Genomic DNA, 56,568 nt, shown 5'->3' on the forward strand with positions numbered 1-56,568 from the left:
TCACGGCGATCACCCAGCCGTCCGCCTGGATCCTCATCGCCCTCGTCGGCATCTCCCACGCACCCCGTGTCGCGCGGCTGGCCCGCGGCGTCGCGCTCGGCATCGTCGGCCGCGACTTCGTGATCGCCGCCGAGGCACTGGGCGAGAAGCGGACACGCGTGATCCTCGCCGAGGTGCTGCCGAACATGAACGCCCCGCTGCTCGCCGAGGGCGGGCTCCGGCTCACCTACTCGATCGGCCTGGTCGGCTCGCTCGGCTTCCTCGGCTTCTCCACCGACCCCGGCGCCGCCAACTGGGGCCAGATGATCCAGGAGAACCGGTTGGGGCTGGCCACCCAGCCCTGGGCGGTCCTGGCCCCGGTGCTCGTCATCGCGATCTTCGCCATCGGCACCAACCTGATGGCCGACGGCATCGCCCAGGTCGCCCAGCGAGGGGACTCCTGATGACCGCCACCGAGCACGGGGCCGTCCCCGCGGGCACGCCGACCGGCGGGCTCGTCGTCGAGGACCTCGGCGTCGTCCTCACGGGCCGCGACGTCGACGTGGTCGACGACATCGACCTGGTGCTGCGACCCGGCGAGGTCGTCGGCCTGGTCGGCGAGTCCGGCTCCGGCAAGACGACGGTCGGCACGTCGCTGCTGGGCTACTCCCGCGCCGGGGCGACGATCGCGGCCGGCCGGGTGATGCTGGCCGAGCGTGACGTGCTGTCCATGCACTGGCGCGAGATGCGGCAGGTGCGCGGGCAGGAGATCGCCTACGTCCCCCAGGACCCGGCCTCCGCGCTCAACCCGAGCATCCGCATCGGCAAGCAGATCGTCGAGCTGCTCGAGCTGCGCGGCATCGGCACCTCCGAGTCCCGGCTCAAGGCCGCGCGCGAAGGCCTGGCCGAGGTGGGCCTGCCGAACGACGACGCGTTCCTGCGTCGCTACGCCCACCAGCTGTCCGGCGGTCAGGTGCAGCGCGTCGCCCTGGCCATGGCCTTCCTGCCGAAGCCCAAGGTGCTGGTGCTCGACGAGCCGACCACCGGCCTCGACGTGACCACGCAGGCGATGGTGCTCGCCACCATGGCCGAGCTGTGCCGCGCCCACGGCGTCAGCGCGCTCTACGTCACCCACGACCTCGCGGTGGTCGCCAATATCGCCGACCGGGTGGCGGTGATGTACGCCGGACAGATCGTCGAGCTCGGACCGAGGGACGCGGTCTTCGCCGACCCGAAGCACCCCTACACGCGTGCCCTGCTGGACTCCATCCCGCACCTGAGCCAGGCACGGGCGCTGACCGGGATCCCCGGCCGCACCCCGGCGCCGGGAGCCCGCCCGGGTGGCTGCCGCTTCCACGACCGCTGCTCCTTCGCCGTCGACGCCTGCCGCAGCGAGGTGCCGCAGCTGGCGACGGTGGGCACCGACCACGACGTGCGGTGCATCCGGGTGCAGGACATCGGTCGCTGGGACATCTCCCGCGGCACGGTGCCCGACGCCGACCCGGACAAGGCGCGCGAGATCATCCTGTCGATCGAGAACCTCGACGTCTTCTACGGCCGCGGCCATGTCGTGCACGACGTCAGCTTCGACCTCGCCAAGGCCGAGGTGGTCGCGCTGGTGGGGGAGTCCGGCAGCGGCAAGACCACGATCTCGCGCTCGGTCGGCGGCCTGCACAAGGACTGGACCGGGTCGATCTGCCTCGACGGCGAGCCGCTGGCGAAGGGCGCCCGCCGTCGCAGCGCGCTCGACCGCAAGCGGGTGCAGTACATCTTCCAGAACCCGTACCTCTCGTTGAACCCGCGCCTGACCATCGAGCAGATCGTCAAGCGGCCGATGGAGCTGTTCGGCATCGCCTCCGGCAAGGAAGCCACCGACCGCGTCGTCGACCTGCTCGACCAGGTGGCGCTGGGGCCGACGATGCTGCGCTACCAGGCGAGCCGGCTCTCCGGCGGAGAGCGCCAGCGCGTCGCGATCGCCCGGGCACTGGCCGCCGAGCCGGACGTCATGGTCTGCGACGAGATCACCTCGGCGCTCGACGTGTCCGTCCAGGGCTCGATCGTGGCCCTCCTCGAGGGCCTGCGCCTGCAGCGCGGGATCAGCCTGCTGTTCGTGACCCACAACCTGGCCCTGGTGCGCTCGATCGCGGCGCGGGTCGAGATCCTCCAGCACGGCAGGATCGTCGAGTCGGGCCCGGTGGTCGACGTCATGGACAACCCGCGTGAGGAGTACACCCGCACGTTGCTGAGCAACAGCCCCCGGATCGACTGAGGGGACCGTGCCGGCCTCGCCCCCGGGCCCGCTGCTGTCCCGCCTGCGGTTCACCGACCCGCAGGGGGACGCCGACTGGCGCCACGTCGTCGTGCCGGCGTCGCGCGCCCGTGCCCTGCCGAGCGCTCCGGGACCCTCGCTCGCCCCTGCCACCGCCCTCGAGATCGCCGGGGCGGGGACCACGTGGACGCTCGACGCGTGGCTCGAGGAGACCTGGACGACGTCGCTGCTCGTCCTCGACGGCGGGGCCGTCGCGCACGAGTGGTACGCCCCCGGCCTCGGACCACGGACGTGCTTCCTCGGGGCGTCGATGACCAAGTCCGTGCTCGCCCACCTGGTCGGGCGGGCCGTGACGGCGGGGGAGCTGCGCGTGGAGGACGAGGTCCGCGCCCTCGTGCCCGAGCTGGCCGGCAGCGGCTACGACGGGACCCGCGTGCTCGACGTGCTGACCATGACGACCGGGGTCGACTGGGTCGAGGACCACCGCGACCCCGACTCGCTCGCCTCGACGCTGCTCACCTGCTTCGCCGAGGGTGGCGACTCACGCGCCCTCCTCGGGCGGGTGCGCCCCGGGGTGGTTCCCGGCACTCGGTGGTCCTACTGCACCGCCGACTCCCAGGTGCTCGACTGGGCGCGCGAGCGGGCCACCGGCCGCACCTTCGTCGAGGACCTGACGTCGCTGTGGGCCGACCTGGGGTGCGAGGACGACGCGGTCGTGGGGGTCGACGGCCACGGGGTGGCGCTCGCCGGCGGAGCCCTGGCCGCCACCGCCCGCGACTGGGCCCGGATCGGGCGGCTGGCGGCCACCGGCCGCCCGGCCGGTGCCGACGACCAGGCCCTCCACGACCCCGCCTGGACCGCGGACGCGGCCCGACCGGCGTACGCCTTCACCGCGCCGGGGCGGCTGCCCAGCAGCATCTGCGGCCACGTCGGCTTCGGACGCCACTGGTGGCCGCTCGACGACGACGGGCGGCGCGTGGCCGCCGACGGCAGCCGCGGCCAGCTGGTCGCGGTGGACCGCGGCACCGGTGCGGTCGTCGTCAAGACCTCGCAGTGGCCGTACGGCGACCCGTGGGCGGACCGCCACTTCCGTGACCTCAGCTACCTCGGGCTCCAGCAGCTGCTGGACGCCCTCGACCCGCACGACGATCCCGTCGAAGGAGTGACGCGCCCGTGAACCGCAACGTCATCATCACCTGTGCCCTGACCGGAGCCGGGGACACCACGTCCCGCTCGGAGCACGTGCCGGTCACCCCCGAGCAGATCGCCGAGTCCGGCATCGCCGCCGCGCGGGCGGGGGCCGCCATCGTGCACATCCACGTGCGCGACCCCGAGACGGGCCAGGGCTCGCGTGACGTGGCGCTCTACCGCGAGGTCGTCGAGCGGATCCGGGACTCCGACGTCGACGTGGTGGTCAACACCACCGCCGGCATGGGCGGCGACCTCGTGCTCGACCCGCACCACCCGACGTCCTTCGTCGAGGGCACCGACCTCGTCAGCGGTGTCGAGCGGCTGGCGCACGTGGAGGAGCTGCTGCCCGACATCTGCACCCTCGACTGCGGCAGCCTCAACTTCGGTGAGGGCAGCCTGGTCTACGTCAGCACGCCCGACATGTTGCGCGAGGGCGCCAAACGCATCCAGGAGCTCGGCGTACGCGTCGAGATGGAGATCTTCGACACCGGGCACCTGTGGTTCGCCCGCGAGCTCGTCGCGGAGGGGTTGGTGGACGCCCCCGCGATGTTCCAGCTCTGCATGGGCATCCCGTACGGCGCCCCCGCCGACGCGGCGACCCTCGCCGCCATGGTCAACCAGCTGCCCGAGGGGGCGGTCTGGGCGTCGTTCGCCCTCGGGGCGATGCAGATGCCGTGGGTGGCCCAGTCGATCCTGCTGGGCGGGCACGTGCGCGTCGGGCTCGAGGACAACCTCTACCTCCGCAAGGGGGTCAAGGCCACGAACGCGCAGCTGGTCGAGCAGGCGCGCACCATCATCGAGGCGATGGGGGCCTCGGTCGCGACGCCGGACCAGGCCCGCGAGATCCTCCGGCTGAAGCCGCGGGGCTGAGGTGCGACCGGCTCCCGAGGACGTCCGCACCGTCGTCTGCGCCGGCGCCGGCGTCATCGGCGGCGGGTGGGTGGCCTGGTTCCTGGCGCGGGGCTACCGCGTCGTCGCCTGGGACCCCGATCCCGCGGCGGAGGACCGGCTGCGGCACCTCGTCGACGCGGCCTGGCCCGCCCTGAGCGAGCTCGGCCTGGCCGACGGCGCCGACCGGGCGCACCTCTCCTTCGAGCCCGACCTGGCCACGGCCTGTGCGCAGGCCGACCTGGTGCAGGAGTCCGCCCCGGAGGACCTCGCGCTCAAGCGCCGTCTGCTCAAGGAGCTCGACGCCGCCACCCCGGCCGACGTGGTGATCTCGTCCTCGACGTCGGGCTACGCCATGACGGAGATGCAGGTCGACTGCGCGCAGCCGGGTCGCACGGTGGTCGGGCACCCCTTCAACCCGCCGTACCTCATCCCGCTGGTCGAGGTCGTGGGCGGCGAGCTCACCGACGCCGACGCGGTGACGTGGACGGCCGACTTCTTCCGCCTCGCCGGCAAGTCGGTCATCCAGATGGACCGCGAGGTGCCGGGCTTCATCGCCAACCGGCTCCAGGAGGCGCTGTGGCGCGAGGCGCTGCACATGGTGGCGGCGGGGGAGGCGACCGTCGAGCAGATCGACCTGTCGATCACCGACGGTCCCGGCCTGCGCTGGCCGCTGATGGGGCCGCTGCTCACCTTCCACCTGGCCGGGGGACAGGGCGGGATGGCGCACATGCTCGACCACTTCGGCCCGTCGCTGCTGTCGCCGTGGACGCGTCTCGAGGCGCCCGAGCTCACGCGCGAGCTGCGCGACGCCGTGGTCGACGGCTGCGAGCGGGAGGCGGGCGGGCGCACGATCGACGACCTGGTGGCGGAGCGCGACCGCGGTGTGATCGCGGTGCTGCGGGCGCTGGGCCGGGCGTGACGACGGTGGCACCCGTGGTGTGGCGCGAGCCGGTCCAGGACGCCTGGGTCGACTACAACGGACACCTGTCGGAGGCCTACTACGTGCTGGTGCTCGGCCACGCCACCGACGCCGTGATGGATGCGGTGGGGCTCGGACCGGACTACCGCGCGGCCCAGGACGCCTCGCTCTACACCGTCGAGGCGCACGTGCGCTACCTCGAGGAGGTGCCCGCTGGCAGCGGCCTCGAGGTCCGGTCGTCGGTCATCGGGGTGGCGCCCAAGCTGCTGTGGATCTGGCACGAGCTGTGGGTCGACGGCCGGCTGCGCGCCACCGAGGAGGTCCTCGGCGTGCACGTGCGCGGCGGCTCGTCGGCGCCGATGCCCGACGACGTCGCGGCCCGGGCCCGGGCGTTCCTCGTCGACCCGCCCGCCGAGGCGAGCGGCCGCATCCGCCCCCTCTGACCCGGGCCGGTTCCCGGGCACTCCCCGCGGGTGCGCCCGTGCCGGGGGTGACGGTCAGACGGTGACGGCGGCAGCCTCGCGGTTGCGTCGTGCGGTGCGGAAGGAACGGACGGCCAGCGCCAGGAACACGCCGGCGACGACCACGGTGCCGACCTGGGCGACGGCGGCCCAGCCCTCGGAGCCGCGGCCGATCAGCGAGCCGAGGCTGCCGAGGATCGCCAGCAGCGACAGGGCCGCGGCGGCGTGCATGAGGTGGTGGTTGACCGCGGGCCTGGCCGTGCCGGCGATCCCGAGGACCAGGTAGACCGCCCCGATGAACGCCGGGATCAGGGAGGTGACCGAGTTCGAGTCGGACGCGACGGTGACCAGCACCCCGAGAGCGATGAGGGCCAGTCCGGTGACGATCGAGATGCGTGACATGCCCCCATTGTGCCGGGGCGACCGAGCCCGTCACGACCGCTGAGGTGTGATCCCGCCCTCCTTCGGGATCGTGTGCACGTCGAGCCACCAGGTGGCTCCCGGAGCACACGATCCGACGTCCCGCCGCCGGCGGGCGGGCGATCCGCCCCTCAGCGGAAGTCGCGCGACGACGCCCGCGCCTGGAGGACGGCGCCGGCGCCCGCCACGACGACGTCGATCGGCTCGACCCGGTCGGCGACGAGGTTGGTGACGCCCTCGTTGCGCTCGAGCCGACCGCGCACGACGACCGCGACCCGATTGCGGGCGGCTTGCCGGTGCGCCTTCATCACGCCGATGGAGCACACGACGTTGAGCATGCCGGTCTCGTCCTCGAGGTTGAGGAAGGTGACCCCCATGGCCGTCCCCGGTCGCTGCCGGTGGGTGACCAGACCGCCGACGTGCACGCGCCGCCCCGACTCGGTGCTCTCGAGCTCGGCGATGGAGCGGACCCCGGCGCTGCGCAGCTGCTGCCTCAGGTGCTCGACGGGGTGTCGCTCGGGCGAGACACCGGTGGCCCAGAGGTCGGCCAGGGTGATCTCGGCCTCGCTCATGCCCGGGAGAGCGGGGGCCGCGGGGGCCGGCGTGGTGCCGGGCAGGTGGTGGGCGCTCTCGGCGAACCCGGCCTGCCAGAGCGCCTCGCGCCGGTCGAGCCCCCACCCGTCGAACGCACCCGCGGTCGCCAGCGCCTCGAGCTGGGCGGAGGTCAGGTCGGCGCGACGCGACAGGTCGGTGACGCCGGTGAACGGTGCCTCCGTGCGCGCGTCGACGATCCGCTGCGCCACCTCGGCCCCGATGCCGCGCACCGAGTCGAGGCCGAGCCGTACGGCGAGCGCGCCGTCGCGTCGGTGGGCCGGCACCGGGTCGGGTGTGCCGGGCACCCATTCGACCCGGTCGAACCGGGGCCGGCAGCACCCGCCGAGCCCCGTGGTGGCGACAGGTTCGGTGCCGGTCGCCTCGAGGTCGGCCTGCGCGGCGGAGCGGTCGATGTCCGGCCGCCGTACGTCGACCCCGTGCCGTCGGGCGTCTCCCACCAGCGACTGCGGCGAGTAGAAACCCATGGGCTGGTTGCGCAGCAGCCCGGCGAGGAACGCGGCCGGGTAGTGCAGCTTGAACCACGACGACGCGTAGACGAGCAGCGCGAAGGACAGGGCGTGGGACTCGGCGAAGCCGAAGTTGGCGAAGGACAGGATCTTCACGTAGATGGAGTCGGCCAGGTCGCCGGTGATGCCGCGACGCTCCATGCCGGCGTACAGCTTCTGCTTCACCGACTCGATGCGCTCCACCCCGCGCTTGGAGCCCATCGCCCGGCGCAGCAGGTCGGCGTCGTCGCGGCTGCAGTCGCCCAACGTCACGGCCATCGCCATCAGCTGCTCCTGGAACAGCGGCACCCCCTTGGTCCGCTCGAGCACCGGCACCAGCTCGGGGTGGTCGTAGGTGACCTCCTCCTGCCCGGTCGCGCGCCGCACGTAGGGGTGCACCGCCCCGCCCTGGATCGGGCCGGGGCGGATGAGGGCGATCTCGATGGCGAGGTCGTAGAACTCGCGCGGCCGCAGCCGTGGCAGCGTGCCGATCTGCGCGCGGCTCTCCACCTGGAACACCCCGATCGAGTCGGCGCGGCACAGCATGTCGTAGACCGCCGGCTCCTCCTTCGGCATCGTCGCGAGGTCCCAGCGCTCCCCGAGGTGCCCGGCGACGAGCCGCATCATGTGGTCGAGCGCGCCGAGCATCCCCAGCCCCAGCAGGTCGAACTTGACCAGGCCCATCGACTCGCAGGCGTCCTTGTCCCACTGCAGCACGGTCCGCTTGTCCATCCGGGCGCGCTCGATGGGACAGACCTCGCCGATGGGCCGCTCGGTGAGGACCATCCCGCCGGAGTGGATGCCGAGGTGGCGCGGCGCGCCCATCAGCTCCTCGGCGAGCGCCACGACCGGGGCCGGCACGTCGTGGGCCGCCGGGTCGCCCTGGTCGCCGGCCACCACGGACTTCCAGCCGTCGATCTGCTTGGACCAGGCGTCCTGCTGGCCGGGGGAGAAGCCCAACGCCTTGGCGGCGTCGCGCACCGCCATCCGCGGTCGGTAGGCGATGACGTTCGCCACCTGGGCGGCGTTGCGACGCCCGTAGGTGTCGTAGACCCACTGGATGACCTCCTCGCGGCGGTCGGAGTCGAAGTCGACGTCGATGTCGGGCTCCTCGTCGCGGTGCGCGGAGATGAAGCGCTCGAACGGCAGCCGGTAGAAGACGGCGTCGACCGCGGTGATGCCGAGGGCGTAGCAGACCGCCGAGCTCGCCGCGGAGCCACGGCCCTGGCACAGGATGCCGCGCTGGCGGGCGAAGGCGACGATGTCGTGGACGATCACGAAGTAGCCCGCGAAGTCCTTCTCGGCGACGACCCCCAGCTCGTGCTCGAGCCGCTCGCGCGCCTCCTGCTCGTGGGGGACGCCGGCGTAGCGCTCGGCGAAGCCCCGCTCCGCGAGCACGCGCAGCCACGAGTCGGCGCTGTGCCCTTCCGGGATCTGCTGCTTGGGCAGGGCGGGCGAGGCCTTGCGCAGGTCGAAGGCCAGCTCCGTGGCCAGGCTCGCGCTGCAAGCGACCGCGCCGGGGTACGCCGCCAACGCGGCGGCCGTCTCCGCCCCGCTGCGCAGGTGGGCCGAGCCGGAGAGGTCGAGCCAGCCGTCGAGCTCCGCGAGGCTGCGCCGCGACCGCACGGCCGCCATCGCCGAGGCCAGCCGGTGCTTCTGCGGGGTGGCGTGGTGGACGTTGCCGGTCGCGACCAGGTCGAGACCGTGGACGCCCGCCAGCCGCGCCAGCGCGGCGTTGGTGGTGTCCTCGCCGGGGCGCGGCGACAGCTCCACGACGACATTCCCGAGCCCGAACAGCGACGTCAGGCGGTCGAGCGCCTCGGACGCCGCGCGCTCGCCACCGTTCGCGAGCGCCTGCCGGACCGCACCCTTGCGGCAGCCGGTCAGCACCACCCAGTGGTCGCGCCCGCGCTCGGCCAGCTCGTCCAGGTGGTAGACCGGGCGCCCCTTCTCATCGCCGCGCAGGTGGGCGTCGGTCATCGCCGCGGCGAGCCGGTGGTAGCCCTCGACCCCGCGGGCCAGCACCAGCAGGTGGCTGCCCTCGGGGTCCGGCACGCCGTTCTGCGGCCCGCTGAGACCCAGGGACAGCTCGGCGCCGAAGACCGTGGGCAGGTCGTACGCCGCTGCCGCCTCGGCCAGCATCGGGGCGCCGTAGAAGCCGTCGTGGTCGGTGATCGCCAGCGCGGTGAGCCCGAGCCGGACCGCCTCCTCGACGAGCTCGGCCGGCGAGCTGGCCCCGTCGAGGAAGCTGAAGTGGCTGTGGCAGTGCAGCTCGGCGTACGGCGTGACCTGGGCGGGTCGCTCGATGGACCGTGCCGAGGTCGCGGCGTGCTTGCGACGCGACACCGGGGCGTCGTCGGCCCCGGGCAGCCCGCTGAGCCGTCTCTCGAGCTCGGCCCACTTCATGGTGGGGTTGTTCCACCCCATCAGCGCGCCCCTCCCCGGTGGTCGAGCAGCCGACGAGCGCAGCGAGGAGCGTCATCCCGGTGGTCGAGCAGCCGACGAGCGTGATCCCGGTGGTCGAGCAGCCGACGAGCGCAGCGAGGAGCGTGATCCCGGTGGTCGAGCAGCCGACGAGCGCAGCGAGGAGGTGTGTCGAGACCCTCAGTCATACGCCGCCTCCAGGGACCAGCCCGCGGGGTGGCGCAGCAGCAGCCAGGCGCGGCCGTCGGCGCCGACGACCTGGAAGCGGGCCGACCGGCCGGCGCCTCCGGACCACCAGCCCTCGTCGGTCGGCCACGGGCCGGCCCAGGCGGTCACCGGTTGCCACGGGAAGGCGGCGCCGTCGACGCGGAAGCGCCGGGGCTCCCCGGTCACGACGCCGCGCTCGGTGACGCACACCTCCTGGCCGGCGTCGTCGACGACCTCGGCGGCCGGGGGAGTGGCGAACACCCGGACCGGGGCCGGTCCGGGCACCCGACCCGGCCAGGGCCGGTCGAGCGGACGCAGGTCGACCGCGCGCTCGCCCCACGGCACCAGCGCCTGGCGCACCGCCGGGCTGCGACCGCCCTGGACCACGGGGCGGAGGACGGCGTCGAAGCCGACCATGCCCTGCACCCGGGCCACGCCCCGCTCGACCAGGTCGTCGGACGCGCTGCCCCACAACGCCTCGCCGTGGGCGGCGGCCGACTCGACCACCTCGGGCACGAACCGGACGAGCTCGATCGGGGCGCGCACCGAGCCGGACTCCTTGCGGGCGCGCAGGGAGCCGCCGACGTCCGCCGACTGCAGCTGCCAGTGCACCCGGTCCACGAGGTCGCGGGCACCGAAGTGACGCGGGTGCAGCCAGGACCGCGAGGAGCAGACCACGCCGTCGGACTCGGCCTCGACGCGCACCCCGGTGGCGACGAGCTGGCGATGGGCCAGCTGGGCGACGAACCGCTCGGCGGTGGTGCGCACGCTGAAGGTGATGGCCTCGACGGAGTCCAGCGCGGGCTCGAAGGACACCTGGGCCTCGAGCTCGGGCGGGGGCGTGCGGGCGTTGAACAGCGCGCGGTCCTCGCCGCGGGCCCGTCGCCGTACGACGGCACCGTAGGCGCCCAGCCGGTGCTCGACCGCCTCGGCCGGCAGGTCGGCGAGGTCGCCGAGCGAGTGGAGCCCGAGGCGTTCGAGGAGGCCGACCAGCTCTCGGCCGCGGGGCCCGTCGTCGGCCAGGACGTGGACGGGTCGTTCGCGCAGGAACGTGGCCGAGCTGCCCTCGGGCACGACCACCCACGCCTGCGAGTCGGCGGTGCGCGCGGCCTGCTCGGCGGTGAAGAGGTCGTCGGCGATGCCGATGCGCACGTCCCAGACGCCACTCTCGACCAGGGCCTGGCTGACGGTCGCGGCGGCGTGGGTCTCGCTGCCGTACCAGCTCCCGGGCGCCCGTACGGCGAGCAGCCCCGGTCGGAGCGCGGCCACCCCCGGGCGCAGGTCCTCGACGGTGGCCAGGACCGGCTCGAAGGCACGCGCGTCCCGGTCGGGGTTGGCCGGCAGCAGCACCAGCTCCGGGCACCGGGCCTGGGCGTCGCGGCGGCGGTGGCCGCGCCGCACGCCCTCGGAGCGGGCCGGGCCGTTGCAGACCTCGACGACGTTGGCGTGCAGCACGGCGGCAGGGGAGCGCGGCGACGCCCCGGCCTCCTCGAGCGCGGCGACCACCGACCAGTCGGGGCACCAGACGACCATCACCCTCATCCGGGGCTCGTCCCCCGACTCATTCCTGCCTCATCCCGACTCATCCCGAGGCCCGGAGTCTCTCGACCACCGGACGGTCGAGGCGACGCACCCCCGGCCAGGTCAGGTCCACGTGCTGTGTGGGGCGCGTGCCCCGATGCACCACGACACGGGCTCGGCGCTGCTCCAGGTGTCCGGAGCCGTGCCCCGGTCCGATCCAGGTCGACTGCTCGGTGGTGAGCCGTGCGTCGACCCGTGGCCAGTGGCCGTGGACCACGAGGACGGCGGAGCGGGTGCGGAGGCGGGAGTCCAGGACGCTCGCGGAGCGTGCGCTGACCGACGCCGGTGGGCGCAGGACGACGACCCGGAGCACGTCGACCAGCGCGGCCGTCACCTCGAGCCAGTGCTCGCCCGGGTCGGGCACCAACACGGTGCGCGACAGCTCGATCCCCAGCTCGGCGGCGGCCTCGGCGCCGAAGTCGGGGCAGCCGGCGAACCCGACCCACTCCCCGGCCTGCGACGCCCCGGCGGCCAGCGCGAGGCCGAGCGAGGCGGAGTCGACGCCGTACGTCGCTCCCGCGTGCAGGGACACCAGGCTCGCGATCCCGGGCAGGGTGGCGACCGGCTCGGCGGCAGGCTTGCGCTCCATCGCGGCCACCCGCTCGCGCAGCTGCTCGACCACCGGGCGACCCGGGTCGAGGGCGGCGAAGGTGGCGGGCGGCATCCCTCAAGCATCGAACACATGTTCGAACACGTCAAGCGGAAGTCCGACACGGTGTCGGCTGGTCACCCCTGCCTGTGGGCCTGGTGCTCCTGCCGCCCGTCGCGGGACGCGGGCGGCTCGGTGAGGACGCGGAGGGCGAGCTCGGTGGTGGCCGGCACCCCGAGGTGGCCGACGCTGGTCCGCACCCGGACGGGCTCGAGGGGCAGAAGGCCGGGGGAGCCCGGCTCGTCGGGGCGCAGGCCGAGGTCGACGTCGGTGTGGCCGGCCATCATGGACCGGTTGAACTCGAACTGCTCGCGCGCTCCCGGCAGCCGCAGATGTCCCACGAGGGTGCGGCCGGTGCGGCGGTTGCCGGTCTCCTCGGCCCACGAGTCCAGCGCGGCCACGACGGACGCCCCCTCGCAGTGCTCGACGTCGGCCCACACGGCCTCCATCGGCCCGACTTCCGCGAGCAGCAGCGCGGCGGACTTCTCGCCGATCCCGCGCACTCCGGGCAGGTTGTCGCTGGCGTCCCCGCGCAGCGCCGCGAAGTCGAGGTAGTGCTCGGGCGGGACGCCGTACATGGTCCGCAGCCGTGCCGGGTCCAGCAGTGGCGAGCCGTGGATGCCGCCGCTGATGAGCCGCAGCACCTTCGTGTGGTCGCTGATGTGCGCGAAGGTGTCGCGGTCCGAGGTCACGATGACGCAGTCCCATCCGTGGCGACCGGCCCAGGTCGCCGCCGACGCGCTCACGTCGTCGGCCTCGAGGCCGTCCGGCTGGACCGCGTGCAGACCGAGCGCGTCGAGGAACGCCTTGCACCGCTCGAGCTGCTCCACGAGCAGCGCGTCCTTGGGTGCCCGCCCCGCCTTGTACGCCGGGTAGCGCTCCTCGCGCACCGAGGAGCCGCGGTCGTCGAGGCCGAAGACCAGGGCGTCGGGCGCGAACCGGTCCAGCGCCTCCAGGATCTGCCGCAGCATCCCGTGAAGCGCCCAGGCCGGCCGCCCGCCCCGGTCACGCAGGTCCGTGTACGCCCGCGCGTGGTGGTTGCGGTGGAGCAGCGACGGCGCGTCGACGGCGAGGAGGACGCGGCGGGCAGGCGAGGAGGAGGACACGGCGGGGTCAGCCTACGGCCGCCCGTCGCTGTCGGCTCAGCCCCGCTCCGTCCGCGTCACCTCAGGCGCTGCACGCCGGAGTGCCACGCCCAGGGTCCGCCCTCGTACCCCTCGACCCACTCCGCGCTCACGACCACGTCGCCCTTCGTGAACGGACGGTCGATCGACCTGCGGGGGACGGTGAACGTGCGGGTGAACGACTCGTCGAAGCACGCCACCTCGCTCGCGGCGGGGCTGGTCGCGGAGGTCGGGCCCCTGCGTGTCATCTGGCGCACGTCGAAGGTGAAGTAGCCGAAGATGCGGCCCTCGACGCAGGAGAACGCCGCGGTGAGACGGAGCCCGCCGGCGCGGGTACGGCGTACGTCGGTGACGTCGACGCGCCCCCCGATGTCGACCGTGCTCTCGGGCACGAACCGGCCGGCCTTCACGCGTGCGGTGTCGGAGCGCGTCACCTTCCAGCAGCCCTGCTCACCGTTCTCGAGCTCGGAGGTGTCCCAGTACAGGCACTGCGGGGAGTAGACGGTGGCGTCCACCGTGATCGGCCGGCCCTTGGCGACGGCCGCGCCCTCGGCCAGCAGGACGACCCGTTGCGGCTCGGGGGAGCACCTGAACTCGAGGTAGCCGTAGTTCGTCGCGAGGGCGTGGCGGTAGCCGTTCGCCGCGTCGGACGGATCCGGGCAGGTGACGACGTACGCGATCTCGACCGCGGCCCCGTCGCCGACGCTCCACGCCCGGTCGAACTGGACGACGGGTGGCACCTCGCCCGCTTCCGCAGACGGCATCGCCAGGAGCGAGGTCACCAACAGACCCAGGACGGCCCATACCCGACGCATGTCAAACCCCCGCGATTGCTGAGATATCGGACTTGAAACGTACGTCGACCCACCGACAGGACACAGGGTCGAACGTCCCTTCCGTCGGCACCCCCACTCAGACGTGCCGGACCACGACCTGCCCGGCGTCGACCTCCCAGCGTTGGTCGAGCCGCACGTTCTCGAGCAGCCGACGGTCGTGCGAGACCAGCAGCAGCGCGCCGTCGTACGACGCCAGGGCCTGCTCGAGCTGCTCGATGGCGGGCAGGTCGAGGTGGTTGGTCGGCTCGTCGAGGACCAGCAGGTTCACACCCCTGGCCTGCAGGAGTGCCATGGCGGCGCGGGTGCGCTCACCGGGCGAGAGCCGGCCGACCTCGCTGGCGACCTGGTCGGCCTTCAGCCCGAACTTGGCCAGGAGGGTGCGGACCTCGGCCGGGGTGAGCTGCGGGACCAGGGCCTCGAACGCCCGACCGAGGGGCAGCGCGTCGTCGAGGGTCGTCCTGGCCTGGTCGATGACGCCGACCGCGACGGAGGCGCCGAGCGAGGCGGAGCCGGTGTCGGGGGAGCTCTCGCCGAGGAGCAGCCGCAGCAGGGTCGTCTTGCCGGCCCCGTTGGGTCCGGTGATGCCGATCCGGTCGCCCGCCTCGACCTGCGCGGACACCGGCCCCAGCGAGAAGTCGCCGAGCCGCACGCGGGCCTCGTTCAGGGTGGCGACCACGGTGCTCGAGCGGGGCGCCGCCGCGATGTCGAACTGCAGGACCCACTCCTTGCGCGGCTCCTCCACCTCCTCGAGCCGGGCGATCCGCGACTCCATCTGGCGCACCTTCTGGGCCTGCTTCTCCGACGACTCGGTCGCGGCCTTGCGGCGGATCTTGTCGTTGTCGGGGCTCTTCCTCATCGCGTTGCGCACGCCCTGGGAGCTCCACTCGCGCTGGGTGCGGGCCCGCGCCACGAGGTCGCCGCGCGTGGCGGCGTACTGCTCGTAGGCCTCGCGGGCGTGCCGCCGGGCGACGGCGCGCTCCTCGAGGAACGCGTCGTAGCCGCCGTCGTACACCGACACCTGTCCCTGGGCGAGGTCGAGCTCGACGATGCGCGTGACGCAGCGCGCCAGGAACTCGCGGTCGTGGGAGACGAGGACGACGCCGCCGCGCAGTCCCCGGACGAACGGCTCCAGCCGGGCGAGGCCGTCGAGGTCGAGGTCGTTCGTGGGCTCGTCGAGCAGCACCACGTCGAAGCGGCTCAGCAGCAGGGAGGCGAGCGCGACGCGAGCCGCCTGCCCGCCGGAGAGCGAGGTCATCAGGGCGTCCGGCCCGACGTCGAGACCGAGGTCGTCGAGCACGGGCGCGACCCGGTCGTCGAGGTCGGCGGCGCCGCTGGCCATCCACCGGTCGAAGGCGGCGGCGTACGCGTCGTCGGCGCCCGGAGCACCCGAGCCGAGGGCCGCGGCGCTCGCCTCCATCGCCGCGGTGGCCTCGGTCGACCCGGTACGACGAGCGACGTACGCCGCGACCGTCTCGCCGGGCACGCGCTCGTGCTCCTGGGGCAGGTGGCCGACGAACGCGTCCGCCGGTGCGCACGAGACCGAGCCGGCCATCGGCTCCGTCGTGCCGCCGAGGATGGACAGCAGGGTCGACTTCCCCGCGCCGTTGGCGCCGAGCACGCCGACCACGTCGCCCGGAGCCACCACCAGGTCGAGACCCTCGAACAGCACGCGGTGACCGTGCCCGCCGGACAGGTCCTTCGCGACGAGGGTGGCGCTCACCGGACGAGCCTAGCGGCGCTCAGTCGGGCCGGGCCTGGCTGGTCGCGGCGAAGTTGACGCTGATGCGCGGTCCGGAGGGAGCGGTCTGCTTGGGCACGGAATGTCGCCAGTCCGTCTGGCAGCGCCCGCCCATCACGACGAGGTCACCGGCCAGGGGACGGAAGCTCGAGCTCCGTCCGCCCGCGGTCGGACGGATCAGGAACCTCCGCGCGGCGCCGAGGCTCAGCACGGGGACCACGCACTCGCGACGGCGGGTCGAGGCGCCGTCGCCGTGCCACCCGGTGCTGTCGTGGTGGTCGCGGTAGAGGTTGAGCCAGAGCCGGTCGTAGGTCACGCCGTAGTGCGCGGACAGGGCACGCGCCGCGTCCTGCAGCGTCTCCGGGGCCGTGGTGAGGTCGTGGTGCTCGGCGGTCAGTCGGGGCTCGACCGTCCGCTCGCCGTACACCCAGCTACGGCGCTGCTCCCACCCCGCGTCCTGGAGGAGCTCGTCGAACAGCCTGTCCGCCCCCGTCAACCAGCCCGGCACGTGCTCGACCCACGAGTGCGCGTCGAGGTGCACGCGGTGAGCGGTCGCGAACATCGAGTCCACCGTGACGTGGGCGCCGGTCTCGGCTGCGCCGAACAGGGGGAGAGCGGCGTCGGTCATGCTCCCTCCCTATCAGCGGGCTCCGACAGTCCTCTCGGATCGCCGCGCCCGGAGCACCCGGACGCCGTGGCCGAGGGCGGCGCAGACGGTGAGCCCGACCAGGAGCCCGGCGGCCAGCATGGCGGCGCCGACGATGAACAAACCGGAGTCGTCGGTCCGCGACGCGTGCACGGTCCACGCGGTCCAGAACCCGGCCCCGATCCCGACCGCCGCGGCGATCGGCTCGGTGAGCGCCGAGAGGACAACGGTGACGAGCGCGACCGTCAGGGCGCAGCCCAGGACCTGCAGCGTCGTGTAGGGGTCCTGCACCCGGTCGGCGATCGAGTCGTAGCTGGGCTCGTCGTCGTGCCCGAGCCACGCCCACCACAGGGCCGCGCCCAGCAGCAGCCCGACCGCCGCGCCGAGGGCGCTCCGACTCACCCGTTCCCCCATCCCCCGAGTGTGGCACCGGCCAGGCGCGCGGTCAGGTGTTCACCCGGCGTCGCCACAGCAGCAGCGTCAGCGTGCACAGGCTGAAGCCGAAGGCGAAGTCCTCGACCGGGATGTCCCAGGGCACGCGGACGCCGATCGTCGCCGCGTCGGAGTAGAGCACGATCGGGTCGCTCAGCTTGGTGAGCCACCCGTCGACCAGCACCATGAAGAACAGCACGATCGCCATCGAGCCCCAGTAGCGACCGGTCCGGAGCAGCCCCGTGCGCAGGACGCGCAGCTCCAGCAGGACCACGAGGACGACGGCCGAGACCGCGAGGACGGTGTACTCAGGCACCGGCCCGCCGCCCTCGGTCGCGCGCGCTGCGCGCGATCCTCAGCACCGAGCCGACGGCCTCGTAGGTCAGCACCGTGCAGATCGGGATCACGACGAAGAAGACCAGCTCCTCCAGCGGCATCGGCCCCAGCTCGATGCCGGTGACGAAGCGCGGGTTGTAGGACCAGTGGTCGCGGGCGATGCCGACGAGGTCCCAGACCACGAACACCGCGACCACCGGCAGCAGGACCAGCGCCAGGGTCCGCAGGCGGCGGTAGACCCGGACCCCCGGGAACAGCTCGAGCGGCAGGGTGACCGCCAGGCAGCCGGCCATGAGGGCGAGGTACTGCCAGCGGTCATCCACCGGTGGGCACCTCGTCGCGCAGGTGTACGGCGGGCGGCAGGTCGCGCGCGTCGGCCTCGGGCCACGTGCGCGGGTCGTCGCCGAGGTGCTGCAGCACGGCGACCTGCTCGCGGCACCACGGGGAGACGGTGCCCGGACCGGACCCCTGGGGTGTGAGGGCGCGGTCGCGCAGGTCGGACCAGGACCACCACTGCGCCGTGGCGACCTCGCCCGGGTGCGGCGTCAGGTCGGGCTGGGCCTGGCACCGCGCCACCACGACCGGGCAGAGCTCGTGCTCGGCCAGCAGGTCGGTCCGCGCCCGGTAGGCGAAGTCGGCGAGCACCAGCCGGACGTCGCCGACCTCGAGCCCGAGCTCGCGGCGCACGCGTCGTCGTACCGCGCTCTCGAGCGACTCACCGGGCCGCGGGTGGCCGCACGCGCTGTTGGTGACCACGCCGGGGAAGCTGGCCTTGTCGTGCGCGCGGGTGGTGACGAGCACGCGACCGTCGGGGTCGACGACGTAGCAGGAGAACCCCAGGTGCAGCGGGGTGTCGTCGTGGTGCGTCTGCGACTTCGGGCGCTGGCCGACGGCGTTCCCGGTGCGGTCGAGCAGGACGACCGGGTCGTCGTCCGGCCAGCCCGGAGCGGCGGGCGGGTGCACGGTGCGGTCCGCCCACACCGCGTCGGAGGGCTCCGGGGAGCGGAGCAACCGGGCGGCCGTCGCCGCCTTGCGGGCGGTCGGCACGCGTGCGCGCCCGCTGAACACGTCGAGGTCGCGCTCCTCGATGCGCTCGAGGATCTGCGCGTAGAGGACCCGGGCGACGCTCACGCAGCGACGCGCTCGCAGCGGGAGGGCGGCAAGGCCCTCGTCGGCCTCGCGGTAGAGCCGGCGGTTGCGCGCGATCTCGAACCGCATGAGCGCGCGCCACGGCTCGTCCACCGTGCGGCGAGACGGGTCGGCGCCGAAGTGGTCGAGGTCCTCCTGCGGGACGTAGACGCGACCGCGGTCGAGGTCCTCGCCGACGTCGCGCAGGAAGTTCGTGAGCTGGAAGGCCAGCCCCAGCGCGCGGGCGGCGTCGCGCACGGCGGGGGTGGGGCGCTCGGCGCGCAGCACCGGCAGCATCATCTCGCCGATGACCGCCGCTGAGCCGTCCATGTAGCCCAGCAGGTCGTCCCAGGTGGCGTACGACGTGGTGGTGAGGTCGGCGCGCATGGCGGCGAAGAAGCGCGCGAAGCAGTCGGCCTCGATGCCGCGCTCGCGGGCGGTCGTCGCGGCGGCCAGCAGGACCGGGTCGTCGGAGGCGCCGGAGGCCAGCGCGGAGAAGAACGAGGTCTCGTAGGCGGTCAGCGCTGTCGCGACCTCGGCGTGGGAGCGGTGGCCGGGGTGGTCGACGATGTCGTCGGCGGTGCGGGCCAGACCGTAGACGGCGTGGACGTGCTTGCGGTCCTCGGGGGCGAGAAGCCGCGCTCCCCAGGCGTACGTCGTGCCGTGGCGCCGGGTCAGGCGCGCGCACCGGCGGTAGCCGAGCGCGAGGTCGGCGGACGTCCCGGGCGTCATCGCCGGCCTCCGCCCAGGTGCTCCTCGACGCGCCAGGCGGCGTGCTTGCCGCTCATCAGCACCATCGGGATGCCCACGCCGGGGGTGGTCCCGGAGCCGGCGAACACGAGCCCGGGGACCTTGCGGGTGGTGTTGCGCGGCCGGAACGGGCCCGACTGGCCGAAGGTGTGGGCCAGCGCGAACGGCGTGCCGAGATGCATGCCCTGCGCCTCCCACTCGTCAGGCGTGACGAGCCGATCGACGACGACGTCGGTGCCGTAATTGTTGTGCTCCAGAAAAGTCATCAGTCGCTCGCGCATCGCCGGGGCCAGCGTTCGCCAGTCCAGGTCGCTGCCGAGGTGCGGGACGGGCTCGAGGACGTAGAGGGTGCTGCCTCCCTCCGGTGCGGCGGTCGGGTCGCTCACCGAGGGCGCGGTGACCAGGCGTGACGGGTCGGGCATGAGGGTGCGGTCGTCGAGCAGGGCGTCGAACGCTCCGGCCCAGTCGGCGCCGAAGTGGATGTTGTGGTGGGCAATCCCCGGCGGCGGCGGGCTGCCCAGGCCGACGTGCCACACCACGGCCGAGGGGGAGTAGTGGCCCCTGCGCACCGCGCGGGGCGGGCGGACGTCCGGCAGCAGCCGTCGGTAGGCCACCGGGAGGTCCACCGTGCACACCACGGCGTCGGCCTCCTGCACGTGCCCGTCGGCGAGCCGGACGCCCTCGACGCTCCCGTCGGGCCCGCGGACCAGGGCGGTCACCTCGGCGCCCGTCACGACCTCCGCGCCCGCCTTGACGAGCGCCTGGCCCAGGGCGTGGGGCACGGTGTGCATGCCGCCCTCCGGGTAGTGCACGCCGCGGACGACGTCCATGTGCGCGATGACGGCGAGGACGGCGCGGGCCAGCTGGGGCGAGACCCCGGCGTACAACGCCTGGAAGCTGAAGACCCGCTGCAGCCGTTCGTCGTGGAGCCGTCGCGACACCGCCCGGTCGAGGCTGCCGAGGCCACCGAGCCGGAGCAGCTCGAGGGCCCGGAGGGGCGAGGACATCAGGCCGAGCGGCGAGTCGTAGTTGCGGTCCAGGAAGGTGTCGATCTCGACGTCGTAGAGGCGCGCCAGCCAGTCGAGCAGCCCCTGCAGCCGCTCGGCCTCCTCCGGGGAGCACAGACGGGCGACCTCCGCCTTCAGGTCGCCCATGTCGGCGCGCACGTCGAGGCTGGTGCCGTCGGCGAAGTGGGCGCGGTACGACGGGTCGAGGCGTCGCATCGGCACCGCGTCCGCGAGGTCGACACCGAGAGCGGCGAACGGCTCGGCGAGCAGCTCGGGCATCGTCATGACGACCGGGCCGGTGTCGAAGCGGTAGCCCTGGGAGCGCCAGGTGCCCGCGCGGCCGCCGACCTCGTCGTCGCGCTCCAGCACGGTGACCTCGTGGCCGGCTGCGCGCAGGTGGCACGCGGCAGCGAGACCGGACAGGCCGGCGCCGGCCACGACCACCTTGGCCGACCGTCCTGCGCTGGTGCCGCCTGCTCCTCGTCGGCGCCGACCCGTCATCGTGTCCTCCTCGCCAGTCGTGCCGCCAGTCCGGCGAGCGCCCCGCGCGCGGCGGGGTGGGGCAGCCCGTCGGCGACCTCGGCGGCCTCGGCGAGGAGGGCGTCGATCGCCCGCTCGGCGCGGTCGCGCACCCCGTTGCGCACCAGGGCGTCCGCCAGTCGTACGGCGTCGTCGCGGTCCAGCTCGCCGGTGGAGCACGCCTCGACGAGCGGGGCGTCCGAGCCGGTCACCATGTCGCGCGCCCAGGCCAGCAGCGTCGTCGCCCGCCCGTCGACCAGGTCGTCGAGGGCCGGCTTCCCGGTCCGTCCCGGGTCCCCCCACACGCCGAGCACGTCGTCGCGCAGCCCGAAGGCGTCGCCGACGAGGTCGCCCCACCGCCCGAGCACCTCGAGCAGGGACGCGTCGTCGGTGACCAGCAGGGCGCCGAGCTCCAGGGGCCGCCGCACGGTGTAGCGGCCGGTCTTGAGCCGGGCCACGACGCGCGTGACTGCCGGGTCGTCGGTCCCGGCCGCGGTCGCCGTGAGGTCCAGCAGCTGGCCGTGCACCAGCTCGAGGACCATGTGTCGCCAGGCGATCCGCACGGCCTCGGGCAGGGAGGCCACGGCGGCCGAGGCCTCGGCGAGCAACAGGTCGCCGAGCAGGATGGCGACCCCGTCGCCGTACCGCTCGGCGTCACCGCGCGCTGCTGCCTCGCGGTGCCGGCGCGCGGCGCGCTCGTGGGTGGTCTCCAGGCCCCGGCGGGTGCGGGAGCGGTCCATGACGTCGTCGTGCACGAGCGCGAACAGGTGCAGCAGCTCGAGCGCCGAGCCGAGGCTCGCGAGGCCGTCGGCGTCCGGCGACGTGGCACGACCTCCGGCGACGACGAACCCGTGGTGGGCCACGACGGCGCGCACCTGCTTGCCCTGCGAGTCGGTCCACCGCGCCAGCTCCGCGGCGAGGTCGAGCCCGAAACCTCCGAGGGCAGGCGAGCGCGGGTCGCCCTCGACCCCGGCCAGCACCGCGGTGACGTCCTGCACGCGGCGGGTGGTCAGCTCGTGGGCCGCAGCAAGGGTCCGGGCCGTGGCGTCAGCAGTCGTCGACGCGGGGCCGGTGCGGTCGGTGACGGTCACCGCGCTGCCTCCGCGAGCTCCGCGGTCACGGCACGCACGAAGCGGTCCCGCATCAGGCCCATCACGACGTGCATCGCCGCCTCGACGACAGGAGCAGCGCGGCGCGGCGCAGGGACTCGGGCGGTGACGTCGACCTCGATGGCGAGGTGGACCCGTTCGGAGCCGCCGGTACGGTCGCGGGCCGGGGTGAGCGTGAACGCCCCCTCCGTGCCGGCCAGCTCGGTGCCGTCGGGGTCGTGGCGGAACGCGATCCGGTGAGGCGGTTCGAAGGTCACCTTCTCGGTGAGAGCCGCGGTGAAGGTTCCGCCGGGGTAGCGGATGCCCGCGATGTCCCAGCGCCACCGGTCGTCTCCGATGTCGACGACATCCCGGACGAACGGCGTGCTGCGGCTGATGAACTCCGGACGCGACACGACGGCGTACACGTCCTCGCAGGTGCCGTCGACGTCCGCCTCGGCGTGGAGGCGACCGGTGAACGAGTTCAGGCGCACGCGTGGTCCGGCTTCTCGGGAAGGTGGCGGGTCGCGACCGACGATAGAGGCAGTGCCCAACCAGACGGACGGGACGCGAAACGGGGAGCATCCTGGTCAGCAGGTGACCAGGATGCTCCCCGTTCTCGGGTGGCGCGGGAGCGAGCGGCTCAGATGTCGTAGTACTGACTGACTGACCCATGCTGACCTGCGCAAACGTCGAGATTCCCCGGACATTTGTACCGGGCTTGTAACAGCGTAGCTCTTCTTGGCAGCGATCCCGGGAGCGAACAGACCGCCTACCAGGCGGCCATGTCGAGGGCTTGTAGCGGGAGGATGTCGGCCTTCAACGTCGCCGCGACGTTCCATCCCACGATCCGCCGCGAGTAGACGTCGGTCACGAACGCGACGTAGGCGAACCCCGACCAGCTCGCGACGTAGGTGATGTCGGCAGTGTTGCCGTCGTTGTCACGGAATCGGGTCAGGGCTCGGTCACTTGCGTAGCGGATCTTGTCGGTGGTGATGGTCTTCCAGGCGCCGAGGGCGAGTGGTTGCCTGGCCATGGTGTTCTCGCCGTCCGCTCGGGTGCTAGACGCAGCGGCGGTGGAGCCGCCACTCAGCAGGTCACCGGCCGTAGCCTCGTCGAGCGGTGCTTGTGGGCTTGGTGTTGGCAAGACTACGGCGGTAGTTGCAGGAAAGGACGAGACTGTGTCAGACCCCGAGGAGACCGACGAAGGTACACGTGAGTGGTTCTCGGCGGCCGCCCGCGAGCTGGACCAGGCCGAACGGAGCAGGCAGGGGATCGCACCTCTGTCGAGACGGCCCGCTGGCCTGACGCCGACGGACGCTTGGCGCATCGCGGCCGCGCGCGACGACCTCCGAGCCCAGCGCGGCGAGGTCCGCACCGGCTTCAAGCTTGGCTGGACGTCCGAGGTGATGCGGCGCTCCCTCGGCGTGAGCGAACCGAACTTCGGGAGCCTGTGGGCCTACATGAACGTTCAGGAAGGACTCCTGGACCTCCAGCGCCTCATCCATCCCAAGGCGGAGCCTGAGTTCGCGTTCAGGGCCGAGGCGACACTCGCCGGGCCGGGCGTCACCGCTCTGGACGTGACCACGGCCGGGCGCTGGGCGGTGGCAGTGGAGGTGGTCGACCCGCGGTGGGAGAGCCGGGACTTCGACTGGCTCGACAACACCGCCGACGGCTCCTCTGCCGCCGCGTACGCCGTCAGTGCCTTCCGTCCGACGGCGGTGCCCCCGGAGCGACTCACCCTGACCATGCAGGCAGGCGACGTCGAGTGCCGTGGGGCGGGTCGGGAGGCGATGGGTTCGCCGGCCGAGGCGGTGGCCTACCTCGTCCGCGAGCTGCACGCCCGCGGGGCCGCACTGGAGCCGGGGATGGTGGTGCTCACCGGCGGGATCACGGCTCCCGTCGATCTCGTCCCGGGGCTCGAGATCCGCGTGTCGTGCCCAGAGCTAGGGACGTGCCGGGTGCGCTGCACGTGAGTCGCGTCAGGCCAGGAAGTCGCAGAGCAGCCGGTTGAACTCATCGGCGCGCTCGATCTGGACCCAGTGTCCGCAGCGGCCGAACACGTGGAGCTGGGAGTCGTCGATCAGCTCGTGCAGACGGAGCGACGTCGTCAACGGGATCACCCGGTCGTCCCGCCCGTGCACGATCAGTGTCGGCACGGGGATGCGTCGCACCAGCTCCTCGTCGACGGTCATCGCGTCGATGTGCTGCTGACGCGGTACGGGGAACATGCGCGCGTAGGCCTCGTGGACGCCGGGCCGGGTCGCCGCGTCCAGCCGGAGCAGGGCCAGGTCGTCGTCGACCAGAGAGCGGTCGTGGGCGAAGACGTTGAGCAGGCTGCGCATGGCAGGCAGCGAGGGCTCGAAACCCCAGACGGCGTCCAAACCGGGGGTGAGGGAGAACGCCGCGCCCACGCTGCCCATGAGTACCAGCCGGTCGACCCGCTCCGGGTGGAATGTGGCGAGGTTGAGGGCGAGCGCCCCGCCGAAGCTGTTGCCGACAAGGGAGACGCTGCCGAGCTCCATCGCATCGAGGAAGCCAACCAGGTGATCCGTCCATGCGGCCATGTCGTAACGATCGCTGGGCTTTCGTCGCGTGTAGCCGAACCCGAGGAGGTCGGGTGCGAGCACTCGGAACTCCTGTGCCAGCGCAGGGAGGGTGAGACGCCAGTTGGCCCAGGCGCTCACCCCGGGACCCGACCCGTGGATCAAGACCACCGGCGCCCCCGACCCTTCATCGTGGTAGTTCGTGTCGACGCCCTTGACGTCGACGGTCTGGCCGATCTCGGGCGGCGTGGGTGCGTGGTCGGGCATGTCGGCACTCCGTTCCGCGGCCTGCTGCAGCAACCAGGCACGCATCGATTGGTGGGGGACCGCCGGAGGGAGCAGTGCCTCCACCCAGCCGTCGACGATCCGAGTGGGGTAGACGGTCGCGGCCTCGGTCGGTAGGTCAGTACGCCGGCCGTCGCTCAGGTCGAACCGCCAGAAGTGTCCGGGGCAGATGAGGCTGCCGTCGCGCACCGTGCCTCCCGACAGGGAGATGTCGCGGTGCGGGCACCTGTCGAGCATCGCGACCGGCTGCCCTCCAGGCCCCCGGACGACGCACACGCGATCCCGGTCCTGGCCAGACGTGCCCACCAACCGCCCGATCGGACGGTCCTGATCGAGGTCCTCGATCCGGCAGACCTGCTCCCACGAGCCGGTCACGGCTGCCACCCGAGGTTCGCCGAGATCCGCAACGCGGTGTCCAGCAGGGGACGGGTCAGGTGTCGGATGCCGGCATCGACCTCATCGACGAGCTCGGCCACGGACACCGAGGCGACCACCCGCCCAAGGGGGTCGCGAATGGGAGCGGCCACCGAGCACATGCCCGGTTGTGACTCACCTCGGTTCTCGGCAAAACCCTGACGCCGAACCCGGGCCAGCTCCTCGAGCAGCGTCCTGGCACTGGTGATGGTGCGGGGCGTCTTGGCCGCCAAGCGCATCGATCCCACCGTACTGCGCTGCTGTTCCAGCGGCAGGAACGCCAGCAGAACCTTGCCGCTGGACGTGGCATGGGCCGCGTTGCGGGCCCCGACCGCACGGAAGACGGGGATCGCGCCGGGGCCCTCCCGACGCTCGACGTACAGCACGTCGTCACCGTCCAGAACGCCGATGTGCAGCGTCCCGGGGGTGGCGCTACGAAGCCGGTCGAGGGGCAACGTAGAGGCCTCGTGCAATCGCTGAGCCGTCTCAGCGCTGGCACCCAACGAGCGCATCGTTGCGGTCAGCCGGAACAACCCGGTTTCCTCTACCTTCTCCAGCAGTCCCTCCTCCACCAGCGTCCAGATGACCCTGTGGGCCGTGCTCTTGCCGATACCCGCTCGTTGCGCCAGCTGGGTGACGCCGAGCTGAGTGCTGTGCTTGCCGAATTCCCGCAAGATCCGCGCCGCCGCCGCGACACTCGACAGGCGCTCCTTCTCCGGCTCCTTGTCCCGCACCGAATCGCTCATCTGCTGACGTCGTCCAGTACGGCCCTCAACGCTTCCAGAGCAGACACGCCGGCCGGCAGGGACACCCGGTGCTCCGTGAGCTCGGCCGCTAGCAGCGCCGAGGCCCGCGGGAGCCCACGACGGACGCACACACCGAACTCGTCGACGGTGGCGGACAGAAGGGGCAGGGCATGTCGCAGTCCCTCCAGATCGCGGCCGGTCTTGGCGTGCTGGTTGGCCAGCGCCACTCCCGAGTGCTGGGCGTGATGGGGTCCCAGCCCTCCGCCGACGTCAACGGTCAGGTGGTACAGGACGTCATCCATGCCGAGAACGCGGCGAACCTCGGCGGGTTGGTCCTCCTGCAGCAACCCAAGTGCTGGAAGGACGGACGGGTCGTAGAACCGCAGGACCCAGGTGAGCCCGAGGTAGTCCTCAACGATCTCCACCTCGGGCCCCTGAGGGGCCGGCAGATGATCTGCGGTCGCCAACAGGTGTAGCTGCCGGGTTGCGGCGGCCACGACGGTCACCCGCTGTCCGGCGACGAGGGGCAATCTGCCACGTTCACCGGCCGGAAGGTGACGCGTGTGATCCAAGTACGCGCCATGCAGCGCGAGCACGTAGTCACTGACCAGCTGGCGCATCGCCTCCGGCTCGGCTGGAACGGCGTTGGTGGACACGCCCTGAGTGTGGGCCTCATGCGACCTGGTCAACATCTGCTGTCCCGTATGGCGGAACACGTCCTGCGTAGGGGTCGGGCGGTCAGTCATGTTGCTCGCATGGCAGATGTGAACGGCGTCACAGGCCACCAGGACCTGGTGGAAGGCACCCCGGCCGGCACGCGCCGGGAGTTCGCCAAGGGCGCACCCCCTGACGGCGCCCGGTTCGATCCGTCGGACACCCGGCAGGCGCACCGCTTCTCAGGGCGCAGCACGGTCCCGGGAAAGCCGCGCGGGATCCTGCGCCTGGGTCACGTCGACGTGACCGTCACCGACCTCGACCTCGCTGCGGCTTACTACACGGGCGTCATGGGCATGGACATCACCGCCCGGACCGAGGACTCGGTCTACCTCAAGTGCTGGGACGAGGAGGACCACCACTCCCTCCGGCTGCGGTACGCCCAGCGCATGGGGATGGATCTGATGTCGTTCAAGGTCCACCACGAGGACGACCTCGCCGACCTCGAGAACCGCGTCGGACGCTACGGCTTCCCGGTCGAGCGCATCAGCAGGGGAGAGGTGCTCGGGCAAGGCGAGTCCATCCGGTTCTCCACCCCAAGCGGACACATCATGGAGCTGGTCGCCGACGTCGAGAAGGTCGGCACATCACGACCCCGTCACCAGCTCGAACCGAGCAGCGACAGCGAGCCCTTCCCCCGCGACCGCATCTGCCCGCCGCGGATGGACCACATGCTCATCAACGCCGAGGAGGTCGGCGAGTCGACAAGGTTCTTCATGGACGTCCTCGGCTTCCGCATCACCGAACAGCTCCTCGACGGCAACGGCCACCAGCTCGGAACATGGATGGAACGCTCCCACTCACCCCACGACCTCGCCATCGTTCACGGCCCCAACGGCGGGCTTCACCACTTCGCGTTCTGGCTCGATGACTGGGACGACGTGCGCGACTCCGCGGACGTCCTCGCCTACAACGGCATCCAGCTCGACGTCGGACCCACCCGGCACGGCATCACCCGCGGATCCACCATCTACTTCTTCGACCCGCTCGGCACCCGCAACGAGGTGTTCACCGGCGGCTACCGACCCGATCCCGATTTCCCCACCCTGACCTGGACCGAGGACAACATCGGCCGCGCCGTCTTCTACTACGAAGGCGAGGTCAACGACCGCTTCATGAGAGTGCACACCTGATGACGATTCTGCGCCTTTCCCACGTCGAGATCCGCGTACCCGATCTCGAGCTCGCCACTGCGTACTACTCCGAGGTCGTCGGGATGATCGAGACCGGACGAGACGCCAACCGCGTGTTCCTGAAGTGCTGGGACGAGCACCAGCACCACAGCGTCGTGCTCACCATGGAACCCACTCACGGGCTCAACCACTTCGGGTTCAAGGTCACCGACTCCGAAGACCTCGACCACTATCAGGAGCGCCTCGAGGCAGCTGGCGTCGCTGTTCACCGCTACGCCGCCGACGAGTGGGCTCCCGGTCACGGGACCTCCATCCGGTTCGAGCTCCCCAGCGGTCACCAGATGGAGCTCGTCTACGGCATGCAGCAGGTCGGCAACCTCCTCCCGCAGACCAACCCGCCTCCGCGTCCGATGGGTCTCACCGGCATCGCCCCTCCCCGGGTCGACCACATCTTCCTCACCGCCGAGGAGGTCGACACCAACACGCGATTCCTCGCCCAGCACCTCGACTTCCGGCTCACCGAGCAGGTGATGGGCGACGACGGCTACCAGATCGCCAGCTGGCTGGAGGTCAGCCACCGCTCCCACGACATCGCCTTCATCACCGGACCCAACGGCGGCCTTCACCACTTCGCCTACTGGGTGGACGGGTGGAACGACCTTCGCAACGCCGCAGACGCGTGCGTCTACCACGGAGTGAACGTCGAGACGAACCCCACCCGACACGGCGCCACCCGCGGGCAATGCCTCTACTTCTTCGACCCCCTCGGCAACCGCAACGAGATGTTCACCGGCGGCTACTGGGTCGACCCCGGAGCCGAACCCGTGACCTGGACCGAGGCCGAGATGGGACGGGCGATGTTCTATTACGACGGCGTCGTGAACCAGCAGTTCCTCACGGTCCACAGTTGAGGTGCCGCAGATGAGCATCGACGAGCACAGCAGCCCGGGCGCCCTGCCGCGCACCGAACGCCCTGACGCACCCGCCTACCTGACCCGTCACCGGGTACGCCGTTCTGCCCAGCCCGCCGCTGACCAGGCAGCGGAGGCGGAGGAGGACACGTCCGTTCCGCTCTACCTGCGCCAGTTCAGAGGCCGCGGGGACCACCGCAGCGACCCGGTCATGTACGACGGCAACGTCGTCGGCAACGCCCGCGCCTGGGCGGAGGTGACCCGCACCAAGGAGATCGTGCCCGAGCGACGCGACCAGCTCGCCGACATCGACTGCGACATCTACCTCGTACGGCACGGCGAGACGCAGGGCTACTCCTCCGAGTCGGGTCTGACGCCGCTCGGGTCGTGGCAGGCACACCGCCGCGGCCAGGAGCTGGCGCGCCGCGTCTTCGACGGCCAGAAGGTCGAGCTGCTGTGCGCCCCCACCAACCGGGCACGGCAGACGGCCGAGCACCTGCGCCGGGGACTCCTCGACAACGTCGAGCTCTACGGACGCGGCGAACCCGACATCAGCCAGCTCAACGACGACCGCAACTTCCGCAACTTCGAGGTCGCCACACCCGAAGGCCCCAGGGACGTCACTAGCGCCTTCCGCCTCTACCACCGCGAGATGGAGAAGTACGAGCGCGTCGGACTCGGCGAGCGGCCCGGCTGGTTGGTCGACGTCGACCGGTTCTGGGGAATCCAGCAGGGAGGCGGCGACCCGATCACCCACTGGCTGACGATGCCGATGATGTACTTCGAGCCCCCCGTCTCATGTGTGCGCAGGTTCTGGCGCGGCATCCTGACGGCTCGGGAGAACACCGATGCCCGCAGCATCATCGTCGCCACCCACTCCGGGCCGATCCGGGCGTTCGCCACCCTCGCCATGGGCTACGACCCCGGCGAGCCGTTCAACACCGAGTTCGTCCGGGTTCGCCTCGTCGCCGGCGGCACCACGGCTCTCGTGCTCTACCGCAACCGCGTCCAGGAAGTCGTCATCCCCGACCTCGACGCGCTGCCCCCGAACTCCGACACCCGATTCCAGGAGTGACCCAGATGACCGAATGCCCCAGCGTCCTGCCGTTCGGCAACCTGGCCGCCGAGTTCCACCCCCAGGTCGGCGGCAAGTGCGCCTCCTTGGGAGTGATGATCCAGGCCGGGCTCCCCGTCCCGCCAGGATTCGCGATCACCACCCACGCCTTCGCGGAGGCCGGTGAAGCCTCCGGCTTGATGCCGCGCATCAGCGAGCTCCTCGCGCAGACCGACATCACGGACTCGGCCGCCCTCGAGGCCGCTGCCGCACAAGCCCGCGAAATGGTGACCAGCTGGAAGCTGCTGGACGAGCACCAGAACCTCCTCGACCAGAACTACGCCGAGCTGTGCGAGCTCGTCGGTATCCCGGACGTCCCGGTCGCCGTCCGCTCCTCCGCTACCTCCGAGGACTCCCCGGACGCATCGTTCGCCGGCGAGCACGACACCTACTTGTGGGTGTGCGGCATCGACAACGTGCGGCAGAAGGTCCGCGAGTGCTGGGCGAGCCTGTTCACGGAGCGGGCCATCGTCTACCGAGCCGAGATGGGCTACCCCCACGACGAGGTCGACATGGCCGTCGCCGTGCAGAAGATGGTCAAGCCCCGTAGCGCGGGCGTCGCCTTCACCCTCGACCCGACCAACGGCGACCGGTCCGGCATCTGCATCGACGCGGCCTGGGGTTTCGGCGAAGGGGTCGTCTCCGGCGACGTCACCCCGGACAACTTCCTGGTCGACAAGGTCATGTGGAGCATCAACCGGCGAACCATCAGCCCCAAGACCCACGCCCACCTGCTGGTCGCGTCCGACAACGGCGCCCACCCGACGGTCGGCCGTGTGGAACTGCCGGCGGAGCAGGTCCACGCCCCGTCGCTGACCGACGAGGAGATCGTCGCCGTAGCGAGGCTGGCCCGCACCGCGGAGAAACACTACGGGAGCCCGCAGGACATCGAGTGGGCCGTCGACGAGGACCTCCCGCCCGGCGAAAACGTCGTCCTCCTCCAGGCGCGCCCCGAAACCGTGTGGAGCAAGAAGCACCACGCCGTCAGCGGCAAGAAGGACCCCATGGCCTCCATCGTCGACACCTTGGTCAACCCCCTCTCTGCCAGGAAGGGGGCCGCGACGGGCTGACTCGGGTCAGCACAGCGCACTTGCGCGCACATCCCACGACTCGACACCTCACCCGACGCAAGGAAGAAGACCCATGGCCGATCGTTTCCCCAGCCCCTTCGAGATCGAAGCACCCGACGGTGCCGACGGCTGGCAAGAGCTGTACTCCTACTCCGCCGTGTTCTCCAGGGAACGCCGCGACTACGAGGACGGCGGCTTCTGGTTCCACGACGGAGTCCACTGGCCCGAGGCCCTCACGCCATGGGACGCCGGCGTGTTCGAGGTCGCCATCGCCTCGCTCGGCCAGTACAACACCCGCCACTACCTCGTCCCGCCCGCCTACGGCGTCGACTTCCGTATCCTCAACGGCTACGCCTACCTCAGCCCCGTGCCGGCCCCGGAGGGCGACATCGAGAGCCGGGTGCCGCACTTCATGGAGCGGGCCGGCTACTACTTCGCCAACTGGGACCGCCTCTACGACGACTGGCTGGTCAAGGTCCGGGCGTTGGTGCAGCAGATGAGCGAGCTCGACTTCAGCCCGCTGCCCGAGATGGAGGACATGGACGTCATCACCTCCGGCGCCGGCCGCGGGTCCGGTGACCGGTTGCTCTCCACCTACCACCGGCTCCTCGATCACGTCGTCACCCTGTGGCAGCACCACTTCGAGTTCCTCAACCTCGGCTACGCCGCCTACCTCGACTTCTTCGGCTTCTGCAAGGCCGCCTTCCCCTCCATCCCCGACCTGGCAATCGCCAAGATGGTCGCCGGCGTCGACGTCGACCTGTTCAAGCCCGACGACCACCTCAAGAGCCTCGCCCGGCTGGCCGTGAGCAGCAGCATCGACGACCGCTTCGACGGCGGCAGCCCCGACGAGGTGTGGGCCAAGCTCGGGACCGACGAGGCCGGGCGGGCGTGGATCGCCGAGTGGGACAAGGCCGCGGAACCGTGGTTCAACTTCTCCACCGGTTCCGGGTTTTACCACTCCGACAAGATCTGGATCCAGAACCTCGAGGTCCCCCTGGGCTACATCACCGACTACATCGTCAAGGTCAAGGAGGGCGTGGACCTCAACCGGCCCGTGGAAAAGCTGCACGCCGAGCGCGACCGGGTCGCCTCCGAGTACCGCGAGCTGCTCGACTCCGACGACGACCGCGAGACGTTCGACGGCAAGCTCGGCCTCTCGCGCACTGTGTTCCCCTACGTGGAGAACCACAACTTCTACGTCGAGCACTGGGCCCACTCGGTGATCTGGCGCAAGATGCGCGAGCTCGGCGACGTGCTCAAGGACGCCGGCTTCATCGCCGAGACCGACGACGTGTTCATGTTCCGCCGCTCCGAGCTGGTCGAAGTCCTGTTCGACCTGTACGCGGGATGGGCGGTTGGTGCCCCCTCGCGGGGCCCCGCCCTGTGGCCCCAGCAGATCGAGCGCCGCCACGCCATCCACAACACCCTCAAGGGCTGGTCGGCCCCGCCGGCGCTCGGTGTGCCACCCGAGGTCGTCACCGAGCCCTTCACCGTCATGTTGTGGGGCATCACTTCCGACTCGGTGTCGGCCTGGCTCAACACCGGCAGCGACTCCGACGACGGTTCCCTGAGCGGCTTCGCGGCCTCGCCCGGCCTCGTCGAGGGACCCGCGCGCGTCATCTTCTCCGCCGACCAGATCAGCGAGATCGAAGACGGCGAGATCCTCGTCGCCCCCCTGACCGCACCGTCCTGGGCGCCGGTGTTCGGCAAGATCAAGGCCACCGTCACCGACGTCGGCGGAATGATGAGCCACGCGGCCATCGTCTGCCGCGAGTACGGCCTCCCGGCCGTCACCGGCACCGCGTTCGGCACCAAGAACATCACCACCGGCCAGCTGATCCGCGTGGACGGCAACACCGGCACGGTCACGATCCTCGAGGGCTGAACGCTCCCTCCGCCCACTCTGCCCACCGGCCCGACCGCATCTGAAGGCCTGAGACCGTCCCACAAGGAGAGACAACGACATGCTGACTGTCGAGCAGAACGAAGAACTGACCCAGGTGGGTCCCGGCACTCCCATGGGTGAGCTGCTCCGGCGCTACTGGTACCCCATCGCGTTCGAGCAGGACTTCGACAAGCGACCCAGCAAGACCGTGCGGCTGCTCGGGGAGAACTGGACGCTGTACAAGACCCCCTCGGGCAAGTACGGGATCATCGGCGAGGCCTGCCCCCACCGCCGTGCCTCCCTGACCTACGGCATCGTCCACGAGGACGGCATCCGTTGTGGCTACCACGGCTGGAAGTACGACTTCAACGGCCAGTGCGTCGAGCAGCCGGCCGAGAACGACAACACGACCTTCCGCGACAAGATCAAGGCCAAGGCCGGCGTCGCCCAGGTCCTCGGAGGAATGGTCTGGGTCTACGTCGGACCCACCCCGGTGCCCGAGCTTCCCCGCTTCGACGTCTACGTCCTGAACGGCATCAGGGACGTCGGCGTCGCGACGCTGAACTGCAACTGGTTGCAGATCATGGAGAACTCCGTCGACCCGCACCACGTGGAGTGGCTGCACGGCGCCTACTTCGAGTTCCTGGGCCAGACCCAGGGATTCGAGGCACCCAAGTCGTTCCAGAAGAAGCACATCAAGGTCGCCTTCGACGAGTTCGAGTACGGCATCATCAAGCGTCGGATCCTCGAGGGACACGGCGAAGAGAACGACGACTGGGCCATCGGCCACCCGCTGATGTTCCCCTACGGCATGCGCGTCGGCGGGCAGTGGATCGACCAGATGCAGATCCGCGTGCCGATCGACGACACCCACACCTGGAAGCTCTTCTACTCCCTGCACCACCCCGAGGGCGGCACCTGGGAGAAGCAGGAGCGTCCCGTGGTCTACGACTTTGAGATCTACGACGAGGACGGCAACTTCGTCACCGACTACGTTGAGGGCCAGGACGCGATGGCTTGGGTCTCGCAAGGCGAGATCACCGACCGTACCCAGGAACACCTGGGGCGCTCCGACCAGGGCGTCGCCATGCTCCGCAAGATGTTCAAGGAGGCGATGTCCTCGGTCGAGGACGGTGAGGACCCGCCGGGCGTGGTGCGCGAGAAGCACGACGTGATCGACCTGCCCTGCGAGAAGGACAAGTTCGGTGCCGGCACCGCGTTCACCGACCAGTGGATCAACGGTGGCTCGATGCGGTACAGCCCGATCCGCGAGGAGCTCCTCAAGCTTCACCGCGACGCCGCCGCCGTGCGGGAGAAGGCGGACTCCGGTGCGTGAGATCGACCAAGCACGGCGGGCGGCCCACCACGGACCGATGCCGGACCTGCCGCCGGACCCCTACCTGCTGCCGCCGCCGGGGGACTGGTTCGCCTCCGACGCGGCCCACCACCTGCTCGACAAGCCGAAGTTCTGCCCTTCCTGCGCATCGTCGTTGGACCGCGGCCTGACCACGGAGTGGTGGAGCGGGCACGAGCGGATCTTCATGACGTGGTGCGCGGCGTGCCGGTGGACCGGGAACGTGGTGCTGTTCGACAAGGCGATCATCGAGGAGCCGGAGCACTGAGATGACTGTCCCCGCCCTGGTGCTCGACTTCGGTGGCCCGGTCCTCCTCACGCCCTTCGAGCTGGTCGAGGAGCGGACCGGGACCCCGATCCACGCCCTCCTGCACGGCCGCGGACCGCTGGCATCCCCAGACGACCCGGATCCGGTCTGGCAGGACCTCCAGGCGGGCCGGATCACCGAACGTGACTACTGGGCAGACCGAGCGCTGCAGTGGGACCGGGAGGGGGGCCACGGCTCGGACATCAGGGCGATGATCGCGCACCTGTACGAGCCGCCGCGCCCCAGCCTGGTCCGTGAGGAGGCGCGTCGGCTGGTGCGCGACGCCCTAGCCGCCGGGCACCCCGTCGGGATCCTCACCAACGACCTGCACGCCTTCCACTCCGAGGAGTGGGTGCAGCAGATCGAGATCGTCGGTGACGTCGACGTCGTCGTGGACGGATCCCTCGAAGGGCACCTCAAGCCCGACCCCAGGCTCTACGTGCTGCTGTCCGAACGGCTCGACGTCAGCTTCGCCGACATGGTCTTCCTCGACGATCAGGCCACCAACATCAGAGGTGCCGAGGCGCTCGGCATCCCATCGGTGCTGTTCGACGTCACCGACCCCGAGACGTCCTACGCAGAGGTGCGCAAGCTCCTCCAGCTACCCGAGGAGGACCACGATGGTTGAGCAGCGCGAGCTTCGCGTCACCCAGATGACCCTCGAGGCCGAGGGAGTGCTCTCGCTCCGGCTCACCCGGATCGAGAGCGACAAACCGCTACCGGCGTGGGAACCCGGATCCCACATCGACGTCTACGTCCCCGACGGCACGACCCGGCAGTACTCGCTGTGTGGCGACCCCGAAGACCTGTCCTCCTACCAGGTGGCGGTCCTGCGTGAACCCGAAGGCCGCGGCGGCTCGGCCTTCATCCACGACGAGCTCAGGGTCGGAGACCGGCTGCTGGTGACGCGCCCCAAGCAAGGCTTCGCCCTCGAAGACGCGACCTACCACGCACTGGTCGCCGGCGGGGTCGGCATCACTCCCATCATGGCGTTCGCCGAGCACCTCGACCGCCAAGGTCGCCCGTTCCGACTGGTCTACGGCGGCCGCACCCGGGACTCCATGGCGTTCTGCCCTCGCCTGGGCGCTCTGGGGGAACGGGTGGAGCTGCTCGCCGAGGACGTCGACGGCAGGCCCGACCTCGACGACGTCGTCAAGCAGCTCCCCGACGGTGGGCTGATCTACGTGTGCGGGCCACTGCCGCTGCTGCGAGCCGTCGAGGCGGCCGCCGAAGCCGTCCACGGACCCGACCAGGACGTGGTGCGGTTCGAGCTCTTCAGCCGCGCCGGCGTCGAACCGAAGGAGTCGGTGCCTCTCGACGGCGACAACTACGAGCTCGTGCTCGCCAAGTCCGGCCACACCCTGCGGATGAAGCCCGACGCCAACATCCTCGACACCGTCCTCGCGCTGGGCGTCGAGGTCGAGAACGACTGCCGCGACGGGATCTGCGGGTCCTGCATCACCAGCGTCGTCGCAGGCACCGTCGACCACCGGGACCTCGTCCTGACACGCAAGGAGCAAGCCGCCATGAACAAGATGATGATCTGCTGCTCCCGACCGACCAGCGACCGGCTGGAGCTCGACCTGTGATAGATGACGCCACCCGGACCGAGGTCGCCGGGCTCCTCCTCGACGCCTACGAGACCGGCAAACCCATTCCGCCGCTCACCGCGACCTACGACCTGACGCTCGAGGACGCGTACGCCATCCAGGTCCTGCAGATCGAACGGTTCCTCGCGCAAGGCCGCAGCGTGAGAGGACGCAAAGTGGGACTGACCAGCGCCGCCATGCAGCGACTGCTGGGAGTCGACGAACCCGACTTCGGGCACCTCCTCGACGACTTCTTCTACCTCGAGCACGCGCCGATCCCGCTGACCCGCTTCGTCCAGCCCCGGATCGAACCCGAGGTCGCGTTCGTGCTGAAGAAGCCCCTGACCGGGCCCGGCGTCACCGCGCACGAAGCCATCGGCGCGGTCGACTTCGTCCTCCCCGCGCTCGAGATCGTCGACAGCCGCATCGAGGACTGGAGGATCGGCCTGTTCGACACCATCGCCGACAACGCCAGCTCCGGCGCCGTGGTCCTCGGCTCCACACCCACCCCCCTAGCCGACGTCGACCTCCGCCTCTCCGGCTGCGTCATGACCCGCAACGGGGCCGTGGCCGGCACCGGAGCCGGCGGCGCAGTCCTCGGATCGCCGTTGACTTCACTGGTCTGGCTCGCCAACACCGTCGGCGCCCGCGGAGTCGCCCTCGAAGCCGGACAGGTCATCCTCCCCGGCTCCGTCTGCGCGATGTCACCCGTCGCCGCAGGCGACGTCTTCACTGCGACCTTCGCCGGCCTCGGCAGCGTCACCGCCCGATTCGCCACCCACGACTCCGAGCAGAATGAGGTCTGACATGACGAACGCCAAGGCAACCGCGGCCATCGTCGGCCCCGGCAACATCGGGACCGACCTGATGTTCAAGCTGATGCGGCGCAGCGAGATCATCGAACCGCGCTACATGGTCGGCGTCGACCCCGCCTCCGACGGTCTGGCACGCGCCAAGCGCCGCGGACTCGAGACCAGCGCCGAGGGCGTCGACTGGCTCCTCGCCCGAGGCGAGCTCCCCGACATCGTCTTCGAGTGCACCTCGGCCAAGGCCCACGCGGCGAACGCACCCCGCTACGCCGAAGCAGGCATCCTCGCCGTCGACCTCACACCCGCCGCAGTCGGTCCCTACCTGTGCCCCCCGGTGAACCTGTCTTTCAACCTCGACGCCCCCAACGTCAACATGATCACCTGCGGCGGCCAGGCCACCGTGCCCATAGTCCACGCGGTCTCCTCGGTCGTACCCGTGCCGTACGCCGAGATCGTCGCGTCGGTCTCCAGCCGCTCCGCCGGACCCGGCACCCGCGCCAACATCGACGAGTTCACCGAGACCACCGCATCCGCAGTCGAAGCCGTCGGCGGCGCGACTGTCGGCAAGGCCATCATCATCCTCAACCCCGTCGAACCACCCCTGATGATGCGGAACTCGGTGTTCTGCGCCATCCCGGCCGAAGCAGGCGAAGCGGGCCCGCTGCAGGACCAGATCCTGGAGTCCGTGCACGCGATGGTGCGCACCGTCCAGGAGTACGTGCCCGGCTACCACCTGCGAGCAGAACCGCAGTTCGACCCCGCCCGGGGCACCTGGCGCGACCAGGCCCGCATCTTCGTCCCCATCGAGGTCAAGGGCCGCGGCGACTACCTCCCCGACTACGCCGGGAACCTCGACATCATCACCGCCGCCGCTGCCCGCGTAGGCGACCTCATGACGGCTCACCGCCTCGGCGTGGAGACCTCGTGGAAGTCTTCCGCAGACCTCGGCGAGCTCGAGCCCGACGAGGCAGCGGTGGTGGCGACCCACCAGAAGGCAGGAGTCTGACCATGGGAGACATGATCATCCGCCCGGAGGACGCACCGTTGGTAACGACCGAGGTCACCGAGACCGACGTACGCGCCTACACCCCGGTGGCCGGACCCGCCGACCTCCGCATCACCGACTCCACGCTGCGCGACGGATCGCACGCGATGTCCCACCAGTTCACCGAAGAGCAGGTCCGCGGCGTCGTCGCAGCCCTCGACCGCGCCGGCGTGCAGGTGATCGAGGTCAGTCACGGCGACGGCCTCGGCGGGTCGAGCTTCAACTACGGGTTCAGCAAGGTCGACGAGTTCGACCTGATCGCCGCCGCGGTCGACGAGGCCGAGCAGGCGAAGATCGCGATCCTGATGCTCCCGGGCCTGGGCACGCTGGGGCACCTGCGACGAGCCCACGGCGTCGGCGCATCGGTGGCACGCATCGCCACCCACTGCACCGAGGCCGACGTCTCCGTCCAACACTTCGCCGAAGCCCGTGCACTCGGCATGGAGACCGTCGGGTTCCTCATGCTCTCCCACAGCACCACCCCCCCAATCCTCGCGCAGCAGGCACGGATCATGGCCGACGCTGGCGCACAGTGCGTCTACGTCGTTGACTCCGCCGGTGCACTCGTCCTCTCCGACGCCCAGGAACGCATCCAGGCGGTCCTCGACGAGGTCGGCCGCGACGACGTGCAGGTGGGATTCCACGGCCACCAGAACCTCAGCCTCGGTGTGGCCAACTCGGTGCTGGCCTTCCAGGCAGGGGCCCGCCAGATCGACGGCGCCCTGTGCGCCCTGGGCGCCGGCGCCGGGAACTCACCCACCGAGGTTCTGGCCGCGACCTTCGAGCGCATGGGCATCCGCACCGGGGTCGACCTGGGCGACGTCCTCTCGGCTGCAGAGGAAGTGGTGCGTCCGTTCATCCCGCGGCTGCCGTGGATGGACCGTGCCTCGATCACCCAGGGGTACGCCGGCGTCTACTCGTCCTTCCTGCTCCATGCAGAGCGGGCCGCCGAGCGGTACGGCGTCCCTGCCCACGCAATCCTGCAGAAGGTCGGCGAGTACGGGTACGTCGGTGGCCAGGAAGACATGATCATCGACATCGCCCTCCAGCTCTCCCAGGAGCAGGAGCTCGGCGACCTCGCCGCCGCGGGAGTCCGCTGATGACCACCTGGGACGTCGCGGGGGTGGCAGAGGAGCTGCTCAGGTGCGAGGACGAACGCCGCGACCGGGCCCCGTTCACCGACGAGTGGCCCGAGCTCGACCTCGACACCGGCTACACCATCCAGGACCTCACCCTGGAGAAGCGGCTGGCGCGGGGCGAGACGCTGGTCGGCGTCAAGCTCGGGCTCACCAGCCGTGCCAAGCAGGAGCGGATGAACGTCAACGTCCCGCTCGTCGCGTGGCTTACCGACGCGATGGTCCTCCCCGCTGGCGAGCGGGTGCCGCAGGAGCAGCTCATCCACCCTCGTGTGGAGCCAGAGATCGTGTTCGTAATGGGGGATCGGCTCGAGGGCCCCGGCGTCACCGCGGCGACCGCGATGGCGGCGGTCTCCATCGTCCTGGGCGGCGCCGAGGTGATCGACAGCCGCTACCGCGATTTCCGGTTCACCGCCGGCGACGTCGTGGCCGACAACGCCTCCTCCGGCGCCTATGTCACCGGCCCGGTCGGTGTCCCACCCAGTGAGCTCGACCTGTCCCTCGAGGCGGTGCTGGTGGAGGTCGACGGCCAGGTCGTCGACTCTGCGACCGGTGCGGCGGTCCTCGGCCACCCTGGAGAAGCGCTCGCCCTGGCCGCCAACGAGCTCGCCCGGCGTGGTCGCGCCATCGAACCAGGCTGGGTGGTCCTCACCGGCGGGATGACCGACGCCGTACCGATCCCGCCAGGGTCGTCGGTAGCAATGCACTTCACCAACCTCGGATCCGTCCACGTCCGCGGCGGGGAGGTTCAGCCATGCCCTTGATCGAGGTGACCATGGTCGAAGGCCGCACCCCACAGCAGGTCCGTGCCCTCATCTCCGCCCTGACTGACGCCGCCGTCGAGACGGTCGCTGCTCCACGGGAGAGCATCCGGGTGGTCGTCCGGGAGGTGCCCGCCACCCACTGGGCGGCCGGGGACGTCACCATCGCCGAGCGCCGCACCCCAGAGGAGACGACACCGTGAGCGACATGTTCTTCGGCCACCTCATCGACGGTGAGGAAGTCCCCTCGGTCGACGGGGCCACGTTCGATGTGTGGAACCCGTGGACCCAAGAAGTGTTCGCCCAGGCCGCGGAAGGTGGCCCCGAGGACGCCGCCCGTGCTGTCGCGAGCGCGCGAACCGCTTTCGACGACGGACCGTGGCCGCGTCTGGGACGTGCAGAGCGGGCCGACGCGATCCACCGTCTCGCGGACGTCATGGAACAGCACGCCGACGAGCTAGCAACGCTCGACACCACCAACATGGGCAAGCCCCTGGCACAGTCACGTCACGACGTGGCGAGGTCAGTGTGGAACTTCCGGTTCTTCGCCGACCACCAGCGAGACCACTGCGGCGAGGTCTACCCCATGGACTCCGGCCATCACTCCTTCAGTGAGTACGGCCCCGCCGGCGTCGTGGCTGCGATCAGCCCGTGGAACTTTCCTCTCATGATGGCCACCTGGAAGATCGCACCGGCCATCGCGTGGGGCAACACCTGCGTCATCAAGCCGTCCGAGGACACCCCCGCCTCGGTGACCCTCCTGGGGCGCCTCGCCGTCGAGGCCGGGCTCCCGAACGGCGTCATCAACGTGCTGAACGGGCATGGAACGCCCGCGGGCTCCTCCTTGGTCTCCGATGAGCGAGTCGACCGGGTCACCTTCACCGGATCGTCGGTCACCGGACGACACGTCATGGCGGCCGCAGCCGCGCACCTGGCTCCGGTCTCCCTCGAGCTCGGCGGCAAGGGCGCCAACATCGTCTTCGACGACGCCGACATCGACAACGCAGTGCACTGGGCCGTCGAGTCGATCTTCCGCAACTCCGGCCAAGTGTGTCTCGCTGGGTCGAGGCTGTTCGTCGGCTCGGGCATCTACGACGAGTTCATGTCCCGGTTCGTCGCTGCCGCCGAGGCCCTCACGATCGGCGACCCGTTCGACCCCGACACGAAGTTCTCGACCCTGGCCAGCAAGCGCCACTTCGACAAGGTCGCCTCCTACGTCGACGGTGTCGGCCCCGACGGTGGCACCGTCCTCACCGGCGGGGTGGACGACCAGGGTCGGTGGCTGGTGAAGCCCACCATCATCACCGGGCTTCCGCTCAACGCAGCTGCCTACTGCGAGGAGATCTTCGGACCGGTGTGCGTCGTCAACCGATTCGACTCCGAGGAGGAGGTCGTCGCACTGGCCAATGACACCCGCTACGGCCTCAACGCCATGCTCTTCACCGAGAACCTCTCACGAGCCCACCGCGTCGCCTCCCGCCTTCGCGCTGGCACGGTGTGGGTGAACTGCTTCTTCATCCGCGATCTCCGCACACCCTTCGGCGGAGTGGGCGACTCCGGTGTCGGGCGGGAAGGCGGAAACTTCAGCCGGGAGTTCTTCACCGAACCGAAGGCTGTCGTCATGCAGATCCAACGCTGACCATCCGCTCGTAGAGTTCGCACATGGATCTCGACCTCCAGGACCGCGTCTTCATCATCACCGACGCGGAACCCGGACTTGGTGACGTTGTCGCGAGTGAACTCGAGACCGAGGCGCTCGAGTCGTGCGCAGCACGTCCAGCAACCGCGCCGAGACGGACGGCCTTACGCTCGTGGCGCGGGCGGAGGCCGAATGGGGACGTCTCGACGGCGGCCTCGTCTTCGTACCGGCCTCAGAAGCAGGCTCGGTCCACGACGTTCGCGACGACGGATGGGCCCTTGGCTTCGAGACGACCTTCCTTCACGTCGTGGACACGCTCGGACAGATCTCGCGGGCACTACCTGCTGGAGGACTGCGCCCCGCTGGGTGGTGGGCTTTGAGGTGATCCTCAGTGCCTACCGGTCGTCGCTCTCGATGGCGGCGACAGGCTCAGTATTGCTGGTGTCGTAGAGCTTGGCCATGGAGCCTTCGGAGAGGTAGCGGCGGTCGCCGGCGATCCATTCGTCGTGGATGTCGATGAGGACCGCGCCGACGAGCCTGATCACTGCGGCGGCGTTGGGGAAGATTCCCACGACGCGGGAGCGGCGTTTGATCTCCTTGTTGAGCCGCTCGAGGGGGTTGGTCGACCAGATCTTGCGCCAGTGCTCGCGAGGGAAACGCGGTGAAGGCCAGCACCTCGGCCTTGGCGGCGTCCATGAGGGGTCCGAGCTTGGGGAACCGGGCGGCGAGCTCGTCGCGGGTCTTGTCCCACCCGGTGTGGACGTCGTCGGCCGACGGCTGGGCGAAGATCATCCGGAACGCCGCGGCGACGTAGTCAGCCTGGCCCTTGGGGACGTGGGCCAGCAGGTTCCTGGCGAAGTGGACCCGGCAGCGTTGGTGCGCGACGCCTTGGAACGCCCTCCCCAGGGCCGCCACGAGGCCGGAGTGCTGGTCGGAGATGACCAGGCGCACCCCACCCAGGCTGCGTTGCTTCAAACTGAGCAGGAACGCCCGCCAGAACACTTCGTCCTCGCTGTCGCCGACGTCGAGACCGAGGATCTCCCTGTCTCCGTTGGCGGTGACGCCGGTCGCGACCACCACCGCCATCGACACAACCTGGCCGCCCTTGCCTGGGTGGTTGCGGACGTGGAGGTAGGTCGCGTCGAGATAGACGTAGGGGAACTCGACGTGCGCCAAGCTCCGGGTGCGGAACGCTCCGACGGTCTCATCGAGACCCTCGCAGATCCTTGAGACCTGCGACTTCGAGATCCCGGTGCCGCCCATCGCCTCCACCAGGTCGTCGACCGAACGGGTGGAGACGCCATGGACGTAGGCCTCCATCACCACCGCATAGAGCGCCTGGTCGATGCGGCGACGGGGCTCGAGGATGACGGGCATGAACGAGCCCTTGCGCAGCTTGGGGATCCGCAGCTCGACATCGCCGGCGGTGGTGGTCAGCACCCGCGGCCGGTGACCGTTTCGCTCGTTGGTGCGGTCCTCGCTGCGCTCATACGGCGCCGCACCGATCCGTTCGGTCGCCTCGATCTCGATCAGTTCCTGCAACGCGACCCGGACCGAATCTCGGATCAGATCGACGCCCTCGCCGGCGCGGAACGCCTCGAGCAGCTCGGACAGGGCAGACTGGGGCAAGGCCATCGGCTGGTCCTCTTTCGGTGTGTGCTTGGCGGTTCACACCGAAGATCCCGCCGATGGCCCTCTACGTCTTCACGCCTCGCCGCCAGCCCTCAAACCCCACCACCCCAGGGGACTCCTCTTGCTGGAGGGTCGCTGGTCGTCGTCTTCGATTCGGTGATCCACGAACCGGCGCCAGTGCGCTCTATGATCGGGGACGCGTTCGGTCGTGGCCTGGCGACGGTCGTCCTCCAGATGGCCGAGGAGCTGGGCCCCCGGGGAATCCGGACGAATGCGATACTGATGGGCCCCCTGGCCGGCAACCGCGAGCAGCCCGTCCTACCGGGGGAGGTCGCCTGCGCTCCGCCGGGCTGCTGCCGGACCACTGTCGGGATCTGGCTCCTGTCGAATCCGTGACGGACCTGGGCTTTGAGTCGTGTCCTGACCGGCATCGGGGGGCCGACTCCGGGCCCCGAACAAGCCACTTGGCTACCCTCGAAGTACACGCCTCATCCTACTTGCGAAACAATCGAAACGCCGGTACGTTTGTTTCGTAAGTAGAGGAGTGATGTCCGATGACCGCACAGTTGCTAGAGCAGACCTATCTGCCTGAGCCCGATGATGAGTTGGCTGAACTGCTCGACTTCTTCAAGCCTCATTCGCACAGCCAGGCCGGCGACTGCTCCGAAGACAGGGCCAGCGACAGCGCTGGTCGTGCTGGTAAGAGTGTCGCAGAGCCTCGGTACTTCCTTGCTGGGGACGGTCGTCGCGTCGAGCTTCCTGAAGCGTTCCACCGGGTGCTGCTTCAGGTCATCGAGGCGATGAAGGCCGGCAAGGCCGTGACGGTTGCCCCGCAAAGCCAGCTCCTGACGACCCAGCAGGCGGCTGACCTGCTCGGAGTGAGCCGACCCACGGTGGTAAAGCTCATCGACCAGGGCGCTCTGCCGGCGCTTGTGCCAGGCAAGAGCCGACGAATGATCAAGCTCGATGATCTCTTGGAGTATCGCGAGCGTCGTCGTGACTCCCAGTACCGGGCATTGATCGAGACCTCGGTGGACTACGACGAAGAGGTGGAAAGCCAGGAGCCTTCCGAAGAGCGGTTCCGCCGCGTCCGAGCCGAGGTGGCTGCTGCGCGCCGGGCTCGAAACAGCAGAAGCTAAACCAGCGCGACGCCCTCCCGCGTATTCCAAACCGGACCGCCGCGCTTGGCTGAGAGGATGGCGGCGTGTTCGCCGCCATCCTCGACACCTGCGTGCTCTGGCCCAGCCTCCAGCGCGACTTCTTGCTGTCGATGGCCATCGAGGGGTTGTACCGCCCGCTATGGAGTGAAGCGATTCTCGAGGAGCTGCACCGGCACGAGCAGGCCAAGCTCATCGAACGCGAGCACGCCTCCGAAGACCAGGCTCTCGCTGCCGCGGACCGGCTGGTCGGCTCTATGCGATCCGCGTTCGACGATGCTCTGGTCATCGGGTGGGAGCCGCTGGAGGGGACCTTCGGGCTTCCCGACGTCGACGATGAGCACGTGGTGGCTGCGGCGGTGGTGGGCGGCGCCGGCGCGATCGTCACCGACAACCTCAAGCACTTCCCGGTCGACAGGGTTCCCAGAGACATTCAGGTCCTCTCAGCCGTGGAGTTCGCCTCCAACACCGCGGACGTGAACCCCGAGCACGCTGCGAACGCGATCCGTGAGATCAGCCGACGGCACCAGAACCCACCGCACACTCCTCACGAGATCCTGGACCTCTTGGTGCACAGGTACGGCATGACTGACGTCGCTGAGCTGGTCTCTCCGCTTCTGGATGGCTAACAGTCGAGCCTCACCCACCGGGCCGCCGAGGTGCAGTCCTCCGGGGTCCGCACGCTGGGCCAGCCGCTGGGAAGGGTTAGAGCAGGGCTTCGGCGAACGCCTGGACGTCTGTGCCAGCCGCGTGGAGAGACTGCACAGTCCGTGCGGGCAGTCGTCCGAGTCGACCGAGCACGATTGCTTCCGCGAGGAACCGAGTTCCCGAGGACAGGTACTCCAGATGCTGCCGCCGGCAGGTCGGAGCCCATCGGCAGGAAGACGAGCGACTCCTCGGGCTTGAAACCGAGCAGGTGCGGGATCACCGCGATCAGCTCGTCGGGGAAGCGGACGGAGAGTGTCATACACACCAGGTGTGACACCTCGACCGCCGCACACGGCCCGAGTCTGGGCCGCACTGGGGCCGCAGAACAACGAAAAACAGCCCCTGACGCTGGAAGACTTCGAAAGACGTTTTCCCAGGTCAGAGGCCGTTCTCGGCCACTACTGACAGAGGGCGAAAACCCTAAAATCAGATGTCGTAGTAGAGCTCGAACTCGTGCGGGTGCGGACGCATCTGCACCGGCAGGATCTCCTGCGTGCGCTTGAAGTCGATCCAGGTCTCGATCAGGTCCGGGGTGAAGACGTTGCCCTCGGTGAGGAAGGCGTGGTCGGCCTCGAGGTTGTCGAGCACCGCGTTGAGCGACGTCGGCACCTGGTCGATCTCGGCCATCTCGTCCGGCGGCAGCTCGTAGATGTCCTTGTCGATCGGGGCCGGCGGCTCGATCTTGTTCTTGATGCCGTCGAGGCCGGCCAGCAGCAGCGCCGAGAAGGCGAGGTAGGGGTTGGCCGACGGGTCGGGGCAGCGGAACTCGACGCGCTTGGCCTTGGGGTTGGTGCCGGTGATCGGGATCCGCACGCAGGCCGAGCGGTTGCGCTGGCTGTAGACCAGCGAGATCGGCGCCTCGAAGCCCGGCACCAGACGGTGGTAGGAGTTCACCGTCGGGTTGGTGAAGGCCAGCAGCGACGGGGCGTGCTTGAGCATGCCGCCGATGTAGTAGCGGGCGACGTCGGACAGGCCGCCGTAGCCGGTCTCGTCGTAGAACAGCGGCGAGCCGTCGTTCCAGATCGACTGGTGCACGTGCATGCCGGAGCCGTTGTCGCCGAAGATCGGCTTGGGCATGAAGGTCGCCGTCTTGCCGTTGCGCCACGCGGTGTTCTTGATGATGTACTTGAACTTCATGACGTCGTCGGCGGCCTTGAGCAGCTCGTCGAACTTGTAGTTGATCTCCGCCTGGCCCGCGGTGCCGACCTCGTGGTGGGCACGCTCGACAACGAGGCCGGACTTCTCCAGCTCGATGACCATCTCGTCGCGCAGCTCGCCGAAGTGGTCGGTCGGTGCGACGGGGAAGTAGCCGCCCTTGTACTTCACCTTGTAGCCGCGGTTGTCGTTCTCGAAGGCGTCACCGGTGTTCCAGGCGCCGGCCGAGGAGTTGATCTCGTAGTAGCCGGCGTTGGCCTTGGTCTCGAAGCGCACGTTGTCGAAGACGTAGAACTCGGCCTCGGGCGCGAAGAACGCGGTGTCGCCGATGCCGGTGCTCGACAGGTAGGCCATCGCCTTGCGCGCGATGTTGCGCGGGTCGCGGCTGTAGGCCTCGCCGGTGAGCGGGTCGTGGATGAAGAAGTTGACCACCAGCGTCTTCGCGGCCCGGAACGGGTCGAGGTACGCCGTGGTCGGGTCGGGGAACAGCGACATGTCGGACTCGTGGATGGCCTGGAAGCCACGGATCGAGGAGCCGTCGAAGTTCAGCCCGTCGTCGAAGACCGACTGGTCGAACGACGAGACCGGGACCGTGAAGTGCTGCATGATCCCCGGCAGGTCACAGAAACGGACGTCGACCATCTCGACGCCCTCGTCCTTGATGAACTTCAGCAGCTCATCGCTGTTCGCGAACATTCGTCCTCCTCGACACCGGAGTCTCGATCCGGGTCTTGCGTGTGCGTGGGGTTTTGGGCGGGAGCCAACCGATGCGACGCTGCACCACTGCCGCTGAAGGTATGCAGCGCCAGTTTCCCGACCGTATCCCACGTGTTTCGCGCGTGTTACGCCGAGCACACAGGTCGGACCGGATCACGCGCGTCCCGATAGGTTCGGTCCATGAGCTCCCAGCGCGTCCCGAGCGACAGCCAGTACCCCGGCCACCGCCTCGGCCTGCCGGAGACCGGACCGGGGTCGGCCGCCGGCTGGGGCCGACGCATCGGCGCCCTCTTCATCGACTGGTTCGCCTCGTCGTTCGTGGCCTACGTGCTCATCGACGTGACCGGCACCAGCCTGCTGCAGGAGTGGCTGACGCTCGCCGTCTTCTTCACCGAGGTCTCGCTCTTCACCGGCCTGGTGGGCGGCTCGTTCGGCCAGCTCGCGGTGCGTGTCGGCATCGCGCGCCTCGACGGTCGTCCGATCAGCATCCTCAACGCGATGGTGCGCACCGCTCTGATCTGCCTGGTCGTCCCGCCGGTGGTCTTCAACCCCGACCGTCGCGGCATCCACGACCTCGTGGTCGGCACGATCGCGCTCAAGCGCTGACGCCGGGCCGCCGACGCAGCCCAGGCGCTAGCGGACAGCGGCGCTGAGCGCGTCCGTCACCACGTCGAGGGTCGCGCGCGCCTGGGTCCGGTCGCCGTCGAGGAAGTAGTGGTCGCGCCGCGGCACGACCCGGTGCGTCACCGGCACCCCCGCCTCCTCCAGCCGTACGGCGTAGCGGTCGCCCTCGGCGCGCAACGCGTCGTACTCCGCGGTCAGCAGCACCGTCGGGGGGAGGCCCGACACGTCGGGCGCGAGCAACGGTGAGGCGTAGGGCTCGGCCCGCCGCGCCGCGTCCTTGAAGTACGTCGCCCGCACGAGCGCCAGCAGGTCGGGGCCGACCATGGGCCGGCCCAGCACCGACGTCTTGGCCCGGGCGTCCTCGGCGACGTCGAGCGACGGCACGCCCAGCACCTGCAGCCGCGGTGAGCACGACGCGAGGTCGCGGGCCTGGAGGGCGGCGGAGGCCGCCAGGTTGCCACCGGCGCTGAAGCCGCCGACCGTCACGACGGCCCACCCGTCGAGGCCGGGCACGCCCAACCGACTCGGGTGGTGCGCCACCCACGCCAGCACGTCGTGGGCCTGCTCCTGCGCCACCGGGTAGCGCTTCTGCGGTGCCACGTCGTAGTCGACGTTGACCACGACGAGCCCGCACTCGGCGGCGACGTGGCGGCAGAAGAAGTCGTCCATCTGCGGGTAGCGCATGAGGAACGCACCGCCGTGCAGGTGCACGTAGGCGCCGACCGGGTCGCCGGGCGGTCGGTAGACCCAGCACGTCACCTCGCCGCGACGCGTCGGCACCGTCAGGCGCGTCGGGTCGGGCAGGTCGGTGCCGGAGAAGCGCAGCGCGTCGCCGTACCGCGCGCTGCGCGACGCCGAGCGCTGCAGGAACCACGCCGTCGCGTCGGCGCGCAGGCCCACGTCGGACCGCTCAGACCGCGGGGGAGGCGGGACGCTCGATGGTGATGATGGCGTCGTCGAGGTAGCCGCTGCGGAAGCCCGCCTCGCAGTAGGCGAGGTAGAACTCCCACATCCGGCGGAAGATGTCGTCGAAGCCGAGGGCCTCGACCTCGACCCAGTTGGCCAGGAACTGCTCGCGCCACAGCCGCAGCGTGTGGGCGTAGTGCGGCCCGATCGCCTTCACGTCGCTGGTGTGCAGGGTGGTGTGGCGGCCCAGCACGTCCTCGATCGCCTCGGTCGAGGGCAGCAGCCCGCCGGGGAAGATGTACTTGTGGATCCAGGTGTAGGTGTTCCGCGTGGCCACCATCCGGTGGTGCTCGATGAGGATGGCCTGGATCGCGGCCTTGCCACCGGGGGCGAGCACCTCGTCGATCTTGGCGAAGTAGGTGGGCCAGTACTTCTCCCCGACCGCCTCGATCATCTCGACGCTGACGACGGCGTCGAAGGTGCCCTCCTGGTCGCGGTAGTCCCGCAGCTCGACCGAGACCCGCTCGGTCTGGCCGGCCGCCTCGATGCGCTCGCGGGCGAGCTCGGCCTGCTGGGCCGAGATGGTGATCGAGGTGACCTGCGCGCCGCGCTCGGCGGCCCGGATGGCCAGGCTGCCCCAGCCGGTGCCGATCTCCAGCAGGCGGGTGCCGTCGGTGACCCCGGCGGCGTCGAGCACGGCGTCGATCTTGGCCAGCTGGGCGCCCTCGTGGTCGGCCTGCGTCGGCGCCGGGTCGAGGGTGTCGAAGAGGGCGGACGAGTAGGACAGCGACGGGTCCAGGAACAGCGCGAACATCTCGTTGGACAGGTCGTAGTGCCGGTGGATGTTCTTGCGCGAGCCGTCCTTGGTGTTCTCCTCCGAGCTCAGCATCTGCGGGAGAACGACGTGCCGCATCCGGTAGAACGTCGGCGGGATGAGGTCGGTCAGCCGCTCCGCGAAGGGCGTGAGCGCGTCGGCGAGGTCGGTGCCGGGTGCGACGTCCCACTCGCCGGCCATGTAGCCCTCGCCGAGACCGATCATGGGGGAGTGGCCGAGACGGGCGAAGAAGGCCTTGTCGTCGTGCAGCACCAGCCGCGGCAGGGCGCTGCTGTCACCGCCGAAGTGGGTGCCGTCGGCGAGGTCGAGGGCCACCGGCACCTTGCGCAGGATGCGGCGCAGCGCGAACTTCGCCGCGCGGGCCCGCGGCCCGTAGGTGGGAGCCTCCGGCACGGGCCGCGCCTGGGCGGTCTCGCCGGAGGTCAACGAGTCGGTGACGTCGAAGTGGGGCTGGGTGCTGGTCATGCCATTCCTTTCGGAGCCCGGTGCGGGGGGCGCGAGACGACGGGCAGGCGGCGCAGCCAGAGGCGTACGCCGTGCCAACGGATGAGCGCGCTGACGCGCTGGGAGGCCAGGGGGTCGCGCAGCAGCGCGCGCAGCGCCGTGCGCCGGGTGGCCGGCTGGAGACGGCCGACGACCGAGCCGGTGAACACCTGCTCGTCGCCCTGGGTCAGGGTGATCGCCACCGAGACGCGGTCGTCGGTGAGCCGGGCCCGGATGTCGTAGCGCCCCTCGACCGCGAAGAAGGGCGAGACATAGAAGTCCTTGTCGGTGGTCGTGCCGCCCGACGCGGTCTCGGCCGTCAGGGGGTAGACGTGACGCTCGCCGTAGGTGTTGTGCACCTCGGCGAGGATGCCCTCCAGCGCGCCGTCGGCGGCGAAGACGAAGTAGGTCGTCAGCGGGTTGAACACGTAGCCGGCGGTGCGCGCGTTGGTCAGCACCAGCACCCGGTCGGCGCTCCAGGACAGCTCCTGCTCGTCGAGCAGCACCCGCAGCTTCTCCGGCAGCGACGCGCCGCGGGTGCCGAGGTGGTCGGAGGCCCGGATGCTGGCCAGCCAGCGCCAGCGCCGCGGGATGCCGGCGTCGGGGTCGCCGGCGTCGACCAGCCACTGCGTGGTCCGGTGCGAGAACGTGTAGTCGAAGGGACGGGTGCGCCGGTGCGCGACCGTCGCCTTCACGACGTACGGGGGAGCGAGGGTCACCGGGCCGCCCGGACCAGGTCGTCGCGCTCGTCGCGTGTGGCGAGGACGTCCCCGTCCCGCGGCGGGAGGTCGGGCGTGACCGCGCCGAGCGAGGCGGCCGCGCGCAGGCCGGCCTGGCAGCCGTCCTCGTGGAAGCCCCACCCGTGGTAGGCGCCGGCGAAGGCGACACGTCCGTCGTTGAGCGCCGGCAGCTCGTGCTGGGCGGCCACCGACTCGGTCGTGTAGGTCGGGTGCTGGTAGCTCATCTCGGCGATGACCTCGCCGGGCAGCGCGTCGTCGCCGGGGTTCAGCGTGACCACGAGCGGCGCCTGCCCCGGGTGGCCCTGGAGCCGGTTCATCCAGTAGGAGACGCGGGTCCGGTCCTCGACCGCGTCGCAGCTGTCGAGGCGGTAGTTCCAGCTGGCGCGCACGGCGTGCTGCGCGGGCAGGAAGGACTCGTCGCGGTGCAGGAAGGTCCGGTTGGTGGAGTAGCCGAAGGCCCCCAGCACGCGGCGCTCGTCCTCCGTGGGCTCGGTCAGCATCTCGAGCGCGGTGTCGGCGTGGGTGGCCACCACGACCTGGTCGTAGGTGGCGGCGTCCGTCGAGCCGTCGGGTGCACGCGTCTCCACGCGGACGCCGTCCGCGGTCCGCGTCACGCCGGTCACCCGGGCGTCGGTGCGCACGACGTCGAGCCGGGCCGCCACGGCCTCGACGTACGCCCGGGAGCCGCCGACCACGGTGTGCCAGGTCGGAGCGTCGCGCAGCACGAGGAAGCCGTGGTTGCGCAGGAAGGCGAAGAGGTACGCCGCCGGGTAGCCCAGCGCCTCCTCGTGGCCCATCGACCACACGCAGGAGACGATCGGCAGGGCGTAGTGCTGCACGAAGAAGGGATTGAAGCCCTCGCGCTCGAGGAACTCGCCGTAGGACAGGTCGCTGCCGGTCTCCAGCAGCTCGAGGGCCGCCTTCTGGAAGCGCCGGACCGACAGCAGCAGGCGCCAGAACCGCGGGTCGACGACGCGACGCTTCTGGGCGAAGATGCCGCGGGCCGAGCGCCCGCCGACGTAGCCGAGGCCGCAGCCGGCGCACGTCACGCTCATGCTCATCTCGGTGGGGCGCGTGGCAACCCCGAGGTCGGCGAAGAGGCGGCGCAGGCCCGGGTAGGTGCGGTCGTTGAGCACGATGAACCCGGAGTCCACGGGCACCTGGCTGCCGCCGGGGAGGTCGACGGTGTGCGTGTGGGCGTGGCCCCCGAGCCGGCTCTCGACCTCGAGCAGCGTGACGCGGTGCGTCGCCTGCAGGGCGTGCGCCGCGCTGAGTCCGGAGACGCCGGCGCCCACGACCGCCACGGTGGGGCGCTCCGGCACGGCGGAGCCAGGGGTGGTGGTCATGTGGATGGTTCGTGCCTCTCGCTGGAGCGGATTGCCCGAGCGGGGCGGTTTCCCGGTCGCGGACCCTGTGAAATCTACCCAGCCGGTGGAGGCGCCACGCGTCCGGTCCGCGACGGCGGGGGACGAGCGCGACCGCCTGACAGCGCCCCGCCGCTCTCATACCGTTGTCACATGAGGCTCACGGGGGGACGGCGCGCCGGCGCGGCGCGGTCCGGTACGTCGACCGCAGCGGGGCTCGCCGCGCTCGTCGCCACCGTGCTTCTCGCCGGCTGCTCGGGCGCTGACTCGCCGACCCCGGAGGCGACGGAGACGTCCTCGTCGGCTTACTCGGCCGAGGGCGACCCCCGTGAGGCCATGCTCGCCGCCCTGCTGCGCCGCCTGGACCTGTCCTTCGACGACCCGTCGAGCTACACGTTCACCACGCGTTCGACGGGCACCTACGTGGCCACGGCTCGCGGCGAGGGCAACCTGCGCGAGACCATCGCGCAGCACACGTCGTCGTGGCGGCTGCAGGCGCCCGACGGCGTCGACCGCTTCCGCTTCGCGATGAACGGTGCGACCGGGGCGTACGTTGGGTCGGGGCTGCCGCCCTCGGAGTCACCGCGGTTCGTGGAGGTCAACGGCGAGACCTTCGACGTGGTCGAGGCCGTCAACGGGCCGGGCGCGGACAGCCTCCCGGCCTGGACCGACGGGATCGACGAGGTGGCCGACCAGATGAGCGACATCGACCTCGACCCCGACGGCACGGGCGACACGGTGGCCTTCACCCTGCCGACCCGGAGGTGGCTGTCCCCCGACGAGGTGCTCCCCCCGGGCATCGACGCCACCACCGACTACGAGCTGACCTTCGACGGGGAGGAACTGGTCCGGATCGAGGCGCTGCGTGACGACACCATCGTCACGACGCGCATCGAGCACGGTCCCTACCGGGGCATCGCCCTGCCCGCGGTCGCACGTCAGGGTCCCTGAGCGCAGCGACGGCTCAGCGGCCACGCATCTGGCCGCGCATGCCCTTCATGCTCGTCGGCACGGGGCCCTTCGGCAGCGGGACGGCCGGGCGGGAGGCGTCGATGGCGCGCAGCCGGGCGACGATGTCGGTCATCTGCGCGGGGGTGATCTGCTTCTTCATCTTCGTCAGGTGCCGGGCCAGCTTGCCCAGCGGGATCTGGCCCTCGGCGTTGCCGACCACGACCTGGTGCACCGGGACGTCGGCGACCACGCGCTGGTGCCGTCGCTGCTCGGCCGTCATGAGCTGCTTGACCCGCTGCGGGTCACCCTCGCCGAGCAGGACGATGCCGGGCGGACCGGTGAGCCGGTGCACGACGTCCTGCTGCTTGGTGAACGCGATCATCTCGTCGGTGCGCCAGCGGCGTCGCAGCACACGGAGCACGGCCAGCGCGGCGCCGGGCTTTCCCTCGATCTGCTTGATCTGGCTCTTGGTGGCGCGGCGTCCGAAGACGATGAGCGTGCCGAGCAGTCCGAACATGACCCCGACGACGATGTCGAGGACCAGGAAGTCCGGCGGGATCAGGATCATCAGCGCCGTGCCGACCAGCGCCGCGAAGACGAAGGTCCCCAGCAGGATCAGACCGAGGCGGGGGTCCCCGGGCTTGGTGAGGCGGTAGGCCTCACGGATCTGCTTGATCCTGCCGGGCTTGCCGGACTTCTCACGTGCCATGGGTCAGGATCCTACGGCCTGCACCGGGCGCTGCGCGCCGAGGTCTCCACGTCGGTCGAGGGCCTGCTGGTACAGGCGTCCGGCGCGGTACGACGAGCGCACGAGCGGGCCCGAGAGCACCCCGGCGAACCCGATCTCCTCGGCCTCGGTCGCCATCTCGACGAACTCCTCGGGCTTGACCCACCGCTCGACCGGGTGGTGGCGCGGCGACGGGCGGAGGTACTGCGTGATCGTGATCAGCTCGGTGCCGGCGTCGTGGAGGTCGCGCAGCGCCTGGGAGATCTCCTCGCGGGTCTCGCCCATGCCGAGGATCAGGTTGGACTTGGTGACCAGGCCGAACTCGCGCGCCGAGGTCAGCACGGCCAGGGAGCGGTCGTAGCGGAACGCCGGGCGGATGCGCTTGAAGATCCGCGGCACGGTCTCGACGTTGTGGGCGAGCACCTCGGGACGGGACTCGAAGACCTCGCGGAGCTGGTCGGGGTCGCCGTTGAAGTCCGGGATGAGGTTCTCCACCCCGGTGCCGGGGTTCAGCTCGTGGATCTGCTTGACGGTCTCGGCGTACAGCCAGGCGCCGCCGTCGGGCAGGTCGTCGCGGGCCACGCCGGTGATGGTGGCGTAGCGCAGCTGCATCTTCTGCACGCTCTCGGCCACCCGGCGCGGCTCGTCACGGTCCAGCGGCTGCGGCTTGCCGGTGTCGATCTGGCAGAAGTCGCAGCGCCGGGTGCACTGGTCGCCGCCGATGAGGAACGTCGCCTCGCGGTCCTCCCAGCACTCGTAGATGTTGGGGCAGCCGGCCTCCTGGCACACCGTGTGCAGTCCCTCGGACTTCACCAGCGCCTTGAGCTCGGTGTACTCCGGCCCCATGCGCGCGCGGGTCTTGATCCACTCCGGCTTGCGCTCGATCGGCGTCTCGGCGTTGCGCGCCTCGAGGCGCAGCAGCTTGCGCCCCTCGGGGGCGGCGGAGCCCGCGCTGGGGCGGGCAGCACTGCGCTCGGGGTTGCGCTCAGGACGTCGCTCGAGATCGGAAGTCACGAGCCCGATCGTACGCCGCGAGCAAGCCCGTCCCGAATCGACGACGCCTGTCGGTCCGGTCCTCCGGGGACGTGCGGGTCAGGAGATGTCGCGGCGCGTGAACGAGAGCAGCGAGACGCCCACGGCGAGGAGCAGCAGCACCCCGAGGTAGACCGCCCCGTGCTCCAGGGTGAGCACGTAGGTGGGGTCGCACCCGTCCCGGAAGGCCCCTCCGGCGCCGCAGATGCTCTCGTCGTAGACCTCGGTGCCGTTGCCGATCCAGGCCGTGAGGTTGTTGAGCAGGGACCACTGCGTCATCCGCTCGAACGGCAGCGTCAGTGCGAGCAGCTCGACGACCACGGTGAGGCCGAACATGGCGCCGATCGCGCCGCTCGTGCGGCGCAGCCACATGGTGATCGCGTAGCCGCCGAGGGCGGCCGCGGCCACCAGGGCCAGCGTGCGCAACGAGGTCAGCACGATGCCCCGCCAGAGGGGCTCGGTGACCGCGATGTCGCGTGCCTCCGCGACGGCGACCACCCCGGCCCAGAAGCCGACCACCGCCACGGTCGCGGCGAGGCTGGTGCCCAGCGTCACGGCGGCCGCCTTGGCCAGCCACATCCGCAGCCGACGGGGACGGAACAGCAGCTGGTTGGTCAGTGACCCGCTGCCCCAGTCGGCGCCCACGAAGGTGGCGCCGACGAGCACCGAGATCGCCGCCAGCAGGATGCCGATGCCGGGAGCGGTGGTCCGCACCGTCTCGGCGACGTCGAGGACGGGTCGCGCGGTGAAGTACTCCAGCTGGGGGCCGAGCGTCTCGCACTCGTCCGGGTCGACCGGGCCGCCGAAGAACTGGGACGGGTCCTCGCGGCACTCCTCGATCTGGGGGAGGGCGTCGGCCTGCTCGCGCTCGAAGCGCTGCTCGGCGCGCGTCATCTCGGCGCCGGTCAGCGGGCGGGTCTCGTAGACGACCGCGGCGAGCACCACGAAGGTCAGCCCGAGCATGACGAGGACCAGCGCGACGACGGCGCGCCGGCTGCGCCAGCGGCTCAGCTCGACCAGCAGCGCCCTCATGGCCGGTCCTTCTCGTCGGTGCGGCCGGACGGCGGGAGGCCCTCGCCGCCGGTCAGGCGCAGGAACACCTGCTCCAGGTCGGCACGGTCGGGGACCAGCTCGCTGACGAACAGGCCGGCCTCGGCGAGCACCTGGGTGATCCGGGCCGGGTCCTGCACGCATTCGACGTACAGCCGGGTGCCGTCGGGGGTAACCGCGAGGCCGGCGTCCTCCAGCAGGTGGCGCGCCCGCTCGGGCTCGCTGACACGGACGCGCACCCCGGGGGCGGTCTCGCGGCCGACCAGCTCCTCGACGCTGCCCGAGGACAGCACGCGGCCGTTGCCGATGATGGTCGCGGAGTCGCAGACCTGCTGGACCTCGGCGAGGATGTGCGAGCTCAGCAGCACCGTGACGCCCGAGGCGCCCAGGTCGCGCACCAGCTGGCGGATGTCGCGGATGCCGGCGGGGTCGAGGCCGTTGGTCGGCTCGTCGAGGATCAGCACGTCCGGCGACTTCAGCAGTGCCGCGGCGATCGCGAGGCGCTGCCGCATGCCGAGGGAGTAGGTGCGGTAGCGGTCACCGTCGCGACCCTCGAGCCCGACCTCGGAGAGCACCTCGTCGACGCGGGAGCGGGGGACGCCGATGGAGCGTCCCAGCAGGCTGAGGTTGCGGCGACCGGTGAAGGTCGGCAGGAACTTCGGCTCCTCGACGATGGCGCCGACGCGGTCCATCACCGCCGGCAGCCGGCGCGGGACCTCCTCGCCGAGCAGGCGCATCGAGCCGGCCGTGGGCCGCGACAGCCCGAGCAGCATGCGGATCGTCGTGGTCTTGCCGGAGCCGTTGGGACCCAGGAAGCCGTGGACGCCGCCGCGGGGCACGGCGAGGGCGAGGTCGTCGACGGCGACGTGCTTGCCGCCGCGGACGCGTCGGAACTCCTTGCGGAGCCCGTCGGTCTCGATGACGTGGTCGGTCATGGCTCGTTCCGGTCGTGGGTGGACGCCACGGGGGCGGGGCTCGAGGTGAGCCGCGATGCCCGTCCCACTCTGCCGCAGCCGGTGCTCAGCGGTGGGGATTGAGGACCGGGACACGCACGGTCGGACCCGGTGACGTCCGGCGCCCCGGCTCGGGACGCGGCTCGTAGTCGGGCGTCCGCTCGTAGGGCTCCCAGGCCAGCAGCTCGCGCAGGTGGGTGCTCACCAGCGGAGCGACCTCTTCGACCCCGACCCGCCGCCCGCACTCCTGGCTCAGGGTGGTCACGCCGGCGTCGCTGATGCCGCAGGGCACGAAGCGGTCGTACCACCCGAGGTCGACGTCGCAGTTGATCGCGAACCCGTGCATCGCCACGCCCTGGGCGACCCGGATGCCGATGG

General features: G+C 70.8%; 53 protein-coding genes and 3 pseudogenes (2 of these 56 only partly in view). 26 read left to right on the forward strand and 30 right to left on the reverse strand.

Features of this window, described 5'->3' with window-relative positions; translation table 11 throughout:
• The 6 genes in view from G7072_RS06205 to G7072_RS06230 are tightly spaced (at most 7 nt apart) and all read left to right on the forward strand, a layout consistent with a single transcriptional unit that may run on beyond the window.
• Window positions 1–443, forward strand: the 3' portion of a protein-coding gene (locus tag G7072_RS06205; protein WP_166084742.1) for an ABC transporter permease. The gene continues 403 nt to the left of window position 1, outside the view; the window shows 443 of its 846 coding nt (coding positions 404–846); its start codon lies off the left edge, out of view; the stop codon is at window positions 441–443.
• Window positions 443–2,248: an ABC transporter ATP-binding protein gene (locus G7072_RS06210; protein ID WP_166084744.1), complete on the forward strand. Its 1,806-nt coding sequence runs from the start codon at window positions 443–445 to the stop codon at window positions 2,246–2,248. The genes G7072_RS06205 and G7072_RS06210 overlap by 1 nt, the downstream gene beginning before the upstream one ends.
• Before the next feature lie 7 nt (window positions 2,249–2,255).
• Entirely contained in the window at window positions 2,256–3,425 is a 1,170-nt protein-coding gene (locus G7072_RS06215; RefSeq protein WP_166084745.1) for a serine hydrolase, read from the forward strand.
• Window positions 3,422–4,309, forward strand: coding sequence for a 3-keto-5-aminohexanoate cleavage protein (locus G7072_RS06220; RefSeq protein ID WP_166084746.1), 888 nt, complete (start codon window positions 3,422–3,424; stop codon window positions 4,307–4,309). Before G7072_RS06215 ends, G7072_RS06220 begins: the two co-directional genes overlap by 4 nt.
• A gap of 1 nt (window position 4,310) precedes the next feature.
• Complete coding sequence (locus G7072_RS06225; protein WP_166084747.1) at window positions 4,311–5,249, forward strand: 3-hydroxyacyl-CoA dehydrogenase NAD-binding domain-containing protein; 939 nt, start codon at window positions 4,311–4,313, stop codon at window positions 5,247–5,249.
• A complete protein-coding gene (locus tag G7072_RS06230; RefSeq protein WP_166084748.1) occupies window positions 5,246–5,692 on the forward strand; it encodes a thioesterase family protein in 447 nt (148 codons plus the stop codon). The genes G7072_RS06225 and G7072_RS06230 overlap by 4 nt, the downstream gene beginning before the upstream one ends.
• Before the next feature lie 54 nt (window positions 5,693–5,746).
• Here G7072_RS06230 and G7072_RS06235 read toward each other — a convergent pair whose 3' ends face one another.
• From G7072_RS06235 to G7072_RS19990, 16 genes and pseudogenes are all read right to left on the reverse strand, one after another.
• The gene (locus tag G7072_RS06235; protein ID WP_166084749.1) at window positions 5,747–6,112 is read right to left on the reverse strand and encodes a hypothetical protein; all 366 of its coding nucleotides are present in this window, start codon (window positions 6,110–6,112) and stop codon (window positions 5,747–5,749) included.
• A gap of 149 nt (window positions 6,113–6,261) precedes the next feature.
• Window positions 6,262–9,657, reverse strand: coding sequence for an error-prone DNA polymerase (locus G7072_RS06240; protein ID WP_166084750.1), 3,396 nt, complete (start codon window positions 9,655–9,657; stop codon window positions 6,262–6,264).
• A gap of 177 nt (window positions 9,658–9,834) precedes the next feature.
• Window positions 9,835–11,403, reverse strand: coding sequence for a DNA polymerase Y family protein (locus G7072_RS06245; RefSeq protein WP_166084751.1), 1,569 nt, complete (start codon window positions 11,401–11,403; stop codon window positions 9,835–9,837).
• A gap of 40 nt (window positions 11,404–11,443) precedes the next feature.
• Window positions 11,444–12,106: a hypothetical protein gene (locus tag G7072_RS06250; RefSeq protein ID WP_166084752.1), complete on the reverse strand. Its 663-nt coding sequence runs from the start codon at window positions 12,104–12,106 to the stop codon at window positions 11,444–11,446.
• A gap of 62 nt (window positions 12,107–12,168) precedes the next feature.
• A complete protein-coding gene (locus tag G7072_RS06255; RefSeq protein ID WP_166084754.1) occupies window positions 12,169–13,197 on the reverse strand; it encodes a 5'-3' exonuclease H3TH domain-containing protein in 1,029 nt (342 codons plus the stop codon).
• Between the two features lie 56 nt (window positions 13,198–13,253).
• Window positions 13,254–13,997 (reverse strand): hypothetical protein, encoded by a 744-nt coding sequence (locus tag G7072_RS06260; RefSeq protein ID WP_166084755.1) that lies wholly within the window; start codon window positions 13,995–13,997, stop codon window positions 13,254–13,256.
• A gap of 130 nt (window positions 13,998–14,127) precedes the next feature.
• Entirely contained in the window at window positions 14,128–15,771 is a 1,644-nt protein-coding gene (locus tag G7072_RS06265; RefSeq protein ID WP_166084756.1) for an ABC-F family ATP-binding cassette domain-containing protein, read from the reverse strand.
• Between the two features lie 19 nt (window positions 15,772–15,790).
• Entirely contained in the window at window positions 15,791–16,417 is a 627-nt protein-coding gene (locus tag G7072_RS06270; protein WP_166084757.1) for an alpha-ketoglutarate-dependent dioxygenase AlkB, read from the reverse strand.
• A 12-nt stretch (window positions 16,418–16,429) separates the two neighbouring features.
• Entirely contained in the window at window positions 16,430–16,837 is a 408-nt protein-coding gene (locus tag G7072_RS06275; RefSeq protein WP_166084758.1) for a hypothetical protein, read from the reverse strand.
• Window positions 16,838–16,880: 43 nt separating this feature from the next.
• Window positions 16,881–17,183: a lycopene cyclase domain-containing protein gene (locus G7072_RS06280; protein ID WP_166084759.1), complete on the reverse strand. Its 303-nt coding sequence runs from the start codon at window positions 17,181–17,183 to the stop codon at window positions 16,881–16,883.
• Window positions 17,176–17,526, reverse strand: coding sequence for a lycopene cyclase domain-containing protein (locus G7072_RS06285; RefSeq protein ID WP_166084760.1), 351 nt, complete (start codon window positions 17,524–17,526; stop codon window positions 17,176–17,178). The genes G7072_RS06280 and G7072_RS06285 overlap by 8 nt, the downstream gene beginning before the upstream one ends.
• A complete protein-coding gene (idi, locus tag G7072_RS19740) occupies window positions 17,519–19,063 on the reverse strand; it encodes an isopentenyl-diphosphate Delta-isomerase (RefSeq protein WP_206063304.1) in 1,545 nt (514 codons plus the stop codon). The genes G7072_RS06285 and idi overlap by 8 nt, the downstream gene beginning before the upstream one ends.
• The gene (gene crtI / locus G7072_RS06300; RefSeq protein WP_166084761.1) at window positions 19,060–20,589 is read right to left on the reverse strand and encodes a phytoene desaturase family protein; all 1,530 of its coding nucleotides are present in this window, start codon (window positions 20,587–20,589) and stop codon (window positions 19,060–19,062) included. Before crtI ends, idi begins: the two co-directional genes overlap by 4 nt.
• Complete coding sequence (locus tag G7072_RS06305; RefSeq protein ID WP_166084762.1) at window positions 20,586–21,698, reverse strand: polyprenyl synthetase family protein; 1,113 nt, start codon at window positions 21,696–21,698, stop codon at window positions 20,586–20,588. The genes crtI and G7072_RS06305 overlap by 4 nt, the downstream gene beginning before the upstream one ends.
• A complete protein-coding gene (locus G7072_RS06310) occupies window positions 21,695–22,189 on the reverse strand; it encodes an SRPBCC family protein (RefSeq protein WP_166084764.1) in 495 nt (164 codons plus the stop codon). The genes G7072_RS06305 and G7072_RS06310 overlap by 4 nt, the downstream gene beginning before the upstream one ends.
• Window positions 22,190–22,470: 281 nt before the next feature.
• Window positions 22,471–22,620: pseudogene (locus G7072_RS19990) on the reverse strand (IS3 family transposase); the annotation flags it as partial.
• A gap of 256 nt (window positions 22,621–22,876) precedes the next feature.
• On the opposite strand from G7072_RS19990, the gene G7072_RS06320 reads away from it, so the two are divergent.
• Complete coding sequence (locus G7072_RS06320; RefSeq protein WP_166084766.1) at window positions 22,877–23,671, forward strand: hypothetical protein; 795 nt, start codon at window positions 22,877–22,879, stop codon at window positions 23,669–23,671.
• 6 nt (window positions 23,672–23,677) lie between these two features.
• On the opposite strand, the gene G7072_RS06325 is transcribed toward G7072_RS06320, so the two are convergent.
• From G7072_RS06325 to G7072_RS06335, 3 genes are all read right to left on the reverse strand, one after another.
• Complete coding sequence (locus tag G7072_RS06325) at window positions 23,678–24,592, reverse strand: alpha/beta fold hydrolase (RefSeq protein WP_277343403.1); 915 nt, start codon at window positions 24,590–24,592, stop codon at window positions 23,678–23,680.
• Between the two features lie 305 nt (window positions 24,593–24,897).
• The gene (locus G7072_RS06330) at window positions 24,898–25,686 is read right to left on the reverse strand and encodes an IclR family transcriptional regulator (RefSeq protein ID WP_055810435.1); all 789 of its coding nucleotides are present in this window, start codon (window positions 25,684–25,686) and stop codon (window positions 24,898–24,900) included.
• Window positions 25,683–26,342, reverse strand: a complete 660-nt coding sequence (locus G7072_RS06335; RefSeq protein ID WP_166084768.1) for a hypothetical protein — start codon at window positions 26,340–26,342, stop codon at window positions 25,683–25,685. The genes G7072_RS06330 and G7072_RS06335 overlap by 4 nt, the downstream gene beginning before the upstream one ends.
• A gap of 99 nt (window positions 26,343–26,441) precedes the next feature.
• Here G7072_RS06335 and G7072_RS06340 point away from each other — a divergent pair, with 99 nt between their 5' ends.
• From G7072_RS06340 to G7072_RS06410, 15 genes and pseudogenes are all read left to right on the forward strand, one after another.
• Entirely contained in the window at window positions 26,442–27,533 is a 1,092-nt protein-coding gene (locus tag G7072_RS06340) for a catechol 2,3-dioxygenase (RefSeq protein ID WP_166084769.1), read from the forward strand.
• Window positions 27,533–28,444 (forward strand): catechol 2,3-dioxygenase, encoded by a 912-nt coding sequence (locus G7072_RS06345; protein WP_166084770.1) that lies wholly within the window; start codon window positions 27,533–27,535, stop codon window positions 28,442–28,444. The genes G7072_RS06340 and G7072_RS06345 overlap by 1 nt, the downstream gene beginning before the upstream one ends.
• A 10-nt stretch (window positions 28,445–28,454) precedes the next feature.
• Window positions 28,455–29,519 carry a histidine phosphatase family protein gene (locus G7072_RS06350; protein WP_166084771.1) on the forward strand — a complete coding sequence of 355 codons (1,065 nt, stop codon included), beginning with the start codon at window positions 28,455–28,457 and terminating at the stop codon, window positions 29,517–29,519.
• A gap of 5 nt (window positions 29,520–29,524) precedes the next feature.
• A complete protein-coding gene (locus tag G7072_RS06355; RefSeq protein ID WP_166084772.1) occupies window positions 29,525–30,628 on the forward strand; it encodes a PEP/pyruvate-binding domain-containing protein in 1,104 nt (367 codons plus the stop codon).
• A 73-nt stretch (window positions 30,629–30,701) separates the two neighbouring features.
• Window positions 30,702–32,516 carry a PEP-utilizing enzyme gene (locus G7072_RS06360; RefSeq protein ID WP_166084773.1) on the forward strand — a complete coding sequence of 605 codons (1,815 nt, stop codon included), beginning with the start codon at window positions 30,702–30,704 and terminating at the stop codon, window positions 32,514–32,516.
• 79 nt (window positions 32,517–32,595) lie between these two features.
• The gene (locus tag G7072_RS06365; protein WP_166084774.1) at window positions 32,596–33,852 is read left to right on the forward strand and encodes an aromatic ring-hydroxylating dioxygenase subunit alpha; all 1,257 of its coding nucleotides are present in this window, start codon (window positions 32,596–32,598) and stop codon (window positions 33,850–33,852) included.
• Window positions 33,845–34,138 carry a hypothetical protein gene (locus tag G7072_RS06370; RefSeq protein WP_206063305.1) on the forward strand — a complete coding sequence of 98 codons (294 nt, stop codon included), beginning with the start codon at window positions 33,845–33,847 and terminating at the stop codon, window positions 34,136–34,138. Before G7072_RS06365 ends, G7072_RS06370 begins: the two co-directional genes overlap by 8 nt.
• 1 nt (window position 34,139) lies before the next feature.
• On the forward strand, window positions 34,140–34,805 hold the full coding sequence (locus tag G7072_RS06375; protein WP_055810449.1) for an HAD-IA family hydrolase: 666 nt from the start codon (window positions 34,140–34,142) through the stop codon (window positions 34,803–34,805).
• Window positions 34,798–35,766 carry a PDR/VanB family oxidoreductase gene (locus G7072_RS06380; RefSeq protein WP_166084775.1) on the forward strand — a complete coding sequence of 323 codons (969 nt, stop codon included), beginning with the start codon at window positions 34,798–34,800 and terminating at the stop codon, window positions 35,764–35,766. Before G7072_RS06375 ends, G7072_RS06380 begins: the two co-directional genes overlap by 8 nt.
• Window positions 35,763–36,572 carry a 2-keto-4-pentenoate hydratase gene (locus G7072_RS06385; RefSeq protein ID WP_240917172.1) on the forward strand — a complete coding sequence of 270 codons (810 nt, stop codon included), beginning with the start codon at window positions 35,763–35,765 and terminating at the stop codon, window positions 36,570–36,572. Before G7072_RS06380 ends, G7072_RS06385 begins: the two co-directional genes overlap by 4 nt.
• Window position 36,573: 1 nt before the next feature.
• A pseudogene (locus tag G7072_RS06390) lies at window positions 36,574–37,482 on the forward strand (acetaldehyde dehydrogenase (acetylating)); the annotation flags it as partial.
• A 101-nt stretch (window positions 37,483–37,583) separates the two neighbouring features.
• On the forward strand, window positions 37,584–38,720 hold the full coding sequence (gene dmpG, locus G7072_RS06395) for a 4-hydroxy-2-oxovalerate aldolase (RefSeq protein WP_166084777.1): 1,137 nt from the start codon (window positions 37,584–37,586) through the stop codon (window positions 38,718–38,720).
• Window positions 38,720–39,520, forward strand: a complete 801-nt coding sequence (locus G7072_RS06400; RefSeq protein WP_166084778.1) for a fumarylacetoacetate hydrolase family protein — start codon at window positions 38,720–38,722, stop codon at window positions 39,518–39,520. The genes dmpG and G7072_RS06400 overlap by 1 nt, the downstream gene beginning before the upstream one ends.
• Window positions 39,511–39,720, forward strand: coding sequence for a 2-hydroxymuconate tautomerase (locus G7072_RS06405; RefSeq protein ID WP_055810457.1), 210 nt, complete (start codon window positions 39,511–39,513; stop codon window positions 39,718–39,720). The genes G7072_RS06400 and G7072_RS06405 overlap by 10 nt, the downstream gene beginning before the upstream one ends.
• A 5-nt stretch (window positions 39,721–39,725) precedes the next feature.
• A complete protein-coding gene (locus G7072_RS06410; RefSeq protein ID WP_166089769.1) occupies window positions 39,726–41,156 on the forward strand; it encodes an aldehyde dehydrogenase in 1,431 nt (476 codons plus the stop codon).
• A 395-nt stretch (window positions 41,157–41,551) separates the two neighbouring features.
• On the opposite strand, the pseudogene G7072_RS06415 reads toward G7072_RS06410, so the two are convergent.
• A pseudogene (locus G7072_RS06415) lies at window positions 41,552–42,791 on the reverse strand (IS256 family transposase).
• A gap of 551 nt (window positions 42,792–43,342) precedes the next feature.
• On the opposite strand from G7072_RS06415, the gene G7072_RS06420 reads away from it, so the two are divergent.
• Window positions 43,343–43,927, forward strand: coding sequence for a helix-turn-helix domain-containing protein (locus G7072_RS06420; RefSeq protein WP_166084779.1), 585 nt, complete (start codon window positions 43,343–43,345; stop codon window positions 43,925–43,927).
• A gap of 65 nt (window positions 43,928–43,992) precedes the next feature.
• The gene (locus tag G7072_RS06425; RefSeq protein ID WP_166084780.1) at window positions 43,993–44,574 is read left to right on the forward strand and encodes a PIN domain-containing protein; all 582 of its coding nucleotides are present in this window, start codon (window positions 43,993–43,995) and stop codon (window positions 44,572–44,574) included.
• A gap of 505 nt (window positions 44,575–45,079) precedes the next feature.
• On the opposite strand, the gene glnA is transcribed toward G7072_RS06425, so the two are convergent.
• A complete protein-coding gene (gene glnA, locus G7072_RS06430) occupies window positions 45,080–46,504 on the reverse strand; it encodes a type I glutamate--ammonia ligase (protein ID WP_166084781.1) in 1,425 nt (474 codons plus the stop codon).
• Between the two features lie 201 nt (window positions 46,505–46,705).
• On the opposite strand from glnA, the gene G7072_RS06435 reads away from it, so the two are divergent.
• A complete protein-coding gene (locus G7072_RS06435) occupies window positions 46,706–47,131 on the forward strand; it encodes an RDD family protein (protein WP_166084783.1) in 426 nt (141 codons plus the stop codon).
• A gap of 27 nt (window positions 47,132–47,158) precedes the next feature.
• Here the strand turns inward: G7072_RS06435 and G7072_RS06440 are convergent, their stop codons facing one another.
• The 4 genes from G7072_RS06440 to G7072_RS06455 are packed head-to-tail and all read right to left on the reverse strand — an operon-like array spanning window position 47,159 to window position 51,459.
• The gene (locus G7072_RS06440; protein ID WP_206063307.1) at window positions 47,159–48,049 is read right to left on the reverse strand and encodes an alpha/beta hydrolase; all 891 of its coding nucleotides are present in this window, start codon (window positions 48,047–48,049) and stop codon (window positions 47,159–47,161) included.
• A 10-nt stretch (window positions 48,050–48,059) separates the two neighbouring features.
• Entirely contained in the window at window positions 48,060–49,355 is a 1,296-nt protein-coding gene (locus tag G7072_RS06445; RefSeq protein ID WP_166084784.1) for a cyclopropane-fatty-acyl-phospholipid synthase family protein, read from the reverse strand.
• A complete protein-coding gene (locus G7072_RS06450; protein ID WP_166084786.1) occupies window positions 49,352–50,092 on the reverse strand; it encodes a DUF1365 domain-containing protein in 741 nt (246 codons plus the stop codon). Before G7072_RS06450 ends, G7072_RS06445 begins: the two co-directional genes overlap by 4 nt.
• Window positions 50,089–51,459, reverse strand: coding sequence for an FAD-dependent oxidoreductase (locus G7072_RS06455; protein WP_166084787.1), 1,371 nt, complete (start codon window positions 51,457–51,459; stop codon window positions 50,089–50,091). The genes G7072_RS06450 and G7072_RS06455 overlap by 4 nt, the downstream gene beginning before the upstream one ends.
• Window positions 51,460–51,630: 171 nt before the next feature.
• Between G7072_RS06455 and G7072_RS06460 the strand changes: the two genes are divergently transcribed.
• Complete coding sequence (locus tag G7072_RS06460) at window positions 51,631–52,428, forward strand: hypothetical protein (RefSeq protein WP_166084788.1); 798 nt, start codon at window positions 51,631–51,633, stop codon at window positions 52,426–52,428.
• 13 nt (window positions 52,429–52,441) lie between these two features.
• Here the strand turns inward: G7072_RS06460 and G7072_RS06465 are convergent, their stop codons facing one another.
• The 5 genes from G7072_RS06465 to lipB form a co-directional block, all read right to left on the reverse strand.
• Window positions 52,442–53,137 carry a DUF4191 domain-containing protein gene (locus G7072_RS06465; protein WP_166084789.1) on the reverse strand — a complete coding sequence of 232 codons (696 nt, stop codon included), beginning with the start codon at window positions 53,135–53,137 and terminating at the stop codon, window positions 52,442–52,444.
• Window positions 53,138–53,140: 3 nt separating this feature from the next.
• The gene (gene lipA / locus G7072_RS06470) at window positions 53,141–54,076 is read right to left on the reverse strand and encodes a lipoyl synthase (RefSeq protein ID WP_166089773.1); all 936 of its coding nucleotides are present in this window, start codon (window positions 54,074–54,076) and stop codon (window positions 53,141–53,143) included.
• A 171-nt stretch (window positions 54,077–54,247) separates the two neighbouring features.
• Window positions 54,248–55,219 (reverse strand): hypothetical protein, encoded by a 972-nt coding sequence (locus tag G7072_RS06475; protein WP_166084790.1) that lies wholly within the window; start codon window positions 55,217–55,219, stop codon window positions 54,248–54,250.
• Window positions 55,216–56,172, reverse strand: coding sequence for an ABC transporter ATP-binding protein (locus tag G7072_RS06480; protein WP_166084791.1), 957 nt, complete (start codon window positions 56,170–56,172; stop codon window positions 55,216–55,218). The genes G7072_RS06475 and G7072_RS06480 overlap by 4 nt, the downstream gene beginning before the upstream one ends.
• A gap of 85 nt (window positions 56,173–56,257) precedes the next feature.
• Window positions 56,258–56,568: the end of a lipoyl(octanoyl) transferase LipB gene (gene lipB, locus G7072_RS06485; RefSeq protein WP_206063308.1), read on the reverse strand. It continues 442 nt past the right edge of the window; the window shows 311 of its 753 coding nt (coding positions 443–753); the start codon falls outside the window, past its right edge; its stop codon occupies window positions 56,258–56,260.

Source organism: Nocardioides sp. HDW12B (genome assembly GCF_011299595.1).
GTDB lineage: Bacteria > Actinomycetota > Actinomycetes > Propionibacteriales > Nocardioidaceae > Marmoricola_A.

Bases quoted from the DNA above. Each gene is read 5' to 3' on its own strand.
- G7072_RS06240 (WP_166084750.1), bottom strand. From the start codon at position 9,657: ATGGGGTGGAACAACCCCACCATGAAGTGGGCCGAGCTCGAGAGACGG.
- G7072_RS06355 (WP_166084772.1), top strand. From the start codon at position 29,525: ATGACCGAATGCCCCAGCGTCCTGCCGTTCGGCAACCTGGCCGCCGAG.
- G7072_RS06245 (WP_166084751.1), bottom strand. From the start codon at position 11,403: ATGAGGGTGATGGTCGTCTGGTGCCCCGACTGGTCGGTGGTCGCCGCG.
- G7072_RS06340 (WP_166084769.1), top strand. From the start codon at position 26,442: ATGGCAGATGTGAACGGCGTCACAGGCCACCAGGACCTGGTGGAAGGC.
- G7072_RS06420 (WP_166084779.1), top strand. From the start codon at position 43,343: ATGACCGCACAGTTGCTAGAGCAGACCTATCTGCCTGAGCCCGATGAT.
- G7072_RS06475 (WP_166084790.1), bottom strand. From the start codon at position 55,219: ATGAGGGCGCTGCTGGTCGAGCTGAGCCGCTGGCGCAGCCGGCGCGCC.
- G7072_RS06460 (WP_166084788.1), top strand. From the start codon at position 51,631: ATGAGGCTCACGGGGGGACGGCGCGCCGGCGCGGCGCGGTCCGGTACG.
- G7072_RS06465 (WP_166084789.1), bottom strand. From the start codon at position 53,137: ATGGCACGTGAGAAGTCCGGCAAGCCCGGCAGGATCAAGCAGATCCGT.
- G7072_RS06345 (WP_166084770.1), top strand. From the start codon at position 27,533: ATGACGATTCTGCGCCTTTCCCACGTCGAGATCCGCGTACCCGATCTC.
- G7072_RS06360 (WP_166084773.1), top strand. From the start codon at position 30,702: ATGGCCGATCGTTTCCCCAGCCCCTTCGAGATCGAAGCACCCGACGGT.
- G7072_RS06210 (WP_166084744.1), top strand. From the start codon at position 443: ATGACCGCCACCGAGCACGGGGCCGTCCCCGCGGGCACGCCGACCGGC.
- G7072_RS06380 (WP_166084775.1), top strand. From the start codon at position 34,798: ATGGTTGAGCAGCGCGAGCTTCGCGTCACCCAGATGACCCTCGAGGCC.
- G7072_RS06375 (WP_055810449.1), top strand. From the start codon at position 34,140: ATGACTGTCCCCGCCCTGGTGCTCGACTTCGGTGGCCCGGTCCTCCTC.
- G7072_RS06445 (WP_166084784.1), bottom strand. From the start codon at position 49,355: ATGACCAGCACCCAGCCCCACTTCGACGTCACCGACTCGTTGACCTCC.
- G7072_RS06330 (WP_055810435.1), bottom strand. From the start codon at position 25,686: ATGAGCGATTCGGTGCGGGACAAGGAGCCGGAGAAGGAGCGCCTGTCG.
- G7072_RS06270 (WP_166084757.1), bottom strand. From the start codon at position 16,417: ATGACCGACGCCGCTCTCCCCCTGTTCGGCGCAGCCGAGACCGGCGCC.
- G7072_RS06455 (WP_166084787.1), bottom strand. From the start codon at position 51,459: ATGACCACCACCCCTGGCTCCGCCGTGCCGGAGCGCCCCACCGTGGCG.
- crtI (WP_166084761.1), bottom strand. From the start codon at position 20,589: ATGACGGGTCGGCGCCGACGAGGAGCAGGCGGCACCAGCGCAGGACGG.
- G7072_RS06235 (WP_166084749.1), bottom strand. From the start codon at position 6,112: ATGTCACGCATCTCGATCGTCACCGGACTGGCCCTCATCGCTCTCGGG.
- G7072_RS06365 (WP_166084774.1), top strand. From the start codon at position 32,596: ATGCTGACTGTCGAGCAGAACGAAGAACTGACCCAGGTGGGTCCCGGC.
- glnA (WP_166084781.1), bottom strand. From the start codon at position 46,504: ATGTTCGCGAACAGCGATGAGCTGCTGAAGTTCATCAAGGACGAGGGC.
- G7072_RS06250 (WP_166084752.1), bottom strand. From the start codon at position 12,106: ATGCCGCCCGCCACCTTCGCCGCCCTCGACCCGGGTCGCCCGGTGGTC.
- G7072_RS06350 (WP_166084771.1), top strand. From the start codon at position 28,455: ATGAGCATCGACGAGCACAGCAGCCCGGGCGCCCTGCCGCGCACCGAA.
- G7072_RS06480 (WP_166084791.1), bottom strand. From the start codon at position 56,172: ATGACCGACCACGTCATCGAGACCGACGGGCTCCGCAAGGAGTTCCGA.
- idi (WP_206063304.1), bottom strand. From the start codon at position 19,063: ATGACGCCCGGGACGTCCGCCGACCTCGCGCTCGGCTACCGCCGGTGC.
- G7072_RS06400 (WP_166084778.1), top strand. From the start codon at position 38,720: ATGACCACCTGGGACGTCGCGGGGGTGGCAGAGGAGCTGCTCAGGTGC.
- dmpG (WP_166084777.1), top strand. From the start codon at position 37,584: ATGGGAGACATGATCATCCGCCCGGAGGACGCACCGTTGGTAACGACC.
- G7072_RS06410 (WP_166089769.1), top strand. From the start codon at position 39,726: ATGTTCTTCGGCCACCTCATCGACGGTGAGGAAGTCCCCTCGGTCGAC.
- G7072_RS06435 (WP_166084783.1), top strand. From the start codon at position 46,706: ATGAGCTCCCAGCGCGTCCCGAGCGACAGCCAGTACCCCGGCCACCGC.
- G7072_RS06405 (WP_055810457.1), top strand. From the start codon at position 39,511: ATGCCCTTGATCGAGGTGACCATGGTCGAAGGCCGCACCCCACAGCAG.